General features: G+C 41.3%; 55 protein-coding genes (2 of these 55 running past the window's edge). 29 read left to right on the top strand and 26 right to left on the bottom strand.

Features of this window, described 5'->3' with window-relative positions; all coding sequences use genetic code 11:
- The 27 genes from cls to ACESR9_RS00765 all read left to right on the top strand — a co-directional run.
- Positions 1–1,389, top strand: the 3' portion of a protein-coding gene (gene cls, locus ACESR9_RS00895) for a cardiolipin synthase (RefSeq protein WP_373104999.1). The gene continues 186 nt to the left of window position 1, outside the view; only the last 1,389 of its 1,575 coding nucleotides appear in the window; its start codon lies beyond the left edge, outside the window; the stop codon is at positions 1,387–1,389.
- Positions 1,390–1,404: 15 nt separating this feature from the next.
- Positions 1,405–2,064 carry a DNA alkylation repair protein gene (locus ACESR9_RS00890; protein ID WP_373104996.1) on the top strand — a complete coding sequence of 220 codons (660 nt, stop codon included), beginning with the start codon at positions 1,405–1,407 and terminating at the stop codon, positions 2,062–2,064.
- Positions 2,065–2,349: 285 nt separating this feature from the next.
- Positions 2,350–3,351: a DUF3137 domain-containing protein gene (locus tag ACESR9_RS00885; RefSeq protein ID WP_373104993.1), complete on the top strand. Its 1,002-nt coding sequence runs from the start codon at positions 2,350–2,352 to the stop codon at positions 3,349–3,351.
- Entirely contained in the window at positions 3,348–3,899 is a 552-nt protein-coding gene (locus ACESR9_RS00880; RefSeq protein ID WP_049474963.1) for a LemA family protein, read from the top strand. Before ACESR9_RS00885 ends, ACESR9_RS00880 begins: the two co-directional genes overlap by 4 nt.
- A 145-nt stretch (positions 3,900–4,044) precedes the next feature.
- Positions 4,045–5,121 (top strand): aspartate-semialdehyde dehydrogenase, encoded by a 1,077-nt coding sequence (locus ACESR9_RS00875; protein ID WP_373104989.1) that lies wholly within the window; start codon positions 4,045–4,047, stop codon positions 5,119–5,121.
- Between the two features lie 138 nt (positions 5,122–5,259).
- Complete coding sequence (gene dapA / locus ACESR9_RS00870; RefSeq protein WP_373104986.1) at positions 5,260–6,195, top strand: 4-hydroxy-tetrahydrodipicolinate synthase; 936 nt, start codon at positions 5,260–5,262, stop codon at positions 6,193–6,195.
- Positions 6,196–6,266: 71 nt separating this feature from the next.
- Positions 6,267–6,605 carry an ATP cone domain-containing protein gene (locus ACESR9_RS00865; RefSeq protein WP_070594830.1) on the top strand — a complete coding sequence of 113 codons (339 nt, stop codon included), beginning with the start codon at positions 6,267–6,269 and terminating at the stop codon, positions 6,603–6,605.
- A gap of 102 nt (positions 6,606–6,707) precedes the next feature.
- Positions 6,708–8,048 (top strand): ATP-binding cassette domain-containing protein, encoded by a 1,341-nt coding sequence (locus ACESR9_RS00860; RefSeq protein WP_150906127.1) that lies wholly within the window; start codon positions 6,708–6,710, stop codon positions 8,046–8,048.
- A complete protein-coding gene (locus ACESR9_RS00855) occupies positions 8,038–8,865 on the top strand; it encodes an ABC transporter permease (RefSeq protein ID WP_373104984.1) in 828 nt (275 codons plus the stop codon). Before ACESR9_RS00860 ends, ACESR9_RS00855 begins: the two co-directional genes overlap by 11 nt.
- An 18-nt stretch (positions 8,866–8,883) precedes the next feature.
- On the top strand, positions 8,884–10,314 hold the full coding sequence (locus ACESR9_RS00850; RefSeq protein WP_061591206.1) for a zinc-ribbon domain-containing protein: 1,431 nt from the start codon (positions 8,884–8,886) through the stop codon (positions 10,312–10,314).
- 112 nt (positions 10,315–10,426) lie between these two features.
- Complete coding sequence (ylqF, locus tag ACESR9_RS00845) at positions 10,427–11,278, top strand: ribosome biogenesis GTPase YlqF (RefSeq protein WP_347112227.1); 852 nt, start codon at positions 10,427–10,429, stop codon at positions 11,276–11,278.
- The gene (gene rnhB, locus ACESR9_RS00840) at positions 11,265–12,032 is read left to right on the top strand and encodes a ribonuclease HII (RefSeq protein WP_373104980.1); all 768 of its coding nucleotides are present in this window, start codon (positions 11,265–11,267) and stop codon (positions 12,030–12,032) included. Before ylqF ends, rnhB begins: the two co-directional genes overlap by 14 nt.
- A gap of 3 nt (positions 12,033–12,035) precedes the next feature.
- A complete protein-coding gene (locus ACESR9_RS00835) occupies positions 12,036–12,965 on the top strand; it encodes an ROK family protein (protein WP_373104979.1) in 930 nt (309 codons plus the stop codon).
- A 60-nt stretch (positions 12,966–13,025) separates the two neighbouring features.
- Complete coding sequence (gene dprA / locus ACESR9_RS00830; RefSeq protein WP_373104976.1) at positions 13,026–13,874, top strand: DNA-processing protein DprA; 849 nt, start codon at positions 13,026–13,028, stop codon at positions 13,872–13,874.
- A gap of 86 nt (positions 13,875–13,960) precedes the next feature.
- Positions 13,961–16,042 carry a type I DNA topoisomerase gene (gene topA, locus ACESR9_RS00825; RefSeq protein WP_031573190.1) on the top strand — a complete coding sequence of 694 codons (2,082 nt, stop codon included), beginning with the start codon at positions 13,961–13,963 and terminating at the stop codon, positions 16,040–16,042.
- A gap of 106 nt (positions 16,043–16,148) precedes the next feature.
- Positions 16,149–16,826 carry a SatD family protein gene (locus tag ACESR9_RS00820; RefSeq protein WP_373104973.1) on the top strand — a complete coding sequence of 226 codons (678 nt, stop codon included), beginning with the start codon at positions 16,149–16,151 and terminating at the stop codon, positions 16,824–16,826.
- Entirely contained in the window at positions 16,810–17,517 is a 708-nt protein-coding gene (locus tag ACESR9_RS00815) for a DUF3307 domain-containing protein (protein ID WP_373104971.1), read from the top strand. Before ACESR9_RS00820 ends, ACESR9_RS00815 begins: the two co-directional genes overlap by 17 nt.
- 154 nt (positions 17,518–17,671) lie before the next feature.
- On the top strand, positions 17,672–19,006 hold the full coding sequence (trmFO, locus tag ACESR9_RS00810) for a methylenetetrahydrofolate--tRNA-(uracil(54)-C(5))-methyltransferase (FADH(2)-oxidizing) TrmFO (RefSeq protein ID WP_373104968.1): 1,335 nt from the start codon (positions 17,672–17,674) through the stop codon (positions 19,004–19,006).
- Positions 19,007–19,099: 93 nt separating this feature from the next.
- Positions 19,100–19,927, top strand: a complete 828-nt coding sequence (locus ACESR9_RS00805; protein WP_003001451.1) for an alpha/beta hydrolase — start codon at positions 19,100–19,102, stop codon at positions 19,925–19,927.
- 39 nt (positions 19,928–19,966) lie between these two features.
- Positions 19,967–20,707, top strand: coding sequence for an esterase family protein (locus ACESR9_RS00800; protein ID WP_003001389.1), 741 nt, complete (start codon positions 19,967–19,969; stop codon positions 20,705–20,707).
- 21 nt (positions 20,708–20,728) lie between these two features.
- The gene (locus ACESR9_RS00795) at positions 20,729–21,895 is read left to right on the top strand and encodes an ATP-grasp domain-containing protein (protein ID WP_003001410.1); all 1,167 of its coding nucleotides are present in this window, start codon (positions 20,729–20,731) and stop codon (positions 21,893–21,895) included.
- A 219-nt stretch (positions 21,896–22,114) separates the two neighbouring features.
- Positions 22,115–23,083: a thiamine pyrophosphate-dependent dehydrogenase E1 component subunit alpha gene (locus ACESR9_RS00790; RefSeq protein ID WP_118095608.1), complete on the top strand. Its 969-nt coding sequence runs from the start codon at positions 22,115–22,117 to the stop codon at positions 23,081–23,083.
- A gap of 16 nt (positions 23,084–23,099) precedes the next feature.
- On the top strand, positions 23,100–24,092 hold the full coding sequence (locus tag ACESR9_RS00785) for an alpha-ketoacid dehydrogenase subunit beta (RefSeq protein WP_003001471.1): 993 nt from the start codon (positions 23,100–23,102) through the stop codon (positions 24,090–24,092).
- A 329-nt stretch (positions 24,093–24,421) separates the two neighbouring features.
- Positions 24,422–25,465: a dihydrolipoamide acetyltransferase gene (locus ACESR9_RS00780; RefSeq protein WP_003001399.1), complete on the top strand. Its 1,044-nt coding sequence runs from the start codon at positions 24,422–24,424 to the stop codon at positions 25,463–25,465.
- 41 nt (positions 25,466–25,506) lie between these two features.
- Complete coding sequence (gene lpdA / locus ACESR9_RS00775) at positions 25,507–27,210, top strand: dihydrolipoyl dehydrogenase (protein ID WP_373104964.1); 1,704 nt, start codon at positions 25,507–25,509, stop codon at positions 27,208–27,210.
- A 229-nt stretch (positions 27,211–27,439) separates the two neighbouring features.
- On the top strand, positions 27,440–28,429 hold the full coding sequence (gene lplA / locus ACESR9_RS00770; protein WP_009731054.1) for a lipoate--protein ligase: 990 nt from the start codon (positions 27,440–27,442) through the stop codon (positions 28,427–28,429).
- A 109-nt stretch (positions 28,430–28,538) separates the two neighbouring features.
- Positions 28,539–29,180 carry a hypothetical protein gene (locus tag ACESR9_RS00765; RefSeq protein WP_373104961.1) on the top strand — a complete coding sequence of 214 codons (642 nt, stop codon included), beginning with the start codon at positions 28,539–28,541 and terminating at the stop codon, positions 29,178–29,180.
- An 85-nt stretch (positions 29,181–29,265) separates the two neighbouring features.
- Here the strand turns inward: ACESR9_RS00765 and xerS are convergent, their stop codons facing one another.
- The 13 genes from xerS to ACESR9_RS00700 all read right to left on the bottom strand — a co-directional run bounded on the left by xerS (position 29,266) and on the right by ACESR9_RS00700 (position 42,962).
- Positions 29,266–30,336 (bottom strand): tyrosine recombinase XerS, encoded by a 1,071-nt coding sequence (gene xerS / locus ACESR9_RS00760; protein ID WP_315376507.1) that lies wholly within the window; start codon positions 30,334–30,336, stop codon positions 29,266–29,268.
- 967 nt (positions 30,337–31,303) lie between these two features.
- Entirely contained in the window at positions 31,304–31,858 is a 555-nt protein-coding gene (locus ACESR9_RS00755) for a helix-turn-helix domain-containing protein (RefSeq protein ID WP_214254938.1), read from the bottom strand.
- A 759-nt stretch (positions 31,859–32,617) separates the two neighbouring features.
- Entirely contained in the window at positions 32,618–33,601 is a 984-nt protein-coding gene (locus ACESR9_RS00750) for an acetylxylan esterase (protein ID WP_373104958.1), read from the bottom strand.
- A gap of 105 nt (positions 33,602–33,706) precedes the next feature.
- Complete coding sequence (locus tag ACESR9_RS00745) at positions 33,707–34,474, bottom strand: alpha/beta hydrolase (protein WP_373104956.1); 768 nt, start codon at positions 34,472–34,474, stop codon at positions 33,707–33,709.
- Positions 34,475–34,540: 66 nt separating this feature from the next.
- Positions 34,541–36,112 carry a signal recognition particle protein gene (ffh, locus tag ACESR9_RS00740; protein WP_024055635.1) on the bottom strand — a complete coding sequence of 524 codons (1,572 nt, stop codon included), beginning with the start codon at positions 36,110–36,112 and terminating at the stop codon, positions 34,541–34,543.
- A 17-nt stretch (positions 36,113–36,129) separates the two neighbouring features.
- Positions 36,130–36,345, bottom strand: coding sequence for a hypothetical protein (locus tag ACESR9_RS00735; protein WP_037615282.1), 216 nt, complete (start codon positions 36,343–36,345; stop codon positions 36,130–36,132).
- A gap of 2 nt (positions 36,346–36,347) precedes the next feature.
- On the bottom strand, positions 36,348–36,680 hold the full coding sequence (locus ACESR9_RS00730; RefSeq protein WP_003001435.1) for a putative DNA-binding protein: 333 nt from the start codon (positions 36,678–36,680) through the stop codon (positions 36,348–36,350).
- Positions 36,681–36,781: 101 nt separating this feature from the next.
- On the bottom strand, positions 36,782–37,726 hold the full coding sequence (locus tag ACESR9_RS00725; RefSeq protein ID WP_373104954.1) for a 3-oxoacyl-[acyl-carrier-protein] synthase III C-terminal domain-containing protein: 945 nt from the start codon (positions 37,724–37,726) through the stop codon (positions 36,782–36,784).
- Between the two features lie 12 nt (positions 37,727–37,738).
- Positions 37,739–39,004, bottom strand: coding sequence for a F390 synthetase-related protein (locus ACESR9_RS00720; protein WP_373104951.1), 1,266 nt, complete (start codon positions 39,002–39,004; stop codon positions 37,739–37,741).
- Positions 38,970–39,797 carry an MBL fold metallo-hydrolase gene (locus tag ACESR9_RS00715; RefSeq protein ID WP_195529782.1) on the bottom strand — a complete coding sequence of 276 codons (828 nt, stop codon included), beginning with the start codon at positions 39,795–39,797 and terminating at the stop codon, positions 38,970–38,972. Before ACESR9_RS00715 ends, ACESR9_RS00720 begins: the two co-directional genes overlap by 35 nt.
- A complete protein-coding gene (locus tag ACESR9_RS00710; protein WP_373104949.1) occupies positions 39,772–40,749 on the bottom strand; it encodes an NAD-dependent epimerase/dehydratase family protein in 978 nt (325 codons plus the stop codon). Before ACESR9_RS00710 ends, ACESR9_RS00715 begins: the two co-directional genes overlap by 26 nt.
- The gene (locus ACESR9_RS00705) at positions 40,746–42,023 is read right to left on the bottom strand and encodes a glycosyltransferase (protein ID WP_373104947.1); all 1,278 of its coding nucleotides are present in this window, start codon (positions 42,021–42,023) and stop codon (positions 40,746–40,748) included. Before ACESR9_RS00705 ends, ACESR9_RS00710 begins: the two co-directional genes overlap by 4 nt.
- A gap of 240 nt (positions 42,024–42,263) precedes the next feature.
- Positions 42,264–42,962 (bottom strand): GntR family transcriptional regulator, encoded by a 699-nt coding sequence (locus ACESR9_RS00700; RefSeq protein WP_003007291.1) that lies wholly within the window; start codon positions 42,960–42,962, stop codon positions 42,264–42,266.
- 128 nt (positions 42,963–43,090) lie between these two features.
- On the opposite strand from ACESR9_RS00700, the gene guaA reads away from it, so the two are divergent.
- Positions 43,091–44,656: a glutamine-hydrolyzing GMP synthase gene (gene guaA / locus ACESR9_RS00695; RefSeq protein ID WP_049485834.1), complete on the top strand. Its 1,566-nt coding sequence runs from the start codon at positions 43,091–43,093 to the stop codon at positions 44,654–44,656.
- Positions 44,657–44,806: 150 nt separating this feature from the next.
- Here guaA and ACESR9_RS00690 read toward each other — a convergent pair whose 3' ends face one another.
- The 10 genes from ACESR9_RS00690 to ACESR9_RS00645 form a co-directional block, all read right to left on the bottom strand.
- Positions 44,807–45,181 carry a DUF805 domain-containing protein gene (locus tag ACESR9_RS00690; protein WP_195529450.1) on the bottom strand — a complete coding sequence of 125 codons (375 nt, stop codon included), beginning with the start codon at positions 45,179–45,181 and terminating at the stop codon, positions 44,807–44,809.
- Between the two features lie 155 nt (positions 45,182–45,336).
- Positions 45,337–46,347, bottom strand: coding sequence for a DUF1002 domain-containing protein (locus ACESR9_RS00685; protein WP_373104944.1), 1,011 nt, complete (start codon positions 46,345–46,347; stop codon positions 45,337–45,339).
- A 238-nt stretch (positions 46,348–46,585) separates the two neighbouring features.
- A complete protein-coding gene (locus ACESR9_RS00680) occupies positions 46,586–47,188 on the bottom strand; it encodes a lysozyme family protein (RefSeq protein ID WP_373104942.1) in 603 nt (200 codons plus the stop codon).
- On the bottom strand, positions 47,188–48,162 hold the full coding sequence (locus ACESR9_RS00675; protein ID WP_023918106.1) for a nucleoid-associated protein: 975 nt from the start codon (positions 48,160–48,162) through the stop codon (positions 47,188–47,190). The genes ACESR9_RS00680 and ACESR9_RS00675 overlap by 1 nt, the downstream gene beginning before the upstream one ends.
- 8 nt (positions 48,163–48,170) lie before the next feature.
- A complete protein-coding gene (glyA, locus tag ACESR9_RS00670; protein WP_373104940.1) occupies positions 48,171–49,427 on the bottom strand; it encodes a serine hydroxymethyltransferase in 1,257 nt (418 codons plus the stop codon).
- A gap of 38 nt (positions 49,428–49,465) precedes the next feature.
- Positions 49,466–50,077 (bottom strand): L-threonylcarbamoyladenylate synthase, encoded by a 612-nt coding sequence (locus ACESR9_RS00665; protein WP_023918104.1) that lies wholly within the window; start codon positions 50,075–50,077, stop codon positions 49,466–49,468.
- Positions 50,064–50,900 (bottom strand): peptide chain release factor N(5)-glutamine methyltransferase, encoded by an 837-nt coding sequence (gene prmC, locus ACESR9_RS00660; RefSeq protein ID WP_373104938.1) that lies wholly within the window; start codon positions 50,898–50,900, stop codon positions 50,064–50,066. Before prmC ends, ACESR9_RS00665 begins: the two co-directional genes overlap by 14 nt.
- Complete coding sequence (gene prfA, locus ACESR9_RS00655; protein WP_373104936.1) at positions 50,900–51,979, bottom strand: peptide chain release factor 1; 1,080 nt, start codon at positions 51,977–51,979, stop codon at positions 50,900–50,902. Before prfA ends, prmC begins: the two co-directional genes overlap by 1 nt.
- Positions 51,980–51,988: 9 nt before the next feature.
- A complete protein-coding gene (locus ACESR9_RS00650) occupies positions 51,989–52,468 on the bottom strand; it encodes a GNAT family N-acetyltransferase (protein ID WP_070505571.1) in 480 nt (159 codons plus the stop codon).
- A gap of 21 nt (positions 52,469–52,489) precedes the next feature.
- Entirely contained in the window at positions 52,490–53,074 is a 585-nt protein-coding gene (locus ACESR9_RS00645) for a thymidine kinase (RefSeq protein WP_373104933.1), read from the bottom strand.
- Between the two features lie 114 nt (positions 53,075–53,188).
- Between ACESR9_RS00645 and ACESR9_RS00640 the strand changes: the two genes are divergently transcribed.
- Positions 53,189–53,371: a 4-oxalocrotonate tautomerase gene (locus tag ACESR9_RS00640; protein WP_001117401.1), complete on the top strand. Its 183-nt coding sequence runs from the start codon at positions 53,189–53,191 to the stop codon at positions 53,369–53,371.
- A 59-nt stretch (positions 53,372–53,430) separates the two neighbouring features.
- Here the strand turns inward: ACESR9_RS00640 and ilvD are convergent, their stop codons facing one another.
- From ilvD to ACESR9_RS00625, 3 genes are all read right to left on the bottom strand, one after another.
- Positions 53,431–55,149 carry a dihydroxy-acid dehydratase gene (gene ilvD / locus ACESR9_RS00635; protein ID WP_373104923.1) on the bottom strand — a complete coding sequence of 573 codons (1,719 nt, stop codon included), beginning with the start codon at positions 55,147–55,149 and terminating at the stop codon, positions 53,431–53,433.
- A gap of 125 nt (positions 55,150–55,274) precedes the next feature.
- A complete protein-coding gene (locus ACESR9_RS00630; protein ID WP_373104922.1) occupies positions 55,275–56,618 on the bottom strand; it encodes an MATE family efflux transporter in 1,344 nt (447 codons plus the stop codon).
- A 110-nt stretch (positions 56,619–56,728) separates the two neighbouring features.
- Positions 56,729–57,671, bottom strand: partial view of a nucleobase:cation symporter-2 family protein gene (locus tag ACESR9_RS00625; protein WP_373104920.1) — the 3' portion only. 320 nt of this gene lie beyond the right edge of the window; 943 of the gene's 1,263 nt are visible here — the last part of the coding sequence; its start codon lies beyond the right edge, outside the window; it ends in the stop codon at positions 56,729–56,731.

Below are 57,671 nucleotides of genomic sequence, written 5' to 3'. Positions count from 1 at the left end.
TTTACCTTCTTTTACTTGCTCAATCGTTCCATGGATTCTCGTTCCAAACTGTCCTGGGTGATTATCATTGCCCTCTTTCCAATTTTTGGGACGGCTCTGCTTTACTTTTCGTTAGCTGATTTGGGTGTAAGACGCTTGAAGAAGCGGCTTGAGGATGCTACAGTGCAGGCATCCGACTATCTAAGCACCGATCCAGAAGTTGCTGATTATTTATCCCAAAGTGATCGCCAATTACAGAGATTAGCTTATTTTTTGGAGCATAGTCCAGCACAGTTTCCTATCTACAGCAACACAGAGGTTACCTATTTTCCACTTGGAGATGACATGCTTCCAGCCTTGTTGGAGGATTTGAAAAAGGCGGAGCGTTATATCTTCATGGAATATTTCATCATTGACGAAGGTATCATGTGGGGTGAGATTTTAGCCATTTTGGAGGAGAAGGCCAAGGCAGGTCTAGACGTTCGTGTCATGTTTGATGGGATGAATGAGATGACTACCTTGTCCTACGATTATATCGAGCGATTGCACAAGGTTGGGATTAAAGCCCAGGCCTTCTCACCAGTCAAGCCTATTCTATCAACCTATTACAATTACCGAGACCATCGAAAGATTACAGTGATTGATGGTCAAGTTGCTTATACTGGTGGCGTTAATATCGCTGATGAGTATGTCAATAAACTAGAACGCTTTGGTCATTGGAAGGATACGGCCCTTCGATTAGATGGTTCAGCAGTTCAAACGCTAAAAGCTCTCTTTTTGACCATGTGGACAGTGACTGGAATAGAAGATAAAAGGGATATGGAGCGCTATTTACAAGAAAAACCTCAACAAAGAAAGAGTCAGGGCTTTGTACTCCCTTATGGCAATTCACCATTGACCTATCACAAAGTGGCTGAGGATGTTTATCTTCATTTACTGAATACATCGACCGATTATGTTCACATCATGACCCCTTATTTGATCTTGGATGACGAATTGGTTAGAGCTATGACTTTCGCGGCCAAACGAGGAGTAGATGTTCGGATTATTATGCCAGGGATTCCAGATAAACAGTATGCCTTTGATATTGCGACGACCTATTTTAAAGTGCTCTTGGATGCTGGCGTCCGTATTTTCCGTTATACCCCAGGCTTTGTCCATGCTAAAGTTTATGTTTCTGATAGCCAACAAGCTGTTGTAGGAACCATTAATACAGACTACCGAAGTCTCTATCAAAATTTTGAAGATGGGGTCTATCTCTACAAAACTCTGGAAGTGATTAAGATTGAAGAAGATTTTGAGAAAACCCAGGAGCTCTCAGAGGAAGTCACTCTAGAAAGTTTATCTAAAATGCCTATGACTCATCGTCTAGGTGGCTATCTCTTTTCTTTGATTGGGCCTTTGATGTAAAAAAGGAGGAATCATATGGATACAAAAATTCTTTTGAAATTGTTAGAAGACCAAGCTGATCCAGCGAAAGTCCCAGCAATGGAAGCTTATATGAAAAATAAATTCAGCTTTCTTGGCGTTCAAAAACCAATTCTCAAAAAGATTGAAAGAGATTTTTTTAAGCTTTTCATAAAGGATCCAATTGATTGGACTTTTGTGGAAGAGTGTTGGCAGCTACCTTACCGTGAGTTCCAATATATTGCTATGGATTATCTGGATAAAAAGAAGAAGGAGCTTAGACCTGAAGATTTTCCAAAACTAAAGGAATTGGCTCAAACCAAATCATGGTGGGACAGTATAGATCAATTGGACCTTGTCATCGGAGAGATTACTTTTCACTATCCAGAAACCAAGCAGGTTATGCTGGATTGGAGTAAGGATCAGGACTTTTGGTTGAGGCGGATTGCCATTGATCACCAGCTTATGAGGAAAGAAAAAACAGATACGGATTTGTTAGAAAAAGTGATCCTCAATAATCTAGGTCAAAGCGAGTTCTTTATAAATAAGGCAATCGGCTGGAGTTTACGCAATTATTCCAAGGTTAATCCGGATTGTGTAGGGGCCTTTATCGACCGCTATCGAGAGCAGTTATCTCCTTTGAGTATTCGAGAAGGAAGCAAGTACCTACCTTCTTGACAGTTTGTGGATGTTCATGGTAAACTAGATTTATGCGATGAGTCGATTGGCTCTTAGGAGCCTTTTGCGCTGAGGAGGTCTACATTCAATTGTAACGCAGGAGCGGACCTTGAACAGTTGTGTGAACCGGCTGTTCTCACTGAAAGGTGCCTCGAATCCTGGTCTTCGGATCAGGATTTTTTTGTACCTTTTAAGAAATGAAAACTATTATAATACAGTTGCTACAAAGTTATGTTGGTGTTATAATATTGTAAAGTGCCTCGTGTCAGAAAGGAGTGGAGTTGATTGGGAGATTTCTATCATTCTAATAATTCAGCATCTACAGACTATTCGCAGAAAATTGAGGAGCTTGAAAACTCCAAACAATTTCAGGATGCTATCGGATTGATCCGAGAACAGATGAAGAACAATCTTCAGTGGAATGTTTTGCGATCTTTTGGTATTATTTGCGCCATACTGTCTCTCATTTTATTGCGTTTTGCAGCTATTCCTTTGATCCTTTTAGTTGTTGGTTTGTATTATTGGCCGCAATATAAAAAACGAAAAGCCTTGTTTGGGGATCGAATTCGTTCAAACGATGAGATCTATCTTGATGATATTCTGTCGCCTGTATTAAAGGAAGTTTTTCCTAAGGCTTCGATTAAAGAGGACGGTTCCATCCCTTCTGAAGCTCTTTCGCATTTATGTCCTCGGTCGACTGATTTTCTATGTTTCAAAGAACTATCGTTTCATGATGACAAAGAGCTAACGGTGTCAAATCTCTATGCCCATCATACGGAGACTCGTTACCGGACATCTAATGGACATACGAGGACGGAACATGTGGAAGTTACAGATTTCCTTGGACAAGTGTTCTCTTTATGTCTACCGATCAATTTCTCTGGTCATCTTCGGGTGGTTCCGACCAAGAAATCATTTCTTTTTAAGAGGGAGGTGAATGGGGTTTATCCTGGAGCCAGAGGAGATGAAGTTCAGATTGAAACCGAGGATATTCGCAATAACGAAAATTACAATATCTACTGTACGGATGAACTGTCTGCCCGTAAATTTCTCACCCCTAAGATGTTGGAATGGTTTGATCGACAAATTTCTCAAAATGCCATGTGTGTATTTTTGAAAGACAAGAAACTATTTATTTCTTTGTATACCGATCGCTATATCTTTCCGACGCCCCAAAAACCGGAAGATATTGATCAGCTATCTTTGGTATCTGAATATCATAAATTATGCAGAGAACTAGCTTTAATTAAAGAAATAACAGCAATTTTTGAAGGAGAAGCATCATGAATCTCATTATCGGCTTAATCATATTTGTTGCCCTATTGGCTATTTGGTTTATTAGTGTAGGAAATCGCCTCAATCGCTATCTAGTGACCATTGAAGAATCAAAGAGAACCGTTGATATCGTCCTCGTAAAACGCTATGATACCATTTCGGAAATGCTAAAAGTAGCCAAAGCCTATGCTAAACATGAACAACAGATTTTCACTGATTTAGTTGCTTTACGTCAAGGAGCATCTATCCAAGAATCTAACCAAGTCATTACCAATCAAAATGATGTCTTGGCACAAATTCGTGCAGTTGCTGAAAACTATCCAGAGCTCTTGTCTTCTAATCAATTCTTGGCCTTGCAAAAGGAAATTGCTGACGAAAATGAAGATCTTGCTGCAGCGAAGCGAATTGTCAACAGTAATGTCAGCCATATCAATCAAGAAATTGTTTCATTTCCGGCGTCTATCGTAGCAGGTGTAAAGGGGATCCATCAAGTTCCATTTCTTGCTGAAGAAACACAAGGTAAGAAAGATTTAAGTGACTTGAACTATGACCTGAACTAAAGAGCTATTTATGATAAATAACCATCAACAATCCTGGTCTTAGAATCAGGTTTTTTTCCTACTGTTGGTACTTTTCATTTATGCCAAAAAATTGTATAATAGTACAAATACTCAATTTTTAGAAAATTTTGAAAGAGGATTTACTATGGGATACACAGTTGCTGTTGTCGGTGCTACAGGTGCCGTTGGTGCTCAAATGATCAAAATGTTGGAAGAATCAACTCTTCCAATCGATAAAATTCGCTACCTTGCGTCAGCACGTTCTGCAGGAAAAGTCTTGCAATTTAAAGGGCAAGACGTGACCATCGAAGAAACGACTGAAGATGCTTTTGAAGGCGTTGATATTGCTCTTTTCTCAGCTGGTGGTTCAACATCTGCCAAATATGCACCTTATGCGGTAAAAGCAGGTGCAGTAGTGGTTGATAACACTTCTTATTTCCGTCAAAATCCGGATGTCCCATTGGTTGTTCCTGAAGTGAATGCACATGCGCTTGATGCTCATAACGGAATCATCTCTTGTCCAAACTGTTCGACCATTCAAATGATGGTAGCGCTTGAACCCGTTCGTCAAAAATGGGGCTTGGACCGTATCATCGTGTCTACTTACCAAGCTGTATCAGGTGCTGGTATGGGAGCTATTCTTGAAACCCAACGTGAGTTGAAGGAAGTCTTGAATGATGGGGTCAACCCACGCGATGTCAAAGCAGAAATCTTGCCATGTGGTGGTGATAAAAAACATTACCCAATTGCTTTCAACGCTCTTCCACAAATCGATGTCTTCACAGATAATGACTACACATACGAAGAAATGAAGATGACAAACGAGACTAAGAAAATTATGGAAGACGATAGCATTGCTGTTTCAGCAACTTGTGTGCGGATTCCAGTCTTGTCAGCTCACTCAGAGTCAGTCTACATTGAAACAAAAGAAGTGGCACCAATTGACGAAGTGAAAGCTGCTATTGCAGAATTTCCAGGTGCAGTCCTTGAAGATGATGTTGCTCACCAAATCTATCCTCAAGCAGTCAATGCTGTAGGTTCACGTGATACCTTCGTTGGACGGATTCGTAAAGACTTGGATGCTGAAAAAGGAATCCATATGTGGGTTGTTTCAGATAACCTCCTTAAAGGAGCTGCTTGGAACTCAGTCCAAATCGCAGAAACTCTTCACGAACGTGGACTCGTACGTCCAACAGCTGAATTGAAATTTGAATTGAAATAGGGAGCGAAACAGAAATCAGTAACTCGAAGAGTTTGATTTCTTCATCAGCTAACTAGCGAATCAACTTGTTTTATGAACAGATCATGAGGCAAAGGCAAGCAAGCCCCAGCCTCTTTCTTATATAGAGAAAGGTTTTCTATGTCTTATAATGATTTAAAAGATTGTAAAATCATCACTGCATTTATCACCCCCTTCCATGAAGATGGGAGCATTAATTTTGACGCTCTTCCTGACTTGATCGAGCACCTCTTGGCTCATCATACAGATGGGATTCTCTTAGCTGGAACGACTGCAGAAAGTCCAACTCTGACCCACGATGAGGAATTGCAACTCTTTGCGGCTGTTCAAAAGATTGTCAATGGTCGAGTTCCTTTGATCGCTGGTGTCGGAACCAATGAAACCCGCGACTCGATTGAGTTCGTCAAAGAAGTAGATGCTTTTGGTGGCTTTGCAGCAGGATTGGCTATCGTCCCTTACTACAACAAACCGTCCCAAGAAGGAATGTATCAACACTTTAAAGCGATTGCGGATGCATCTAATCTTCCGATTATTATTTACAATATTCCTGGACGCGTGGTTGTGGAAATGACACCTGAAACCATGCTTCGTTTGGCAGAACACCCAAATATCATTGGGGTAAAAGAGTGTACAACCCTGGCTAATATGGCCTACTTGATTGAACACAAGCCAGAAGAATTTCTCGTCTATACAGGGGAAGATGGAGATGCTTTCCATGCGATGAACCTTGGGGCAGATGGAGTGATCTCAGTGGCTTCTCATACAAATGGAGATGAAATGCATGAGATGTTCCAAGCTATTGAACACAACGATATTAAAAAGGCTGCGGCTATCCAACGTCAATTTATCCCTAAAGTCAATGCTCTCTTCTCATATCCGAGTCCAGCTCCTGTCAAAGCTGTCTTAAACTATATGGGCTTTGAAGCAGGACCAACTCGTTTGCCATTGGTGCCAGCACCAGCAGAAGAAGCGAAGCGCATCATCAAGGTTGTAGTAGATGGGGATTACCATGCATCTAAAGAGATCATTACGGGGGTCCTTCGTCCGGATTATTGATGTCTTAGATTCTTGACAAATCCCCTATTTATTAAGATAATAGAAGTATATTGATAATCAAGGAGAATAAGATGGAAGTCATTAAACGTAGTGGTGAAGTTGTAGAATTTGACCCAGATAAAATCTATCAAGCTGTTTTGAAGGCAGCACAAACAGTTTATGTCTTGACGGATGATCTTCGCCAAAACTTGGCGCAAGTGACCAAGAAAGTTGCCATGGATTTGGAAGAAGCTAAAGTGGAACGTGCGACGATCAGCATGATCCAGTCAATGGTTGAGCACCGCTTACTTGGTGCTGGTTATATTACCATTGCAGAACACTACATTTCTTATCGCTTGCAACGTGATTTGGAACGGAGCGGCTATGGTGATCATATCGCCGTGCATTTGCATTTTGAGCAAATTCGCTAAGCTAGAGTAGTGCTCGCTAGGTAGAGCCATCGTGTTTGAACCACCCTTATAGGGTGGTTTTGACTGTCTATCCAATTAGTTTATTTCGAAAGGTTTACATGTATGCAAAACCCAACCATCTATACCTATCTAAATCAGGATTTTACAGCTATTCCACTTTTTGATGGATTGAGCGTTGATGGTATTTCTCAAGAAAGTCAGGCAGATTTGCATCTGGCTGATGATTTTCAGTCCCCCTCTAAAGCTGTTTTCCATTTTCTAAACGGTCAATGGTTTCTGGAATGTTTGTCTGGAATGATTGAGGTGGATGGTGTCACCTATCCGAAAAATCAACGTGTTTTATTAAATCATCGTTCCATTATTCATCTTTGTGACGCTGACGGCCATGTTTTTCGCTCAAAATTCATCATTGTTGAAATGCAATCCCTTGAATGGAAGACCATTGCAAAAGATGCTTTTCCGATGGATCTGTCCTCGCTTGCTAGGATTGATTGTGCAGTATTATCAAATCAGTTGGTTGTCCAACTAGGAGAACAGATCATTTACCAAGATCTTCAGGCAGCAACTGCAGATCCATCTGTTTCAACTAGGGAGCGCGAGGATTTTTCTCATTCATCACTAACGATTGCTATTCAAGATGTAACAGTCGGAAATCTCTTAAATCGTAAGACCATCCTCAAGGATATTCAGGTAGAATTTAAACCCAAGGAAATGATCTTAATTCTGGGTGGTTCTGGTGCTGGAAAATCAACCTTTATGGAAGCAGTGACAGGACTTGTTCATTCAAATACCAGTGCTTATTTTAATGGCGTAGATCTGTTAAATGATGGGAAGAAACAAGGGGTCATCACCCTGGCACCTCAATCTCCTGATGAGCATTACCGAATGGAAGACACGGTCTATAAGAATCTAGAAGATGCGGCTAAACTCTATGGTCCATCTGAATTAGCAGACCATCCTGAACTTCGCAAAGAAGAAGTGCTATCTGTTCTGAAAAAGCTGGATTTGGAATCTGTTAAAGGATCCAAGTGTTCTTCTCTATCTGGCGGACAAAAGAAAAAACTCACGATAGCCATGGAATACATCACGCGCCCCGAAATCCTCTTTATGGATGAGCCGGATTCCGGTGTCGATGGAAGCATGGTTATGGAGGTCATGACCACACTGAGAGAGATTACAGATGAAGGAAAGATCTTATGTGTCATCACGCATACGCCCGATCGTATTCGTCATCTCTTTGACAAGGTTATGGTGGTCGGAAAGAGTTCGGAAGGGTGTGGTAGACTGTGTTACTTTGGCTCCGTAGACAATGCCCTGAAAGTCTTTGCTGCTCAGAGTTTAGAAGAAATCGTCCATAAGATTTCAGGTGCTGAAAATGCAGCTCTTGTTGACCAATATGTTCAATGGTTTGAAAATGAAAGGAGAGGTGGCCATGCTGGATAAGAAGCAAGTCTCGATTTATTTTAGAAAATTCCTTCGACTCCTTCTTAACAAAAAATCGTTGTTTTTTGTCTTAGAAGCGATTCTTCTTCCTTTCATCATTTCGATCGCTTTTAATGCCAATGAAGTTTTTGATAAATACCATATTACGAGAACTTCTTCCATTATGTTTATTTCTGCAGCACTCTGGATTGGTCTCTTTAATTCAGTGACCAGTATTTGTAATGAGCGTAAAGTCATCAAGTTTGAGTACCAAATTAAAGGCTTGTCCTTGCCTTCTTATGTGACGGCGCGTGTGCTAACAGAGTTGGTGCTTTGTTTCGCGGAAGCGATCTTAATGATTGGAACCATTGTTGTGCGCTATCCGCGTATCCAAGGAAACAGTAGCCAGATATTCCTTTTTGGGATCACTTTGTTTTTGGTGATCTTTACTTCAGATATGTTGGCCTTATTGATTTCAGCTTTTGTAAAAAAATCATCCCAAGCGATGACAGCCATGCCACTTGTATTGATGGTTCAATTGCTGTTTTCAAATTTTCTCCAATCCTTGGATGAAAAAATTCCATTTTTAGTGTGGATCTCACACGCGACCATTACGAGATGGGGAACGACGGCCTTCTTTCGGATTGCAAACATGAACAATATGGTCCCGTCTCAAGGTCATACTGACTGGCAAGTTTATCAAAAAGATGGGGTAGGAACCTATGCTTATGATCTACTTGCGATTCTTGGAAATTGGGGAGCCTTGCTTGCTTTTGCCGCTCTATTTATAGTCGCAACTTCCCTCGTATTGACTTCTGTCCGTAAGGACGCTCGATAAACAATAAGGAGATGATTTATGAAAAACTGTACCAATTGCCAGGCACCTATTAATGCCGGTGATGCATTTTGTTCTAAGTGTGGAGCTAAAGTTCAAGTAGCTGCCCAAGCTGAACCAAAAGCTGTTGCTTTTCAACCAAAGACAGTGCAATTAGGGCCAAGTCCAACTCAAGCCCCAGCACCTAAAAAATCAAAAAGAAACATGAAAGGAATTTTAGCAGGGATTTTTGTCCTTCTTGCTGTCATTACTCTTGCAGGTTATTTCTTATTAAACCGTGGTAGCAGTGACACCATTAATTTAGAGGACTATATAAAGCTAGAATTTGAAGGGACTGATGGTGAAGGATCGATTGTTGAGAAGTCGCTTAGTTTGAATAAGAAGAATTTAGATCGGGATATCAAGAAAAAGATAGAAGCAGAAGGCTTGAATACTGAGAATTCAAACTACAATATCGATCAGCTAGTTTCAAAAGTAAAATTTAGTGTTTATAAAGGCGATGAACTGATCGAGGCAGAGAAGCGAAAGAACCTAAACAATCACGATAAAATTACGGTCAAATTACTTTACGATAAAAGCGATCTTGAAGACATGATACCTGGCCTTCACTTTACCGGTACATCTGTAACTCAGGAGGCGGATCTTATCCCGCTTGTAGGTTTTGACCCCTTTAAGGGTTTTTATCCAAAAATTAAGGGGATTTCTCCAAATGGAAGTTTATCAAAACCATCTCAATTTGAAGGAAAAGATCTAGATTTTATTGCAAAAGCAACCGCTAAATATGGCTTCCCATTTGATTATTATCTGAACGGTAAAGAAATATCAAGTAATGATCCTATTGCAGTTGGAGATGAAATTGAGATTCGTCTCAATGAAAGTGGTAAAAATGCATTGAAAGAACAAGGTAAAACTGTTGAGAAAGGAAAAGACAGTAAGAAATACAAGGTCACTTTGGCTGATTTTGAGGAAGGAGCTTATGTGACTTCCTTGTCAAAAGTGGATGAGGATACACAAGAAGCCATCTCTAAGAATGTAGAGGATGCAGCAAAGGCTTATGCAGCTGACCGCAATTATAAAGACCTTCCAAAATTTGAAGGGATGGCTTTTGCGGCAATCAAAGATGGAGTTGATTGGGGAGGTACATTTGATTCCAAAATCCCGCAATTGGTCTATGTATACTCTATTACCGATACATCTTTTGGTAAATCAAAAACAAGTTATTTTGTCATTTCCAAGATAGCGGTTATTGAACAGGTCGAAAACCATGGAAAAGCCAACGTTCATAAAAAACCTGGAAAAACCATTCAAACCTTTGAGAAAAATGCTAAGAAGTACGATTTCCAAAGCATGTCTGATGAAAATGACTTGAAGAACTACTTTACTAGAAATATCGACACCTATACCTATACAATGGACGATCAATTGAAATCGTTGATAAATTGGACAGAATAGAAGAAAAATGAAGTTACCTAGGTAGCTTCATTTTTTGTATTCTCGTTTAAGGCTGAGAATTGAAGAAAACATGGTATAATAGAAGAGATTGAACTGGAAAGGAATGGAGAACATGGCAACTATACAATGGTTTCCTGGACACATGTCCAAAGCTAGAAGACAAGTACAAGAAAATTTAAAATTCGTGGATTTTGTGACGGTTTTGGTAGATGCTCGTTTGCCCCTATCAAGCCAAAATCCTATGTTAACGAAAATTGTTGGTGATAAGCCTAAATTAATGATTTTGAACAAGGTAGACTTGGCAGATCCTGTGGCAACAAAAGAATGGCAGGACTATTTTGAGTCTCAAGGCATCAAAACCTTGGCTATCAACTCCAAAGAGCAGTCAACAGTCAAAAAAGTAACAGATGCTGCTAAGAGCTTGATGGCCGATAAAATTGCCCGTCAAAAGGAACGGGGGATTCAGATTGAAACCCTTCGCACCATGATCATCGGGATTCCTAATGCTGGGAAATCAACCTTGATGAACCGCTTAGCAGGGAAAAAGATTGCTGTTGTTGGGAATAAACCAGGGGTGACCAAGGGGCAACAGTGGTTGAAAACCAATAAAGACCTTGAAATTTTGGATACCCCAGGGATTCTCTGGCCTAAGTTTGAAGATGAAGAAGTGGCTCTAAAATTAGCTTTAACGGGTGCCATTAAGGACCAGTTATTGCCAATGGATGAGGTGACTATTTTTGGTCTTGAGTATTTTAAATCCCACTACCCAAAAGAGTTGCAAGAACGCTATAAGCAAATGAATTTAGAGCAGGAAGCTCCAGAAATCATCATGGAAATGACTCAACTCTTAGGCTTCCGTGATGATTACGATCGCTTTTACAGCTTGTTCGTCAAGGATGTACGTGATGGTCGTTTGGGTCGCTATACCCTTGATCGTGTAGGTGAAATAGATGCCAACGATTAAAGAAATCAAAGAGCGTTTGGCAACGATTGACGATCTAGATCATCCCTTATTTGAAGAATTGATCCTTGATGGTCGAGCGGGGGTTCAAGCAGCTATCAGCAAACGAAAACGCGAACTCCAAAAACAAGTGGACGAAGATTTGCGTTTGGAAAAAATGCTAGCCTATGAAAAAGAACTTTATACTCAAGGGATTCAGCTTATTGCAGGAGTGGATGAAGTGGGACGTGGCCCATTAGCAGGACCAGTTGTTGCAGCTGCCGTGATCTTACCCAAAGGTTCTAAGATTCCAGGCCTCAACGATAGTAAAAAAATTCCGAAATCTAAACACAAGGAAATCTATGAAGCTGTGCTCCAAGAAGCTATTGCGATCGGCATCGGCGTCAAGGACAATCAAGTGATTGATCAGGTTAATATCTATGAAGCTACGAAGCTAGCCATGATGGAGGCCATTGGTCAGCTAGATCCTCAACCCCAGCATCTTTTGATTGATGCCATGAAGTTGGATCTTTCTATTCCTCAAACTAGTATCATCAAAGGAGATGCTAATTCCTTATCCATTGCTGCTGCCTCTATCGTAGCTAAGGTGACTCGGGATCAGATGATGGAGGACTTGGATCAGTTATATCCAGGCTATAATTTTGCACAGAACGCTGGCTATGGGACGGCTAACCACCTTGCTGGTCTGCACAAGCTGGGAGTGACTCCGATCCATCGGCGTTCATTTGAACCCGTCAAATCAATGTGTGAGGATTAGGCCATGCTATTTACCATCGATATCGGAGGAACCTTTATTAAGTATGGTCTGATGGATGCAGACTATCAATTGGTTCATACAGACAAGATCCCGACGCCACCTACGATTGAGGAGTTTTGGCAAGGATTAGAAGGAATTGTTGATCCTGTTCGGGAACAAATCGACGGAATTGCCATTTCTTGTCCTGGTGAGATCCAAAAGACACTTGGCTTTGTCTTTCGAGGGGGACTTATTCCTTATTTGCGCAACATTCCTCTGGCTAGTAGATTGCAACAAATATTTCAAGTACCAGTCACTGTTCTCAATGATGGAGAAGCCGCAGGTCTAGCAGAAGCAAGGCTTGGCAATCTAAAAGATTGTCCGTGCGGGGCGACCTTGGTCTTAGGGACAGGAGTTGGCCTTGCTCTTATTTCTAACGGTGATTTATTGAGTGGATGGCAACTGACAGAATACATTCGGTCTATTAATAAGACAGAAAGAACGCCCGAAAATCGTCGTTTTCATCGAGAACTCTTTTTGCAAGGCATTTCCAATCTTTTGGAAAACACTGGTTCAGCTGTTCAATTTGTTGAGAAGGCTAGTCACATCTTGAACCTAGAAAAGGCAGATGGTATAGCTGTATTCAGGGCTCTTGATCAAGGGGGTAACGAGGAGCTGACAACCTTGTTTCAGGAGTATTGTCATGATATTGCTATTCTGATTTTTAATCTTCAATCTTTGTTGCGACTTGAGAAGGTGACCATTGGAGGGGGCATTAGTAGCCAACCGCTACTGATCGATGAAATCAATCACCAATACCATGACCTGCTCTCTCAAAGAGGGCATGAACAATTTGAGGCTTTGCCCATTCAAGCGGCTCGCTTTCATAATGAGAGCAACCTAATTGGCGCTGCATCCTACTTTTATTCATCACCAAATCAAAAAAAGTTCTAGAAATAGAGCTTTTTTCTTTTCTTTTTCGAATAAATAAGTGAGAGGAAGTAGAAGGTGACCATGGAGAAATTTGAAATCTTTAAATTAAAAGCAGCCGGTTTATCAAATGAGCAAGTCTTGAGAGTCTTGGATTACTGTAAGAAAGATCAAATCTTGCCAAGCTTAGAAGAGATAGCAAGGATCGCTCGTTGCCGCAGTATCATTCATTTTGTAGACAAATACCGGCAACTAGATGACGACCAATTACACAAAGACTTTAAACGATTCCCAGCTTTATCCATTTTTGATCCTGAATACCCTGAGGAATTGCTACAGATCTACAATCCTCCTGTACTCCTTTTTTACCAAGGGGATTTGCAACTGTTAACCAGACCGAAGATTGCAGTCGTTGGAGCTCGTGAGACGACGCGAGAAGGGGTGCGATCTGTAGAGAAAATTATTAAGGAACTTGGGAATGAACTGGTCATCGTCAGTGGACTAGCAAAAGGGATTGATGCGACCGCACATTATGCCAGTATCCGCAATGGTGGAAAGACCATCGGAGTGATAGGAACGGGGCTGGATGTTTTTTATCCCAAGAGTAACCAAAGACTACAGATGCACATGGGCGAGCATCATCTTGTCTTGAGCGAGTATGGACCAGGACAGGCTCCTTTGAAGTTTCATTTCCCTGAGAGAAATCGCATCATTGCAGGACTCTGTCAGGCTGTGATTGTGGCAGAGGCACGACTTCGTTCAGGAAGTTTAATTACTTGTGAGCGTGCCATGGAGGAAGGACGAGATGTTTTTGCTATTCCAGGAAATATTTTAGATGGAAAATCTGCAGGCTGCCATCACTTGATTCAAGAAGGTGCAAAGCTTGTCACATCAGGCCAGGACATTCTTGATGAATTGAAATACGAATTGTGATTTTCCTATAGGAGAAGTTCCTAGTTGACATCTTTCTTAAAATGTATTAAACTCAATGAGATTTATACAATACAGAGGGATAAAACGTGGTAACAAAAAAGAAAAGCAGTACAACCAAGAAAAATTTGGTGATTGTGGAGTCTCCTGCTAAGGCGAAAACAATCGAAAAATACCTTGGTCGTAACTATAAAGTCATGGCCAGTGTTGGTCATATTCGGGACCTAAAAAAATCAACTATGTCGATTGATTTCGACAATAACTATGAACCGGAATATATCAATATTCGCGGAAAAGGTCCCTTGATCAATGATTTAAAAAAAGAAGCTAAAAAAGCCAAACAAGTCTTTCTCGCAAGTGACCCGGACCGAGAAGGAGAAGCTATTTCTTGGCATTTAGCTCATATTTTGAACTTGGATGCCAAAGAAAAGAACCGCGTGGTTTTTAATGAAATCACTAAGGATGCCGTTAAAAATGCCTTTAAAGAACCGCGTCAAATCGATATGGATTTGGTTGATGCCCAACAAGCACGTCGGGTCTTGGACCGGATTGTAGGGTATTCAATTTCGCCTATTCTTTGGAAAAAGGTCAAAAAAGGACTTTCTGCAGGGCGCGTGCAATCTGTTGCCCTCAAATTAATCATTGATCGTGAAAACGAAATTAATGATTTCAAGCCGGAAGAATACTGGACCATTGATGGTGTCTTCAAAAAAGGGACCAAACAATTCCAAGCTAGCTTCTATGGGATTGATGGCAAGAAGATGAAGCTCAACACCAATGAAGAGGTGAAAGCTGTTCTTGAACGCTTAGATGGCAAAGATTTTACTGTTGAAAAGGTGGAAAAGAAAGAGCGTCGTCGAAATGCGCCACTTCCATATACAACCTCTTCTATGCAGATGGATGCGGCCAATAAGATCAACTTCCGTACTCGTAAGACCATGATGGTCGCTCAGCAATTGTACGAAGGAATCAATATTGGCTCTGGTGTTCAAGGTTTGATTACCTATATGCGTACCGACTCCACTCGGATCAGTCCGGTTGCGCAAAATGAGGCAGCTAACTTTATCGTGGATCGCTTCGGTGAGAAATATTCTAAGCATGGAAGCCGTGTGAAGAATGCTTCTGGTGCCCAAGATGCCCACGAAGCGATTCGTCCGTCTAGCGTCTTCAATACTCCTGAGAGCATTGCTAAATACTTGGACAAAGACCAATTGAAACTCTACACCTTGATTTGGAATCGTTTTGTCGCTAGCCAGATGACGGCAGCTGTCTTTGATACCATGAATGTCCGTTTAGGTCAAAATGGGGTTCAATATACAGCGAATGGGAGTCAGGTAAAGTTTGACGGTTATTTGGCGATTTATAATGATTCAGACAAAAACAAGATGTTGCCGGACATGGTAGAAGGCGATATCGTCAAGCAGGTCAATAGCAAGCCTGAGCAACACTTTACCCAACCACCGGCCCGTTATTCTGAAGCGACCTTGATTAAGACGTTGGAGGAAAATGGAGTAGGTCGCCCTTCAACCTATGCTCCGACGATTGAGACTATTCAAAAACGCTATTATGTGAAGCTGGTAGCTAAACGCTTTGAACCAACGGAATTAGGGGAGATCGTTAATAAACTGATTGTTGAGTTTTTCCCAGATATTGTCAATGTGACCTTCACAGCGGAGATGGAAGGGAAACTCGATGATGTCGAACTCGGAAAAGAAGAGTGGCAAAAAGTCATTGATGCCTTCTACAAACCATTCTCTAAAGAAGTCGCCAAGGCTGAAGAAGAGATGGAAAAAATCCAAATCAAAGACGAACCAGCTGGTTTTGATTGTGAAGTCTGTGGCAGCCCGATGGTGATTAAATTAGGACGTTTTGGTAAGTTCTATGCTTGTAGTAATTTCCCAGATTGTCGCCATACCCAGGCCATTGTCAAAGAAATTGGGGTGGAATGTCCAAACTGTCATCAGGGACAAATCATTGAGCGTAAAACCAAACGAAATCGTATCTTCTATGGCTGTAATCGCTACCCAGACTGTGAATTCACTTCTTGGGACAAGCCAATCGGCCGGGATTGTCCTAAATGTGGTCATTACTTAGTTGAGAAGAAAGTCCGTGGCGGTGGCAAACAAGTCGTTTGTAGCAACGGTGACTACGAAGAAGAAAAAGTGAAATAATCTTTTACATGATTCAATGTCTATTATAACGGCAATTTTTATAAATGTCTGTTATAATAGACATTTTTGTTTTTTTTCGTTATAATAGACACAAGGAGGTGGGCTTATGTATCTTGCTTTGATTGCAGATGTGATTGATTCCAAAATCGTACAAGAACGTTTTGACCTGCAAAAACAGTTAGAAAAAACGCTTCAAAAAATCAATGAGCTTTTTAAAGACTGCCTAGCATCGGCTTTTACCTTAACCTTGGGGGATGAGTTTCAGGCGCTTTTAAAAGTGGATGCTCCAGTTTTTCAAATCATCGATACCTTACGTTCAGAACTAACCCCTACTCAGCTTCGTTTTGGAATTGGCCTTGGGGAGATTGTAACAGCTATTGATCCCTTGCAAAGTGTTGGAGCAGATGGTCCAGCTTATTGGAATGCACGCGCAGCCATCAATTTTGTTCATCAGAAAAATGACTATGGCAGTACACAGATTTATTTTTCAAGCGGGAAGGAAAACCAAGACTTTTTTGTGAACGCCCTCATCGCTTCTGGAGAAGCCATTCGTTCAGGTTGGCGGGATAGTCAGGAGGAGATCTTGCTCAATCTTCTAAAGAGATCCGTATATAGCGAGTCCTTTAGTCAGCAGGATTTGGCTCAATCACTAGCTATCAACCCAAGTGCCCTCTCTAAACGGTTAAAGAGTAGTAGTATCCGTGTTTATTTACGGGGGAGAGCAGCTGCCCTGGCTAGTATACAAAGCACAGTGAAAGGAGAGGAAGATGAGCGGATTGTCTAGTATCGTAGTGAATCCATACTTGATTCTCTTGTTGATTTGTCATTTACTATCAGATTATTATTTTCAAAGCCAAAAGATGGCGGATCGTAAGGATCAGGATAAGAAGGTGCTAGGGCTTCACATTCTATATGTAGCTCTGCCTCTGATTGTGGTTTCCCTCTGTCATCTGGACTTGTGGTGGATTTGCTTGGTCATTTTACTAACTCATGCTGGAATAGATTTCTTAAAACCGATCGTGCAGAAGCAATTGAAATTACCAAAAGCATGGACTTTTGCCTTGGATCAAGTCTTGCATATCGCCATCATTAGCTGTCTAGTCCTTTTAGGAGCGAAGAATGGCACGACCTATCTTCTACCCTTTGACACTTTAAATCTGATCTTTTATGTCCTCCTAGTTGGGAAACCAAGCAATATTGCCTTTAAAATTCTGTTTGCCAAGTATCAACCCACCAGCAAGAAGAAAATGGATACGATCACTGGGGCTGGTTCCATGATTGGCTTTTTAGAGCGTTTGGTGATTGGCGCCTGTCTCGTCTATGGACAATTTGCTTCTATCGGCCTAGTATTTACGGCCAAATCCATCGCCCGCTACAATAAAATTTCGGAAAATCCAGCCTTTGCGGAGTATTACTTGATCGGGTCCTTATTCAGTATCCTATCAGCCCTCTTAGGAGCTTGGTTGTGTTTATAAGAAAATAAATAGTTAAAGTCTAGACAGGAAGGAAAAACCTCCCTGTCTTTTTACTTGGCTTTTTGGTATAATGGACCAAGTAGAAAATTAGAAAGATTTGTGGGTGTCTAACAGTCCAGTGGGGTGTTTTGATACCCAAAGAGGTATTAGTGTCATGTCTCAATCTTATATCAATGTGATCGGTGCGGGCCTTGCTGGCTCTGAAGCAGCTTACCAGATTGCCCAACAGGGAATTCCGGTCAAGCTTTATGAAATGCGGGGAGTGAAATCCACTCCGCAACACAAAACAGACAACTTTGCTGAGTTAGTGTGTTCCAACTCTCTTCGCGGGGATTCTCTCACCAATGCTGTTGGGCTACTCAAAGAAGAAATGCGCCGTCTGGGTTCTGTCATCCTTGAAGCAGCTGAAGCGACTCGTGTACCAGCCGGTGGAGCACTTGCTGTGGACCGAGAAGGTTTTGCTAGTCGAGTGACGGAAAAGGTGTCCCAACATCCGCTCATCGAAGTCATTCGTGATGAAATTACGGAATTGCCGACAGATGCCATCACAGTGGTCGCAACGGGGCCTCTAACCAGCGATGCCTTGGCAGAAAAGATTCACGCCCTTAATGGTGGCGATGGTTTCTATTTTTATGATGCAGCAGCTCCAATCATCGATGTCAATACTGTCGATATGAACAAGGTCTATCTCAAGTCACGCTATGACAAGGGAGAAGCAGCTTATCTCAACTGCCCAATGAACAAGCAAGAGTTTATGGACTTCCACGAGGCCTTGGTCAATGCTGAAGAAGCCCCGCTCAACTCTTTTGAAAAAGAAAAGTATTTTGAAGGTTGTATGCCCATTGAAGTCATGGCCAAACGAGGCATCAAAACCATGCTCTATGGTCCTATGAAGCCAGTTGGACTCGAGTATCCAGATGATTACAAAGGGCCACGTGATGGGGAGTTTAAGACACCCTACGCAGTCGTTCAGTTGCGCCAGGACAATGCGGCTGCCAGCCTTTATAATATCGTTGGCTTTCAAACTCACCTTAAATGGGGCGAACAAAAACGGGTCTTCCAAATGATTCCAGGTTTGGAACATGCGGAGTTTGTCAGATACGGCGTCATGCACCGCAATTCCTACATGGATTCTCCAAATCTGCTGGAACAAACCTACCGCTCGAAGAAACAACCAAATCTCTTCTTTGCAGGTCAAATGACAGGTGTAGAAGGCTATGTTGAGTCAGCGGCCTCAGGTTTGGTAGCTGGAATCAATGCCGCTCGCCTTTTCAAAGGAGAAGAAGCAGCGATTTTCCCTGAAACGACAGCTATCGGAAGCCTGGCTCACTATATCACCCATGCAGATAGCAAGCATTTCCAACCCATGAATGTCAACTTCGGGATTATCAAGGAGCTAGAAGGACCACGCATTCGTGATAAGAAGGAACGTTATGAGAAAATTGCCGAACGTTCTTTACAAGATTTGGCTCAGTTTATGGAAAAATAACCCAAGAAAGGAAAAAGTTTGGAGAAAATCCAGACTTTTTCTTCTAAAAATGGTATAATGAATAAAATTTAGAATATAGAGAGTTTTCTGACAATGAACAAATCCTATTTTTATTTAGATATGAAGACACACGAGTTGAAAGTGCCTTATACCGGAAAACTCCGTCGTGTGCGAGTCTTATTACCTAAGAATTATGAAACGGATACAGATAGACGTTACCCTGTGGTTTATTTCCACGATGGACAAAACGTTTTGTACAGCAAGGAAGCTTATGCGGGTCATTCCTGGAAAGTCATTCCAGCCATTAAGCGGAATCCCGATATTAGCCGCATGATTGTCGTTGCGATCGATAATGATGGTTTCCAACGCATGAACGAATACTCTGCCTGGAAGTACAAGGAATCTAATATTCCTGGCATGCAATTTGGTGGCAAGGGAGTTGAGTACGGCGAATTTGTTATGGAGGTGGTGAAACCTTTCATTGACCAAGAATATCGGACTCTTGCTGATCGAGAACATACGGCCATGATTGGTTCTTCCTTGGGTGGGAATATTACCCAATTCTTGGGCTTAGAGTACCAAGATCAAATTGGTTGTTTAGGTATCTTTTCATCCGCTAACTGGCTGCACCAAGATGCCTTCAATCATTATATTGAACGCAAAAAATTATATTCAGACCAACGGATCTACATCTATGTGGGGACTGAAGAGGCGGATGATACAGATAAAACTTTGATGGCAGGAAACATCAAGCAAGCCTATATTGATTCATCTCTTCGTTATTATCACGACGTCATTCAACAAGGAGTTGCTTTAGAGAATATCGCCATTCGGATTCAATCTGGAGCTATTCACCATGAAGAAGCTTGGGCTGAACATTTACCTGAGTGCCTTCGCTTTTTGGCTGAAAATTGGGATTAATGGACTCAGAACAAATCAATAGAGAGAAAGAGGAAACTTATGAATATTGAACATTTAAGCCACTGGAGTGGCCAACTCAACCGTGAAATGTATTTGAACCGCTATGGACACGCAGGTATTCCTGTTGTGGTCTTCGCTTCATCAGGTGGAAGTCATAACGAGTACTATGACTTTGGTATGATTGATGCTTGTGCTCAGTTTATCGAAGAAGGACGGGTTCAATTCTTCACCCTTTCGAGTGTTGATAGTGAAAGCTGGCTTTGTGATTGGAAAAATCCTCATGATCGAGCAGAGATGCACCGTGCTTACGAGCGCTATGTGATTGAAGAAGCTATTCCTTTCATCAAGCACAAAACAGGCTGGTTTGATCCGATGATGACAACTGGTTGCTCAATGGGAGCCTACCACGCGCTTAATTTCTTCTTGCAACATCCAGATGTCTTTAACAAAGTGATTGCCTTGAGTGGAGTCTATGACGCTCGTTTCTTTGTTGGTGATTTTGGTGGAGATGAAGCCATTTACCAAAATTCTCCATCTGATTATATCTGGAACCAAAATGATGGCTGGTTTATCGATCGTTACCGTCAGGCTGAAATCGTTGTTTGTACTGGTTTAGGGGCTTGGGAACAAGACGGGCTTCCATCTTTCTACAAACTGAAAGAAGCCTTTGATCACAAAAATATTCCTGCATGGTTCGCTGAATGGGGACATGATGTAGCCCACGATTGGGAATGGTGGCGCAAACAAATGCCTTATTTCCTAGGCCAAATGTATCTATAAGTAAAAAGGGAGGAGACCTCAATGAATTATATCGTTATTTCACCATATTACCCACAAAACTTCCAACAATTTACCATCGAACTAGCTAATAAAGGGATCACTGTTTTGGGAATTGGTCAAGAGCCATATGAACAGTTAGATGAGCCTTTGCGCAACAGCTTAACAGAATATTTCCGTGTTGAAAATTTGGAAAATCTGGACGAAGTGAAGCGTGCGGTAGCCTTTCTCTTTTATAAACATGGCCCAATCGATCGCATTGAGTCTCATAATGAGTACTGGTTGGAATTGGATGCGGCGCTTCGGGAGCAATTCAATGTCTTCGGGGCTAAGCCAAAAGATTTGAAGAAAACCAAGTTCAAATCCGAAATGAAGAAACTCTTCAAGAAGGCAGGAGTCCCAGTCGTACCTGGTGCTGTAGTTAAAACAGAAAAAGACATTGATAAGGCCGTGAAGAAGATTGGGTTGCCTTTGATTGCTAAGCCTGACAATGGAGTAGGAGCAGCAGCGACCTTCAAGATCGAAACGCCAGAAGATGTGGATCATTTTAAGGCTGAGTGGGATGGCCACACCGAGTACTTCTTTGAGAAATTCGTCACTTCTAGCGAGATTTGTACCTTTGATGGTCTGGTCGATAGCGATGGCAACATTGTCTTCTCAACGACTTTTGACTATGCTTATACGCCACTCGATTTGATGCTCTACAAGATGGACAACTCTTATTATGTCCTTAAAGAGATGGATCCAAAATTGCGTCAATACGGGGAAGCCATTGTCAAGGCCTTTGGCATGAAGGAACGTTTCTTCCACATTGAGTTCTTCCGCGATGGGGATGACTATATTGCGATCGAGTACAATAATCGCCCTGCAGGTGGCTTTACCATCGATGTCTACAACTACGCTCACTCGATTGATTTGTACCGTGGCTATGCTGCCATCGTAGCAGGAGAACCTTTCCCAGCTTCTGAGTTTGAGCCCCTTTATTGCTTGGCAACTTCTCGTCGTGCCAATGCAGCCTATGTCCTTTCAGAGGATGAAGTTTTGGCTAAATACCATGATCAATTCCGTGTCAAGAAAGACATGCCAGCGGCCTTTGCGGAACTTCAGGGAGATTACCTCTATATGCTTACTACACCTAGTCGTGAAGAATTGGAACAAATGATTCATGACTTTGGCCAACGCCAATCATAAGATGATGACCGGTAGGATAGGATCCTATCGGTTTTTTTATATGTATAGCAAAGTCATGAGTGATAAGTTTGTGAAATATTGTATTTGAATTTTAAAAAGCTTATAAAACCATCTTCCAAGGAATAAAGTTTGTGAAATCATTTGAGCATTATTTTTGACAGTGCTTTCATTTTTGTCTAGAATGAAAGAGAATGAATAAATGCTAAGAAAGGCGAAATGATGGCAACATTAGATAAAAGTCTCTTATTGGATATGTTCCGTAAAATGGAAGAAATCCGTCGCATGGACTTAAAAATTGCACAGTTAGTAAAAAAAGGAAAAGTGCCAGGAATGACGCACTTTTCTGTTGGGGAAGAAGCGGCTAACGTTGGAGCGATGTTGGCTTTGAACGATGATGATTTGCTGACATCTAACCACCGTGGACACGGACAAGCCATTGCTAAAGGAATCGATTTGAATGGCATGATGGCTGAGATCCTGGGGAAATATACGGGTACTTGTAAAGGGAAAGGTGGCTCTATGCATATCGCTGACCTGGATGCTGGTAACCTTGGTGCCAACGGGATTGTTGGTGGTGGTATGGGGATTGCAGTAGGTGCTGCCCTTACACAACAAATGAAAAAGACTGGTAAGATTGTTGTCTGCTTCTTTGGCGATGGTGCAACCAACGAAGGTGTCTTCCACGAAGCGGTCAATATGGCTTCCATCTGGAATCTGCCAGTTATTTTCTACTGTATCAATAACGGTTACGGAATCTCTGCCGATATCAAGAAAATGACCAATATCCAGCATATTCATGAGCGTAGTGCTGCTTATGGCATTCCTGGTATGTTTATTCCTGATGGAAACAACGTTATTGATGTCTATGAAGGATTCCAAAAAGCTGTTGAACATGTCCGCTCTGGTAAAGGCCCTGTCTTGATTGAAAGTGTCACTTATCGTTGGCTCGGTCACTCATCTTCAGACCCTGGTAAATACCGGACACGTGAAGAAGTTGAAGAGTGGAAGAAGAAAGATCCAATCGAAAACCTTCGCAAGTATCTCCTTGAAAATGAGATTGCGAGCGCAGAAGAATTGGATCAGATCCAAGAAGAAGTAAAAGAAGCAGTTGAAGCTTCAGTGAAATTTGCGGAAGAAAGCCCATTCCCTCCACTTGAATCAGCTTTCGAAGATATTTACGCAGACTAAGGGGGAGTAGAGAATTATGGAAACTAAATTAATGTCTTTCCGCGATACCATTATCCTTGCTATGTCTGAGGAAATGCGTCGCGACGAAAATGTATTGTTGATGGGGGAAGATGTCGGAGTTTTCGGTGGAGACTTCGGAACTTCAGTAGGAATGCTTGAGGAATTCGGTCCAGAACGTGTCCGTGACTGTCCGATTTCTGAGGCTGCGATTTCAGGTGCAGCAGCAGGTGCAGCCATGACCGGACTTCGCCCAATCGTTGATATGACCTTCATGGATTTCTCAGTAATTGCCATGGATGCTATCGTTAACCAAGCTGCTAAGACTCGCTACATGTTTGGTGGAAAAGGTCAAGTACCAATGACCATTCGCTGTGCTGCTGGTAACGGAGTTGGATCTGCAGCCCAACACTCTCAATCATTGGAATCATGGTTTACTCATATTCCTGGTTTGAAAGTTGTTGCTCCTGGTACGCCAGCGGATATGAAGGGACTGCTTAAGTCTTCTATTCGCGATAACAACCCAGTAATCATTCTTGAGTATAAATCAGAATTTAACCAAAAAGGTGAAGTGCCTGTTGACCCTGACTACACGATTCCACTTGGTGTCGGAGAAATCAAACGTGAAGGAACTGACGTCACTGTCGTAACCTACGGAAAAATGCTTCGTTGCGTGATGCAGGCAGCTGAAGAATTGGCAGAAGAAGGCATCTCAGTAGAAGTAGTAGATCCACGGACCTTGGTTCCACTCGATAAAGAGATCATCATTAACTCTGTCAAGAAAACAGGAAAAGTAGTCCTTGTCAATGATGCCCACAAAACAAGTGGCTATATTGGTGAAATTTCAGCTATTATTTCTGAATCAGAAGCATTTGATTACTTGGATGCACCAATCCGCCGTTGTGCGGGGGAAGATGTGCCAATGCCTTACGCACAAAACCTTGAAAATGCAATGATTCCAACAGTTGAAAGCATCAAAGATGCCATTCGTAAAACATATAACAAAGAATAATACATAACATAAATTATGTAAAAAAATTAATTAGACGAGAAGCTTTGTATCTTTTAGGTGCAGAGTTCTCTGCGTTCTTGATATCTTAGATTAGAGCACGGGCTAAAGTCTGGGTGAAAAAGATAAACTTTCCTAGAAACTAAAGTTTCTTCGTCAAGTTTCCTATTTTCACTTTGACTTTTGAAGCCCTTAGTATCTTATAACTGAATCCGGACGGAGGACTGTGAAAAAAAGATAGATTTCCTTGTGTTCATCGAACACAGCGTCAATCTCCTATTTTTTCTTTGTCCTCTACGTCCTTGATATCTTATAATAGAATAGGAGAGGTCATGGCTGATGATAAGCTAAGAGCGACTCCTGCGGCTAGAAAATTAGCGGATGATCTTGGGATCAACCTCTATGATGTTTCTGGTTCAGGCGCAAACGGTCGTGTCCACAAAGAAGACGTGGAAACCTATAAAGACACAAATGTGGTTCGCATTTCACCACTTGCAAAACGAATTGCACTAGAGCATAATATTGCTTGGCAAGAAATCCAAGGAACTGGTCATCGTGGTAAGATTATGAAGAAGGATGTTTTAGCCTTCCTTCCTGAAAATATCGAAAACGATACGATTAAATCACCTGCTCAAATTGAGAAAGTGGAAGAAGTTCCAGATAATGTGACACCTTATGGTGAGATCGAGCGGATTCCGATGACACCAATGCGTAAGGTTATTGCTCAACGTATGGTTGAGTCATACTTAACTGCTCCAACCTTCACGCTTAACTACGATGTAGATATGTCTGAATTGCTTGCCCTTCGTAAAAAAGTTCTTGATCCAATTATGGAAGCAACAGGTAAGAAAATCACTGTTACAGATTTGCTTTCACTTGCAGTTGTCAAAACTCTTATGAAACATCCATATATCAACGCTTCATTGACAGAAGATGGTAAAACAATTATCACCCACAACTACGTTAATCTTGCGATGGCTGTTGGTATGGATAATGGTCTTATGACACCAGTTGTCTACAATGCTGAAAAGATGACCTTGTCAGAGTTGGTCGTAGCCTTCAAGGATGTTATCGGACGTACCTTGGATGGTAAGCTTGCTCCAAGTGAATTGCAAAACTCAACCTTTACTATCAGTAACTTGGGGATGTTTGGCGTTCAATCATTTGGACCGATTATCAACCAACCAAACTCTGCCATTCTTGGAGTTAGCGCAACGGTTGAAAAACCAGTTGTTGTGAATGGTGAAATTGTCATTCGTCCAATCATGAGCTTGGGCTTGACCATTGACCACCGCGTTGTCGATGGAATGGCTGGTGCCAAATTCATGAAAGACTTGAAAGCCTTGATTGAAGACCCGATTTCAATGTTGGTCTAATCAACGAGAGAGAATAGAAACAAGAAAAAGAGGGAAATAAAATGGCCTTAGAAGTAATTATGCCAAAAGCCGGCGTAGATATGACCGAAGGACAAATCGTTCAGTGGAATAAGAAAGTCGGCGAATTTGTAAAAGAAGGAGAAGTTCTCCTTGAAATCATGACAGACAAAGTCAGCATGGAGTTGGAAGCGGAAGAAGACGGTTACTTGATCGCTATCCTGAAAGGGGATGGAGAAACTGTTCCTGTAACAGAAGTAATCGGTTATCTTGGTGAAGAAGGGGAAAACATCCCAACCGCTGGAGCAGCACCAGAAGCGAGTCCAGCACCAACTGCAGCAAGTGCTTCAAACGATGATAATAAGAGCGATGATGCTTATGATATCGTAGTGATTGGTGGTGGTCCTGCTGGTTACGTATCTGCTATTAAGGCAGCTCAACTAGGTGGTAAAGTTGCTCTTGTTGAGAAATCTGAACTTGGTGGAACATGCTTGAACCGCGGATGTATCCCAACTAAGACTTACCTCCACAATGCTGAAATTATTGAAAATATTGGTCATGCAGCAAACCGTGGTATTATCATTGAAAATCCAAGTTTCTCAGTAGATATGGATAAGGTTCTTGAAACCAAGAACAAGGTCGTAAATACCCTCGTCGGTGGTGTTGCAGGACTTCTTCGCAGCTACGGAGTGGATGTTCACAAGGGTATCGGTACCATTACGAAAGATAAGAATGTCTTGGTTAATGGTTCTGAATTGCTTGAAACGAAGAAAATCATCCTTGCCGGTGGTTCAAAAGTTAGCAAGATTAACGTTCCAGGTATGGAATCATCCCTTGTCATGACCAGTGACGATATTCTTGAAATGAATGAAGTTCCAGAAAGCCTTGTCATCATCGGTGGTGGTGTTGTCGGGATCGAACTTGGTCAAGCCTTCATGACCTTTGGTTCAAAAGTAACAGTCATCGAAATGATGGACCGCATCGTTCCAGCTATGGATGCGGAAGTATCTAAGAACCTTCGTTTGATTCTTGAACGCAAGGGGATGACCATCTTGACCGATACAAAACTGCAAGAAATCATTGAAGAAGACGGAAAACTCCGTATCAAGGTTGAAGGCAAAGATGATATCATTGCTAACAAAGCTCTTCTATCAATCGGACGTGTTCCAGACCTTGAAGGTATCGGTGAAGTCGAGTTTGAATTGGATCGTGGACGGATCAAGGTCAATGAATACATGGAAACATCTGTTCCAGGCATCTATGCGCCAGGCGATATCAACGGTACCAAGATGTTGGCTCACGCTGCCTTCCGTATGGGTGAAGTAGCGGCTGAAAATGCTCTTAAGGGAAATCATGCTGTTGCCAAATTGAACTTGACTCCTGCAGCCATCTACACACTTCCAGAAGTTGCCGCTGTTGGTTTGACAGAAGAACAAGCTCGTGAGAAATACGATGTTCAAATCGGTAAATTTAACTTTGCGGCGAACGGTCGTGCCATTGCATCAGATGCGGCTCAAGGATTTGTTAAAGTCATTGCAGACAAGAAATATGGTGAAGTTCTTGGGGTTCACATCATTGGTCCAGCAGCAGCTGAATTGATCAACGAAGCTTCTACCATCATTGAGATGGAAATCACTGTAGAAGAAATGCTCAAGACCATTCATGGTCACCCAACCTTCTCAGAAGTGATGTACGAAGCCTTTGCGGATGTACTCGGCTTGGCAGTTCACTCACCTAAGAAGAAATAATACTATTCTTTCAACTAAATTTTCTTAAAGTAGTACGGACGGCAGCGACCTCTCTTAGAGTTCCATGCCTAAAAATTGAGCCACTTGTCTCAATTTTTCCGAGAAATGTAACGAGTTATCGTTACATTTCTTTTTACTACTTCAGAAAATTCAAGTGAAATTCAACTATTTCTGTCTAATGCTTATCTTACTATGAGTAGGATTTATAAAACGAATTTTTGGAATTACTATGAAATACATTATTAATTATTCAAATGATACTGCTTTTAATATTGCTTTAGAAGAGTATGCTTTTAAGCATCTATTGGATGAAGATCAAATCTTCCTTCTTTGGATCAACAAACCATCTATCATTGTAGGTCGTCACCAAAATACCATTGAAGAGATCAACCGTGACTACGTTCGGGAGCATGGGATTGAAGTGGTTCGCCGGATCAGTGGTGGTGGAGCTGTTTATCACGATTTGAACAACCTCAACTACACCATCATTTCAAAAGAAGATGAAAACAAGGCTTTTGACTTCAAGAGCTTCTCGACTCCAGTGATCAATACCTTGGCTCAACTTGGGGTTAAGGCTGAATTTACAGGTCGTAATGACTTAGAGATTGACGGCAAGAAATTCTGTGGAAATGCCCAAGCTTACATCAATGGTCGGATCATGCACCATGGTTGCCTTCTCTTTGACGTTGATTTGTCAGTCCTTGCCAATGCTCTCAAGGTATCTAAAGACAAGTTCGAGTCTAAAGGGGTTAAATCGGTTCGTGCTCGTGTGACCAATATCATCGATGAATTGCCAGAAAAAATCACGGTTGAAGAGTTCCGTGACCTACTTTTGGACTACATGAAGAAAGAATATCCTGAGATGACAGAATATGTCTTCTCGGATGAAGAATTGGCTGAAATCAATCGTATTAAGGAAACCAAGTTCGGTAGCTGGGATTGGAACTATGGGAAGTCCCCTGAATACAATGTCCGTCGTGGCACCAAATTCCCAAGCGGTAAGGTTGAAATCTTCGCAAATGTCATTGAATCCAAAATCCAAGACATCAAGATTTACGGTGACTTCTTTGGTATTGAAGACGTTGCAGCAGTAGAAGATGTTCTTCGTGGCGTTAAATATGAACGTGAAGACGTCCTCAAAGCCCTTCAAACCATTAACCTAGGTCGTTACTTTGCAGGTATCACTGCAGAAGAAATTGCTGAAGCAGTGGTGGAATAAAGTAAAAGATATCCATTTAACATGGATATCTTTTATCTTAAACTTGATATTCAAAAATAATGAGAGTAAAATATAGAGGAAATCTGAACAAAAAAGAGGATCATATTCGATGATGAAAATTCCAGTTGAAAAACTTGGTCTATTTGAACAGTTAGATCGTATAGTAGTGGCTTTTTTTAGTAAGCAACAACCTTCAAGTCCATATGATTTGAATATCAGTATTACACAAGAACACCTTGACCAGAAAAAGCAAGAGCTAGAACCATTAGGCTATCAAGCTGTCAAGCTACCATTAGGAATGGCTTTAGATAATGTCATCCAGCAACCTCATTATCAAAATTTAATCCTTGGCGGACTTGCTCCCGACGAAATTATAGTCAGCAAAGAAGAATTAATGCCTTTGAAAGATATTGTGGACAGTTTTTGTATTATGTACGCTGCAGCGAATAACAGACTGGAAAATAGTAAGGCTTATGAATTAATGAAAGATAAGACGGTTTATTTTATTGGTAAACTATTTACAGATATTCCAAAAGCCGGTGATGAAATTGCTTATTTAGGAATTGATCGAATAGCGAGCGATGGCACACCATATGAAGCAGTTAAATGCTTTTTAACGGAAGAGAGTGCAGAGAAGTTCAATGATGAAAAAAGACCGGTCACCCCTGCAAACTTGGCCTATCTAAAATCATTCTGGGGAAAACCAGTCATTATTGAGCCACACCGTAATTATTGGATCGAATTTTTATAGAAAGAATTAAAGAGCGTAAGATTTCATAAAAAATCCTACGCTCTTTTTCTAATGCTGAAATATTACATAATTTATATTACGTAACTTATAAGCTATCCAAGGCATTTTTCTGTTCGTCATTAACGATATGCGTATACAAGTCCGTTACCTGTGTGCTAGCATGTCCTAGCTGGTGGCTGACCAAAACCTGGGATTTGGTAGCATCATAGAGACGGGTTGCAAGAGTATGGCGCAGTTTGTGGGGGGTTACGCGGACTTTAAAGTCTTCTGAATACTTGGCCACCATCTTTTCAACACTAGAAGCATCAATTCGATTTGGAACACCTCGATACAAGGTCAGAAAGAGGGCTGTATCTGTCTTCTCTGTCTTATAACGTTTGTCTCGAATAGCAAGATATTGTTCTAAATAAGGCTTAGCAAAGGCAGCAACATTGACTGAGTCTCGTTTTCCACCTTTTCGAGTGACGTCAATCACCATCATCTTAAGGTTGAGGTCTCGAAGATCTAGGTTAACTGCTTCAGAAAGACGGACACCAGAGGCAAGAAGGAGTGCGATAATGGCTAAATCACGCTCTTTATTCTTATTAAAGGAAGATAAGGCGCGATTGGAGAGTGTTTGAGGGTATTCCTCATCTATATAATTCAAAAATCCCTCTGTTTCATCACCTAAAAAGAGTTTTTGCTTGATATTTTCAGCTCGGGCTGCCAAGGTTTCTTTCTTTTTCTTGGTAGCAACCTTCTTCATGACATTGCGGTAGAAATAAGGCTCCCCTTGCTCGTTTTCAACTTCCTCAGTCAAATACTTATAAAGGCTAGAAAGTGCCGAAAGGGTACGGTTAATGGTTGTTTGAGAAACCCCGTTTTTCATCGTATTGGCATTGAGCAGAGGACGTTCACGTAAGTAAAGGATAAAGGATTCCATGTCTTTCTTGGTCATGTGCTCCAGAACGTCTAAGGGAATATTGGCCATGGTGTTAGCATCTGATATACCAGATTCCAAGACCCAGGTGAAAAATCGATCGTATTCCTTTAAGTATTCGTATAAGGTCGTAAAACTATATGGAACGGCCAGTTTTGATTGGTAATATTCTAAGACGTACCAAGGCATGACTTGTTTGAGTTTATCAATCCGTTCTAATAAGATCTCGCGTTTCATGTTTTTCTCCAAATCTTTCTATACTAGTAGTATAGCATAGCCAGATATATTTTTCAAGAAAATTATAGTTTTTCGGAAAGATGTCATAGGGTTTATATAGGTTAACAAAAATTTTTATAGGAAAACTAAATCTTTCGCATACTTAAATTCTGTACATTATCTACTTGAAAACTAAAAATACAATCTTTTAAAATAATGTACTTTATAAAAATCTATGATAAAAAAACAAGTTCAAATTTGAACCTGTTTTTAAATTTTCCTATAAGGGACAAAATGTTCTCTTTTTCGTCTACGCCCTTTACAAAACATGCATGGCTCGATAGATCGTTTTATATTTGCAATCTTATCTACGATAGCCATTCTATAACGATGTTCTGGATTATTCTTACAAATCTACCAAAATCTTAATTGCGTATTATTTGGGATTCTTTCTGGATCTCCTAGAATAAGATTATTAAGATAATCCCACTCGTTCATCAAATCTTCAAACGAGATATTATCTTGTCTTTCTTTTAGTTCTGCACAAAATGGACACATTTCTTTAAGATCTTTTGTCTCGGAACTTAAATACTTATTTAATATAATGCTGAAGCGCTCATGAAATTCAAAGTTACATTCTTTGCAGCGCCATAAATTGAACCTTTTTTCAGTTAATAATGGAACAAAACTATCTATAGAGACTTTATTATTTGGTGCCCACAATTTTGCTAGTTCAGGGTACAAATAATCAAATGTATTATACCCCTTCAGAGGCTTATCGTTGTTACAGTAAGGACAACACTGAGAAACTTCTCTTCGAATAGTGAACAAGCTTTAATAGTTTCAATAAGAAAAAGTTTGTGAGTGAACAGGATTTAAAGCAAAAAAATAAGAGCCGATGGGCTCTTATAATTATCTCTATAACTTGTAATTTTTTATTTACTTAAAACTTTTCTTTGCCAACTTTTCTCATTACATTTTGGACATTTCATATATCTTGTAGTTCCAAAGTGCATTGCAAAATATACTTTACTGTATTTTGACACATATTTATTATGGCATTTTGACATTCATAATAACCTGTTTCTGTTTCTATTTTTAATGCAAATGAAACACCTATTATTAAAAGAACGAATGCTAATATAAACAACAATATTCTTGCTATATTATTCTCTATTAAAAATGATGTAACAAAAATTAGTGTTAAAAAAGATATTGTTGAGCCAAAACCAATAACATTTTCATACATCATTAGTTTTTTATTTTGCATTTCTTCCTTTTTTGCCATTTCTAACAAATTTTTTTCTGCTATCTCATTATAATTATTCATATCAATCATCTCCCCACTTAATAATTCATTTACACTTATTTTAAGTTCATTACATAAATCTAGCATAATTGATGAATCAGGCATTGCTTTTCCATTTTCCCATTTAGATATAGCCCTATCTGTAATATTTAACTTTTCTGCAAGTTGCATTTGAGTCAAATTATTCTTTTTCCTACTTTCAGCTATAAATTTTCCAATTTTAATCTGATCCATAACTTTTACCTCCTTCAATTTAAGTGTAAATTATTATTATTAAAAAGTACACATACCATTGGTTGAGTGGGATATTTTTTATATCAACTAATGGTTGAATAAGTGTAAATTGTCTTTATAATAGTGATACAACTAAGCCAACAATTAAGCAGACAATTAGTCCAATAAGTTCTCCAATAATTGAGCCTTTTATATGAAACCAATAGTTATGATATTCTTGTATCATATCTTCCGTACCTTCTATTATAAATTGTTTACTATGGCAAAACCATAAAGATAAAAATAATTATTTTTTTCATGATTTATTAATAATACTGACCCTTAGGATACAGTATACTCCTTTCTAGGAAGAATTCTTATTATCCCTATCTTTATTATAGGCCTACAGCAATTTATATTCAATTATTTATATATGAAGGTAATTTCAGAATTTGAACTTTAAATTTTTTATTATACATTGATTATCATTGAAAATAATGTACAAATTAATTTCTCAGATTAGAGGATATTATGTACTAGAAAACATACAAAATACCACTCCAGAATAATGTACAAAACAAAAATAAAGTACACTCCTTAAAGAATGTACTTTATGCTTCTAATTCAGTTGTATCAATGGTTTAGCTCTTGTTAAGTCAATTGTACATAAACTTTTAGTTTATATAGGACTGTTTTTGTATCCCTATCTATACTAGATCCCTTTTAACCACAATAAAATCAGCAAACCTCATGGATCTACTGATTATTTTCTTCTCTAACTTATTTTTCTACATATCGAAATGGAATCTTGCTACCACAGAGCCAATTATAGACACGATCATTGACTTGAACGTTCATAGCTTCGTGGGCATATTCTGGCATGATTAAATGCTCTTTTGGACATTCTAATCGATTATAAATGGCGAATTGTGTCTCTGGATAACAAACATCATCATCTAGCCCGGTAATCATGTGAACTTGTCCTTTGATGCGATGGGCAAAATTTTTCACATCAATATAGGCTAAGGTCTTCATGATTCGGTCTTCCGTTTCATGGAATGGATCATGGAATTTGAAATAACGGAAAAGCTCGTCATAGGCCTCGCTGGTGTTCCCAATCTCTAATACACGTCTGAAATCCGATAAGAATGGATAAATGGCTACCGTTCGTTGAATTCTTGGATTCAATCCAGCAGCTACCAGGGCCAGGGCACCGCCTTGAGAGGCTCCATAGCTAGCGAGTTTGCTGTTGTCAACTTGAGGAAAGCTAGCTACAATTTCAATTAACTGGTAAAGATCTAAGTAGACATCCTTATAAAATAGCTCATCTGGACCTTCCACAGCTCCGCGGATAATCTGTCCTTTAACCGTATTTCCAAGTGGTGAGCGATCTCCGTCTGTTGAATAGCCTGATTGACCTCTTACGTCCATAGACACAACTCCATAGCCAGCTAGTGTATAAGCCAGCATGTCTGTCCAATCCCAACAACGGCCCATATAGCCATGAAAATGGAAGATAACTGGAACCTTTTGATCTGTTTTTGGGAAAACAACTCGCGCATAAACAAGACCATTTCGTGTCCCTTTAAAGCTTAATTCATAACAAACAACATTTGGAATGCTGAAATTTTGCTCTTCGAGCTTGTATTCAGGAAGTTCAGCAATGTTTGCTAGGTCTTGATTCCAAAAGGTATCAAAGTCTGCGGGCACTTCATCCCGTCCCCTGTAATCTTTCATTAATTCTAGTAATTTAGGATCTTTCATAAAATCCTCCTCAGGTATATATAATCGCTACCAAAAATGTACCATATTTACTTAAGGATTGCAAGATACAAATAAAAATTACATAACCGAAATTATGTAATTTACTTATAGATTCAAAAATAGACTTAATTGCTTCACTAGATCTGGATTAGTGGGCAAGGCTGAATGATGAGCTTTACGACCGTTTAAATTCACTTCTGTATAGGTTTGGTTATCAAAAATAGATTGTGCTGCTTGTGCACTAGAAAGAGGGACGATGCCGTCTGATTTCCCAGCAAAGCTACCAACAAAGTTAAGGACCTCTACTTCTTTTCCTAGGCGATGCTTCCATGTTTGAAAATCATCATACATCTCTTGGTTGAATTGGTAAGGACTACCAATAATAACCAGCTTGCTTACGGTCAGCTTTTTCTTTTCTAAAAAGCCACTTTCCAGTAAACCGGTTAAAACCAGTCCACCATTAGAATGCCCGACTGCCTTAAACTCTGTAAAATGATAGTGATCCAAAAGATAGGTAAGAGCGATCTTAAGGGATTCGATTTGCTGCTTGATATTGCTGTAGCCATCACGATTATTCTCAAAGCCGATCACAATCATCGGATTCGGCTCTTTCGTATTCAGTCTTCCCTCCATCTCTATAGAATCATCTTTGTTGACTTTAATTTTTAAAAGACTTTGCTTTTTTCTAGAAAATCGATGGAGCATGCGGATGGTTCCGTTGAATCGCTGGATACTGGCTGAACTCCCAGGTACAAAGATAATCGGTCTGATGGGTGGTTTCTTTGACCCTTTAGGAAATTCAAAGGGCTTTCTGTGCGAAGAAAACAATCTTGTAAAGAAACGAATGACTTGTTGAATTAGTTTTTTTAACATCTTTCCTCTAGTAGTAGTTTCTAAAAGAACCCAGAACAGTGTGTTCCAGGCCCTTATTAGAAACGATTATTTCCGTTTTTTCTTATTTTTGCGCATTTGTTTGGCCATCTTGTTCATCGCCCGTTTCATCATGAATTCACCGGCTTTTCCTTTGAGACCACCACCAAACATTTGGCTCATATCAGGCATTCCAGCGCCTCCACCAAGAGCTGACAAGTCAGGCATCCCTCCTTGTCCCATCATCCCTTCAAGAGCAGACATATCAGGCATTCCACCAGGCATATTCTTCGGCATATTATTTGGATTGAGCCCCATTTGTTTCATCATCTTGTTCATATCACCAGAGAGGACGCCTTGCATCATCTGTTTGGCTTGGTTAAAGTCCTTGATGAATTTATTGACTTCGACAAAGCTATTTCCTGATCCAGCAGCAATCCGACGACGACGGCTTGGATTTAACAAATCTGGATTTTCCCGTTCAGCTGGTGTCATGGATGATACGATCGCGCGTTTGCGAGCAATTTCTCGTTCATCGACCTTGAGGTTCTTCATGGCAGGATTATTAGCCATACCTGGAAGCATCTTGAGCAGGTCTTCCATTGGTCCCATGTTTTGGACTTGGTCTAACTGATCGATGAAGTCGTTGAAATCAAAGGTGTTTTCTCGCATCTTCTCAGCGAGTTCAAGGGAACGTTTCTCATCGTATTCTTGAGAAGCCTTCTCGATCAGCGTCAGCATATCCCCCATACCGAGGATCCGACCAGACATTCGGTCTGGGTGGAAGGTTTCGATATCAGTGATTTTTTCACCAGTACCAGTGAACTTGATTGGTTTTCCAGTAATCTGACGGACAGAAAGGGCCGCACCACCACGGGTATCCCCATCGATCTTGGTCAAGATGACCCCAGTTACTTCGAGCTGTTCATTGAACTCACGCGCCACATTGGCTGCTTCTTGACCGATCATGGCATCGACAACCAAGAGGATTTCATTCGGCTCAGCAAGGGCTTTGACGTCGCGCAACTCGCCCATGAGTTTCTCATCGATTTGCAGACGACCGGCTGTATCAATCAAGACATAGTCATTGTGGTTGGCTCTCGCCTGCTCCAAACCTTGACGTACGATCTCCACTGCAGGAACTTCTGTACCAAGTGAGAAGACAGGGACATTGATCTGCTGACCAAGCGTCTTCAACTGGTCAATGGCTGCTGGACGATAGATATCGGCCGCAATCATCAAAGGACGTGCATTCTCTTCCTTGACCAATTTGTTGGCCAATTTACCCGCAAAAGTTGTTTTACCAGCCCCTTGAAGACCGACCATCATGATAATGGTTGGAATCTTTGGAGATTTGATAATTTCTGCTGTTTCTGAACCCAAAATCGCTGTCAATTCTTCATCGACAATCTTGACGATTTGTTGGGCAGGGTTGAGGGTTTCGATGACCTCATGACCTACGGCCCGCTCGCGGACGCGTTTGATGAAGTCTTTTACAACTGGAAGGGCAACGTCGGCCTCTAAGAGGGCAAGACGAATCTCTTTAGTCGCCTCTTGGACATCTGCTTCAGAGATTTTCCCTTTCTTACGAAGATTTTTAAAGACGTTTTGTAAACGTTCGGTTAAACTTTCAAATGCCATTATTTTCTCCTATTTTTTCAATTCAGTGGATATCGTCCGAAATGTTGCAAACATTCTAGTTCTTCGGGTGTGACTTCTTTCATGATTTCATTTGGATATCCCCAACAGCTAAAACCTATTTGCATAGCCTTGGAGATATCATTGGGCGAGATAATCTGTAGTCGAGTAGGAAATACTTCCTCTGCGACTAATAGTTTGCAAGGTATTCCTTGATAAATGACGAGACTGCCCATAATCACTCCCGATTGTCAATGCTTGATAAAATTTCAACCTGCTCTTGTAGAAAAGTATCTTCCGGATAGCGTTCTAAAATCTGATCAAAAATCTGGCTGCGTACAATGTAGTCAGAGTACATGTGCAACTTCATTTCATAATCCTCAAGAATCTTCTCTGTCCGCTTGATATTGTCATAAACCGCCTGACGACTGACCCCAAACTCTTCAGCAATCTCAGCCAAGCTATAGTCATCTGCGTAATAGAGCTCGATATAGTTCATTTGCTTGTCTGTCAAGAGCGCTGCGTAAAACTCAAAGAGCGCATTCATTCGGTTGGTTTTCTCAATTTCCATACCTTTCATTATATCAAAAAAGCCCGCCAAAGACTAGCGGGACTTCATGCTTTTTGCCTGTGTTTTTAGGAGTAGACACTATTTTTTATCTAAGCAAAGAATTAGATTTTCAGAGCCAACATATTGACCGTCATACCCGCTGCAGTTCCCATTAAGAAGATGGTATCTCCTTCTTTGACAAGGCCACGTTCCAGGGCGTAAGCTAGGCCAAAAGGTATAGCTACTGAAACCATGTTTCCGTAATCGCTGACAATGTTAAGATACTTATGGTCTGGTACCCCTAATTTTTCCATGACCAAAGGAAGGGCACGACTAGCTTGGTGAGGAATGATATAGTCTACATCAGCAAGCGATAGGCCGACCTTGTCTTGAAATTCTTGGAACATGTCAGGAATAACACGCGCAGATAGAAGCAAAATCTTCTTCCCCTTCATGTCAAACATGAAGTCGGTTTTGGTTGATTCAGAGTACAATTTCGGATGATACGCTGTCAAACCACCACGAATTTCGGTGTCATGGGCTCCCTCAGACCAGGTACGTTGCATACTGGCAATGATTCCTTTATCTTCCTTTGTTGCTTCAAAAATAAAGGCTGCAGCTCCATCGCTAAACAGTTCAAAGCTTTCTTTTTGTTTAGGATTCAGCCCTAGGCTTCCTACTTCACTTGATACAATCAGAACCCGTTGGTATTCACCACCTTCAATTAGATAAGAAACAGTGCTTAAAGCAGATACAAAACTGGTACAGGTGGTATTGATATCCATAGCAGGAATCGTTAGTCCCTTGGCCACGCGCTCATGGATCAGAGCAGCTGTACAAGGAATGGGCTGAACGCCAACAGCACTAGCCGAAACCAGGCAGTCGATGTCTGCCATTTCAAGCCCCGCATTGTTTAAAGCCGCTTCAATCGCACGCGCTGCAAGATCAATCTGTGTTTCTTCTCCTTCTTTCACGCGGTAACGAGTTTGGTCTTTGAAAGTTACGGTATGAGCTGGAAGCGCTGTTCCATAGCCTTTAATTTGCAAATGTCTTTTTACAGTAGTCATAGGATTCTCCTTTTACTGAAGTCGTTGAACACGTTTTAATTTACGTGTTGGGTCCCATTGGTAATCGATAAATTGAATACTTGGGAGAATGAATTGTTTTTGCTGAGCTAAGAGTTCAAATTGAGCAAAGATTGCTTGCTCCATAGACTCTGTCCGGTGACTCAAGGCAATGGTAATGGATCCATCTGCCAACTGAGTTACTTGATAGTCCTGAATATTTTCGACAAAGAGAATGCACCGTCGAATAAAATCCGGATAGATCATCTGGCTACTGCTATCTTCTTTTTTGAAATAGAAAATATCGTCTGATCGTCCTTCGATCTTTGCGATTCGAGTAAAGACAGAACCACAAGGGCAAGGGGACTTTTCTTCCACCAAAATATCATTGAGGCGGTAGCGATAGATGGGTTGACTGGTTCGTTTGAAATCCGTAATAATTGGATAAAAGCGGCTATCATCAAGATATTCTTTTTCGACATACAAAATATCTTCGTTGAGATGTAGATTGCCTTCTGAACAGGTACAAGCTAAAAATCCCTCTGTCGCTTGGTAGACCTGATCAACCTTGTCTAGTTGAAAAGCTTTGGCGATGGTCTGAGCATCTCGTTCCTCTAGGATTTCTGCGACAGAGACAACCTTGACGGGTTGGATCGCAAGTTGCTGATTGCTGACATAGTTGGCTAACTCAATCAAGGTTGAAGCTGGTGCGACCACAATAGTTGGTTGATAGTCTTTGAGACGCTCTAAATGCTCCTTGCTATCCTTGAAAATATCAAAATATTCCAAGCGAATAAGGCCTGAATTAATGGTTTGATAGAGTTCATTGTCCGCTCGTAAGAAAAAGGCAATGCGATGACCAAACAGTTTTCCTTTCGGTAGCATCTTGGCTAGAATCGCTGCAGCCCACATACTTCTTTCTTTTTCTGTGGTGACAAAAACTCCTCGGTGACCGGAGGTTCCAGAAGACAAACCTACTGCTACTTCTCCATTCATCTCGGTAAAATCTCGTGTTTGTTCTCCGCGAATTGCCATCTCTAAAGCCTGATCTCGATCCACCCCTAGGGTATTGAGCTCATTGAAATGTGTCATCATAAAGGTTTTATCCATGGTTCCAAAGGATTCGGGAGAATGGGTTTGAAAATAGGGAGATTGAGAGGTGATAAAAGCATGGTAACGCGCCAATTGCTTTTTTTGGTACCTTTCTAAGGCTTCCCTTGAACGGAATCGATGGCACCATCTGGTTTCAATAAAGGTTTTCAGAAAGACTGTTTTTTTCATTTAAAATCCTTTCAATCCGATCTTGTGGGTCGTGGCTGACCACAACTTGAATGCCATCCTGCAAGAGTGTTTCCAGCAAATCAGCTCCTTTTAAATAAGCCTTCTTATCATCCTGAACCAAGGAAGGAATGAGACGCATTTGCCGTGTGAAAGGCAAGAGGTCTACTCCCCAAGAAAGATCCGCCCCAATAAAGAGCTTGAGCTCATCCAGATAAAGACAGCCTTGCCCTCTCGCATGTCCATCGATGGACGAAACAAGAATGCTCCCATCTCCAAAAAGATCCGCGGTCGGGCTGTAAGGGAAAGCAGGATGCCTTTGATCTGCTTTGAGACAAGTCACCCGATCTTTGAAATCAGCTGGCAAAAACTCTTTAAAAATCAGATCTTTAAATTTCGGTTTTTGGTACACCTCATAGACTTCCTGGGTAACAAAGAAATGAGCATTTGGAAAAAGGGCTGCTCCACCGAGATGATCAGGGTGCAAATGCGAAAGAATCACATAGGAAATGGATGCTGGATCAATCCCACGCTCTTGCAATAAATAATTGATCTGGTCTTCTTTTTTCATCTGCATTGGGGTGGCTAGACGGTACCAAAAATACCGAGCTTTTTTCTTAATCTCGTAGTGATAGCCGGTATCGTACAAAATATAGCCTTTTTCACGGTGGTGAATCAAAAAGACACCTGCTGGAAATTGCATTTTTTCATTCGGAATCCCTTTGAATAAGAGACCGGAATGACTGCTACAATAGCCCGCTGGAAAATAATCAATGTGCTTGATCATGTTGGACATAGTTGTCAATCCCTTCTTCAATGGTCATTTTTGGATAGTAGCCAAGATCAGTTTGGGCCTTTTGAATATCGAGGGTTTGGCTATATCGAAGGAGATAATAGGTATAGCGAGTCAATGGGGGTTCGGCTTTCAGTTGAAAGAATCGATACACCCCTTCAAGGCTATAGGCCACACCTGCTACAAGACCTGCTGGAAGTTTCCGATAGCGAATCGGCTCTCCCAATCCCTTTAGTGTGGTTTCAATCAAATACTTAAAGGTCTTTGGTTCTCCATTTGTAATATTATAAACTTGTCCGTGTGCTTCTTTTGCTTCCAGAGCCAAGCGAATGGCTAGGGCAACATTCTCCACACAGGTCATATCCATGAGCTGCTCTCCTCCTCGAATCAAAGGAATTCCAATTTTTCGACTAAGGCGTAAGACACGAGGCAAAATACTGGTATCCCCTACGCCGAATAATCCTCTTGGACGTAAGATGATACTTGGCACATCTGGATAGTCAGAAAAAAGTTTTTCAGACGCCAATTTGCTTTGGATGTAATTGTTGAGGTGATTTTCTTTTGGAGCATCGCTTTCCTTGATGTTAAATTGGTCTTTTCCAGCTGCGTAAATACTAGGAGAAGAGACGTAAACCAAGCGTTTTACCGCATATTCACGGCACAATTCAAGGATATTTTGAGTGCCAACTACATTCGCCTGATAGAAGGCCTTCCAAGGTCCCCAGGCAGTGGATAAAGCTCCAGCGTGAACCACAGCATCAACAGACTGAAAGGCTTGTCTTAATTCCTCAATAGAGCTCAAATCCCCTTTCACAAATTGGACGCGCTCATTTTCCAGGGTCTTTCCAATCATTTCATTTCGGCCAAAGGCTACAATGGTATAATCGTGAGCCAACAACTCATCGATCACATATTTTCCAAGGAAGCCAGTCGCACCTGTTACAAGAATTTTCATAGTTTCCCATCCGTTCCACGTCTTAATAATCGTTGAATCTCAAACTCCAAGGTATCCAACGGCTTGTAGGTTTTTGAAAGTTTGTTTAATCTTTCTAACTTTTCCCAAGATTCTTTATCTAATAGGGCATTGAAACCTGCTTGAATCTCTTCGGTGCGATTGCGATGTGCTTGAAAAGCAATTCCTGCTTCTACTCCTCGAATCGCATAGTCAAATTGGTCATAATCATGTGGCAAGATCAAGGCTGGTTTTTTAAATTCGATACACTGATAAAAGATTCCAGCTCCTCCATGGTGAATGACATAGTCCATCTGCGGAATATATTCTTTGTAAGGCAGATAAGAGACGACCGTCACATTTGGCGCTACTTCTTCTTCAGAGAATTCCTTTGCCCCATCACCTAAGGTGACGAAAAAGTGGCATTCTGGATGGTCTTTGGCCAACTGCTGGGTTTGCTGGAGCAAGTTCTCTTTTGCCCAAGGCAACTGGGTTCCACATGTCACGAGGACCTTCGTCTTGTCCTCGTAAGAACTGATGTCTAAAGGATAATCTTCTGCTTTTTCAAGAGAAGTCCCCAAAGGGCCAAGCCAGGCATATTGATGAGGGAAATGTGTCTTCAACTCTAGCTCCATCATCCCAATTCCAAAGATGGCATAAGGAGAGTAAATAGACTCTACTCCATTTTGATTGTACAACTTGAAATTGTAACGTTTTAAGCGTTTGCGTAAGAGGAAAGCGCCACAGTATTTTCCAATGCGCGTGAGTTTACGGCATAGTGCTTGGATCTTCTCTTCCTTCTTCGTACGCGCGACTCCCATCCCTCCGAAGAAGCAAGGAGGACCATAAGGAGTTTCGATTGCAAATTGTGTTGCCATGGTGGTAATCCAAGGAATTTCTAACTCTTCTGCCACAAAGCCTGCTGATAGAGTGATAAAGTCAGCAATGACAATATCTGGACGGTTGACACGCCACTCCTCTAGCAATTGATCCGATACATGATTAATCAAATCAAGACTCCTAGACAATTGCCGATAAGCTGAAAAGAGATTGTGTTTTTTATCGTTATTAGCCACACGTTCAAATACTTCTACTTTGTCCTCTAGAATCGGAACGACCGTGAAGCCGAGACTTTCTGCGACGGCTTTTTTCTGAGGACCCGTGAAAACTCGGATTTCCATAGTTGGATCATCTAATAAGGGTTTAACGAGATTTAAAGTTGGGTACAGATGCCCACTCAAGGGAACAGCTACCACATCGATTTTAATTTTTTTCATTTTTTCCTGCCTTATATCTTTTTTTAGATCTAAAACTAGCTTCTATCTATTAATTCGTAAAAAAAATCGAAAATTGAAGAAAAAATAAAAATTTTTTTAAAAATTTTTAAAAATTTTCAATGTTGCCTTTACTATCACTATTTAGAAAGAATGATTTCAACCTAAAAAAAGCTCCCAAATGCCAAAGAGAGTGAGCCTCTCACACATTTGAAGAGTTTTCTATTTTTACGATTTGCGAGCTTAGTTATTTTCTAAATAAAATTCGAACCGCTCGCCGACATACTGACTTTTTACATACTCAAAAGCCGTCCCATCTTCAAAATAGGAAACCTGTGTCAGACCTAAAATAGCCTGCCCTTTTGAAATCTGTAAGTACTCCGCAATCTTATCCTTGGCCAATCGCGCATAGATGGTCTGGTGCGACTTTCCAATCTTATAGCCATGACGCTCCAAGGTTTGGAAGAAATGGCTGGTAACCTCTTCACGATTGAAATTCTTAATAAATTTCTCTGGAATAGAGGCCACTTCATAAACAACAGGGATCCCATCGGCATACCGGACCCGCTCCATCCGAATGATGGTTTCTGTCTTATCAATGCCCAATTTGTCCACTTCTTGGAGGCTAGGAATGGTTTTCCGGTAAGAAATCACTTGGCTAGAAGGTTCCTTGCCTTGCGATTTCATAATCTCTGTAAAACTGGTTGTGCCCCGCATTTTTTCTTGAACGCGCGTGCTGGTGATAAAGGTACCACTTCCTACACGTCTTTCAAGCACTCCTTCTTCAACCAGAAGGGTAATAGCCTGCCTAAGCGTCATCCGACTCACTTGAAATTTCTCAGCTAGATCGCGTTCGCTGGGAAGACGCTCCCCGATTTTCCATATTTTTTGATCAATCTCAGACTTAATCTGATCATGAATTTGAATATAAGCTGGAATCATAACCTTGCTCTTTCTCTGTGTTATCTCTATTGTAGCGTAAAATTCCTAATTCTTCAATCAGAGATTGGTAAAGACAAGGCTTTTGTGTTAGAATAGAGGAAAGTAAATTTCTTTAAGAAGGGGATAAGATGACAAACCTATCAACTGATTTGCATGATGTTGAAAAAATCATTGTGCTTGACTACGGTAGCCAATACAATCAGCTTATTTCACGGCGTATTCGTGAAATTGGTGTCTTCTCAGAGTTGAAGAGCCACAAGATTTCTGCTGATGAAGTTCGTGCAATCAATCCAGTCGGGATCGTTCTTTCAGGCGGACCAAACTCTGTATACGAGGAAGGTTCTTTTGATATCGATCCTGAAATTTTCGAACTCGGTATTCCAATCCTTGGAATCTGTTACGGGATGCAATTATTGACCCATAAATTGGGCGGGAAGGTCGTTCCTGCAGGTGATGCTGGTAACCGCGAATATGGTCAATCTGAATTGACTTTGACAGAGTCTTCTGCTCTTTTTGCCGGTACACCAGACAAACAATTAGTCTTGATGAGCCATGGAGATGCTGTTACAGAAATTCCGGCTGACTTTATCCGCACTGGTACTTCTGCTGACTGTCCATTTGCATCGATTGAAAATCCAGACAAGAAAATCTACGGAATCCAATTCCACCCTGAGGTTCGTCACTCTGTTCACGGTTATGACATCTTGCGTAACTTTGCCTTGAACATCTGTGGGGCTAAAGGTGACTGGACCATGGACAACTTCATTGACATGCAGATCAAAAAAATCCGTGAAACCGTCGGAGACAAACGTGTCCTTCTTGGTCTTTCAGGTGGTGTTGACTCTTCCGTTGTTGGGGTTCTCCTTCAAAAAGCTATCGGCGATCAATTGATCTGTATCTTTGTAGACCACGGTCTTCTTCGTAAAGGGGAAGCTGACCAAGTGATGGATATGCTTGGTGGCAAGTTTGGTCTCAATATCGTTAAAGCAGATGCTGCCAAACGTTTCTTAGACAAATTGGCTGGCGTATCAGATCCAGAACAAAAACGTAAGATTATCGGTAACGAGTTTGTATATGTCTTTGATGACGAAGCAAGTAAACTCAAAGATGTGAAATTCTTGGCACAAGGAACTCTCTACACAGACGTGATCGAGTCTGGTACGGATACTGCTCAAACTATCAAGTCTCACCACAATGTGGGTGGACTTCCAGAAGACATGCAGTTTGAACTCATCGAGCCACTGAACACTCTTTATAAAGATGAAGTTCGTGCTCTTGGTACTGAACTTGGTATGCCAGACCACATCGTATGGCGCCAACCATTCCCAGGACCAGGTCTTGCTATCCGTGTCATGGGTGAAATCACTGAAGAAAAACTTGAAACAGTCCGTGAATCAGACGCTATCCTCCGTGAAGAAATCGCCAAGGCTGGTCTTGATCGCGATATCTGGCAATACTTCACTGTCAACACAGGCGTTCGTTCAGTAGGTGTTATGGGTGACGGCCGTACCTACGACTATACGATTGCCATTCGTGCTATCACTTCTATCGACGGAATGACAGCTGACTTTGCGAAGATTCCATGGGAAGTCCTCCAAAAAATCTCAGTCCGTATCGTAAATGAAGTTGACCACGTCAATCGCATCGTCTACGATATCACAAGTAAACCACCTGCAACTGTAGAGTGGGAATAAAAAAAGGTCCGGGGGACCTTGATTCACGAGCCAAGAAATAGAAAAGCGAGTCTAAGGTCCAGTGGACCTTGATTCACGAGCTTAAAAATAGCAAAGCCATATAAAATAAAAGATCTTGAAATAATTATGATTTCAAGATCTTTTATTAACTTAATCAGTTTCTACTTCCTTATCTCGATTTGTTGGTAAGATCATAAATAGAAGCATGAAAAACCAACCTACGTATGGAATAAGCCCAACAAGAAGATATAACCAATGCAATCCTGCATCTCTTAGACGCCGAACGGAAAGGGTTAATGAAGGTAGGAAAATTATGAGGCCAAATACAGAATAAAGCGGGCGCAACGAATAAATCATTTGATAAGCAGACACATCATTAGGATCGATTTGAAGTTGTATTAAAGCGTAAAACAATGGCATTGTAATAAGCAAATGAATGAAGTGTGGCCACCAGTATTCAGATACTGTTGAGTAACCGGTAAAATCTGCATAGCCTTCCCAAAATTTTTTATAAGCTTTTAACATAAGTCCTCCTTTAATTTGCTTTTCAAAGTATACTATCTTTTTCAATTCTTTGCAACTCTTTTCTGCTACGCAGCAACTATTTTCAAATAACCTTCAAGCAGCTAAACACACAAAAAGCACTCTGACTTCTTGTCAGGAGTGCTTTCCTGCTATTTTTAGCCAACTAAGCCACTAAAGAATTTAACGATGGCATTCCAGATGGCTCCGAAGAAGCCAGCAATGGCATTCCACGCATTTGTGAAGAAGTTTCCACTGTCTTTTAGAATAGCATTTGTATCAAAATTGAGATTGATATTATTAAAGGTATCGCCTGCCTTGTCTACGATACTATCTTTCAGATCCGACAAGGTCTTCGTAAAGCTTTTGCTACTGATGACACTACTCTTTGAGAGGTTGACTGCGAAATTCACGATCAAATTAATCTGATCACCTGTTACAGTTGTATCCAGCTTATAATTTTTCAGGGTTTCTTCGACGATCTTTCGAATATCATCCTTGCTTAAATCCTGATTGTTCTGTTTGGCATTGGCTACTGCCGTTTTTATGTCGGTCAATGCTACGTTTAACTTATCAGCATCGAAGTTTTTCTTACCAGCGTTTTCTTCATTGATCCCGGATAGAGTCTTTAACTCTTCTTGGGCCAGATCTTTGCTTTCTTGAGAAACTTTGGCACCATTTTTCTCAAGCGAGTAATAGATCCCAGCTAAAGCACTTTCTCCAGTCACTTGTATAGGTGAAGCTACTGTAATTTGAGCATGCTCCAATCCAAGTGTAACGGCTGCATTACGATACATATCTGCAGTGACCTTGGTGATATTTTGAGGTGTCACGATATTCACTTCTAGTGGCTTATTTTTGCCTAATTTTTGAATTTTAACAGAGGAATAAAGTTCCAAACTATCATCGTTGGCAACGTTCATAATCGAAGAATAAACCTCTGGTGTCATGGTCTTCCACTCTTCTTTATCTTTTGAACTATCGTAGTTCAAGAGACTCAAAGTTTGTTCGATTTGACTTTGGTCTAGTGAATAGCCCAAAACATAGTCTGGTTTGACATAGGTTTCATCGATGACTTTCTGCACATTGCTATCTGCAGAAACCCGAGGGACAGCTGTCAACAAAGCCAAAGTCGTCGTTACAAACAATGCAATCTTCTTTAATTTCATCTTTTTCTTCTTTCTAATTCAAATTACCTCTGGGTATCTCATATTACCTTTCTCACCTCACTAGAGATGAAAAAAGAAGTAAATAAAGAGTTTACCCACTTCGATTTTCATTATACAGTTGATTTCTTAAAACTAGCTTACAGTTTTTTTAAGAATGCATGACATTTTTATTTTCCCTAAAAACCGGAGGCAGAACTGATCAGCTTAAAAAAGAGCCAATTGGCTCTCTGGAAAATGATTAAAACCATGAAAATAACTTCATAATCGTCATATTGGTTTCTACTAAACGAGAATAATAAATGTTACCCCCATTAATGTAGAGTTCCATCCCGTTTAAAAGAGAGATAGGGTGGAGGTAAAGATAAGTTTCACCGGTTACATTGCCAAGACTTGGCGCTACTACATCCCGTGAATAAGCTCGGGCCAACTCTAGGGAATTTGTCCCACCGTGTTTAGCCACATAATCAATGTAGTCTTTCCCGAAATTATAGGCTTGAACGGCTGTCCAGCTATCAACGCCTTTTTTCTTGGCTTCTTTTAACTCATCTGAAAGAGTCTGAATACCTTGGCGAATACTGGCCTTATTATCACTAATGGTATTGGTTTCACCACTTGCACTCTCACTAGCCTGCATGACATCGTCTTCACGGCCTTTGGTCTCTGTATAGATCATAGCCAGAATAAGGTTTTCATTGGCTGTGGTGTCCTCCTCAGCAAGGACTTCTCTAACCAGAGAGCGATACTGCATGACTTGTTTAACATCACGGTGGATCTGAATTCCCTTGTAGATTCCAAATATTAGTAAGATGAATAAGAAGATCTTCACTATGCGTTTAATCATTATTTACTCTGTATATCCTCAATATTTTTGATCAGAATAGAATAGGTCCCGTTCTCGTTTAGAATAAATTCAACAGATTCTGCATCTTCATAGACATTATTCGGAACGATCAGTTCAATTCCATTTGACAATGACAATTTCTGATTTTCGAACTTCTTCAACTGGCGACTTGCATCAATCTCTTCAAAGGTGACAGGCTCTGGTACAGCTTCTTTAACTTGGTCAATAAAACTAAGGCGAGCTGTCAGATTGTCGTCGAAGAGATCATCCGCTAATTTCTCAGGAGAGAGTTTATTTTCTTCCTCAATATGGTTAAAAATAGCTGATTTAACCTTTGATTGAAATTGAAAATCATCTGTGTTAAAGCTTTCCGCAATCTTTTGGGCTGTTTTTTCTAGCGCCTTGATCGATTTTTTAGGGGAGATCTTGGGTTGCGCCTGCAACAGATTCTCAGAAAAATAGTTCAAGAAAGTCCCGTTGTACTTGATCCGTTTTTCAATCAAGTGGTATTTGCGGCTTTGAAGATTGATGACCAAAGCTTCATCTGCACCAGTCCCAAAACCAGGTAGATTATTTTGCGTCAACTTAATCGGATTGTCCACTTCACCACCAAGATGCGTCAAGGTTTCCCGTAAGGCGATCCGAAGAAAGGCAAAATGGTCCACCCCTTCTTTTGAGAATTGAATGAACACCAAATCGTTGGTCTTTTGATTCTCAGAGACGACAAATTCTTCCTTCCAGCGATTTGCTACTGCGACCGAAGTTTCTAATAGGTCATCTGAAATCATCTCAAGAAAAGGATTGTCCTCTTCGAAAATACCGGTCCTGGCTTCATCCGAGTAGACCCGTTCAATCTTCTTACGCAAGTATTCCTCGATTTTAGGTGTGATATTGAGAAATTTATCTGCCAGATAGAGATCGGTATCGTCTGGGCTAAATTGATGAATGATGGCTTTTTTTACGTAAATATCCATAAGATGGTTTAGTCCTCGTAAAGTGGAAAGGCGTCTGTCAAGGCTTTGACTTGGCTACGCACTTCGTCTAATACTTCTTGATTATCCGCATTATTCAGCGCTTTGATCATGAGTTCAGCAACGGTGCGACTTTCTTTTTCACCAAAACCGCGAGCAGTGATGGCTGCTGCACCAATCCGAATCCCACTGGTCTTAAATGGAGACAAGGTTTCATAAGGAATAGAGTTCTTATTGAGGGTAATGTTGACCTCGTCTAGTAAGTTTTGCGCCACTTTCCCATTTTCAACGACTTTAGTCACATCGACAAGGAAAAGGTGGTTCTCAGTTCCGCCTGAAATGACACGGAAATCAGGATCTTGCAAGAAGACATCAGCCATAGCCTGACTGTTCTTAATCACGTTAGCTGCATACTCTTTAAAGGCAGGATCCAACGCTTCTTTGAAAGCAACGGCTTTAGCTGCAACGACATGCTCTAGTGGTCCTCCTTGAATACCAGGGAAGATAGCAGAATTAATTTTCTTAGCTAACTCCTCGTCATTGGTCAAGATCAAGCCACCACGAGGACCACGAAGGGTCTTGTGAGTGGTTGTTGTCGTGATATGGGCATAAGGAACTGGACTTGGGTGAAGACCTGCTGCAACTAGACCAGCAATATGGGCCATATCAACCATGAGCTTAGCTCCTACTGCATCTGCAATCTCACGGAATTTAGAGAAATCAATGATATGAGAGTAGGCTGAGGCACCAGCAACGATGAGTTTTGGCTTCACTTCTTGGGCTTGTTTTAAGATGGCGTCAAAATCCAAGAGCTCTGTTTCAGGATCTACACTATAGGACACAAAGTTATAGGTTTGGCCAGAGAAGCTCACAGAAGCTCCGTGCGTCAAATGCCCACCAGCAGCTAGATCCATCCCCATGACAGTATCACCAGGCTCAATCAAGGCCATATAGGCAGCACAGTTTGCCTGACTTCCTGAATGCGGTTGAACGTTCGCAAATTTAGCGCCAAAGATTTCTTTGGCCCGTTCGATCGCGAGACTTTCGACCACATCGACCACATCTGTCCCCCCATAGTAACGACGACCAGGGTAACCTTCGGCATATTTATTGGTCAGAATAGACCCTTGAGCAGCCATCACTGCCTTAGAGACGACATTTTCAGAAGCAATCAACTCAATATTGTTTTGTTGACGCTCTTCCTCTTTAGCGATCGCATTCCATAGGTCTGCATCATAGGCTTTGTAATCTTCTTTATCAAAAATCATCGGTCTACTCCTTTATAAAAAATTATTTATGTACATTATCACTGAGGAAGTTCATCTTCCTCAAAGGAAATCTCGGGCACTTGTGCAAGCAAATCAGCTTTGGTAATCGAACCTTGCCTCAAAATCCTAGCTTTAGAACCAGAGATATCCAAAATAGTTGAATCTTGGCCAGTCAAGAAGTCATCATCCTCTATACCAGGAACCACTTGATCAAATTCGCTTATAATAGCCTTATACTTTGTTCCACTTGCATGACCTGAAAGATTAGCCGAGGGACCAACCAAAGGGCCATATTTACGAATTAATTCCAACGTTTTTGGGTGAGCCGGTATACGGAAACCAACTGTATCCAATCCTGAATGAATCCAGTCTGGCACCTTGTCATTCGCCTGAAGAATAATAGTCAGAGGTCCTGGTAAAAATGAATCAACTAGTTTTGTTAAATAACTAGGTTGATTTTTCGAATAAAGTCGAATCGCTTTTTCATCGGCTACATTTAAATTCAGAGCCTTGTCTCTCGGTCTACGTTTTAATTCGTATATATAATCGACTGCCTCTTGATTCAAAGCTTTGGCGAAAATACCATAGACTGTCTCAGTTGGCAGAATAACTGCACGTCCTGCTTCTAATTCTTTCTCAATGTGATCCATTGTCTACTACTACCATTCTATCTTGTCCAAATTGGTCTTTCAGAACGCGAACTCGTTTGTTAGGAAACGCTTCTTGAAAGAGCTCTTTTACTTTGGCTCCTTGCTTATAGCCAATTTCTAGATAGATCTTTCCGTCTGGTGTTAAAACACTTGGTGCTTGCTGGGTAATCTTTTCGTAGATAGCATATCCATCACGGTCTGCAAAGAGAGCTAAGTGGGGTTCAGAGGCTAAAACATTGGCTCCAACCTCTTCTACATCATCCCGAGAGATATAGGGAGGGTTGGATACAATCAGGTCATAAGGACCTTCTAGTTCGTCCAGTACATCTGACGACTTGAAGGCAAGGACTGCTTCTAGCTGCTTGGCATTTTTTTGAGCCAGGGCTAAAGCCTCTTCTGATACATCGCTAGCTTGAACCCGCCAGGTAGGTCTAGCAAGGGCTAAGCTAATAGCGATAGCACCACTTCCTGTACCAATATCCAGAACTCGCAAGGCTTTCTCATCGTTTTCTTCGAGAATGAGAGCCACCAACTCCTCTGTTTCTGGGCGTGGAATCAGCACGCGTTCATCCACTGTAAAAACATGGCCACAAAATTCTGCACTGCCAATAATATACTGGGCAGGAATGTGATGTTTCAACTGCTCAAAGATGGAACCAAGCAAGGCTTGATCCTCTACTTCCACTTCTTTTTGCAAGGCAAGGACAAAGTCTGTAAAGGTCCAGTTTTTTAAAGCTCGATACACGAAGGAGAGGCTTTCTGCTTCCTCTCCAACGGCTATTAATTCTTCTTCATACTGGGCTAATAATGGTCCCAACAACATTATTTGTTCAACTCTTCTAGTTTTTGTGTTTGATCATACAAGACCAAAGCATCGACCACTTCGTCTAATTTACCAGATAAGATAGTATCCAGTTTTTGAAGGGTCAAGCCAATCCGGTGATCGGTCACACGATTTTGAGGGAAGTTATAAGTCCGGATCCGCTCAGAACGGTCACCAGTACCGATGGTTGACTTCCGCTCAGCGTCTTGCTCGTCTTGGGCAATCTGAGCAAAGTGGTCAGCCACACGCGCACGGATGATCTTCATGGCTTTTTCGCGGTTCTTCTGTTGTGTCCGTTCTTCCTGCATCTCGACCTTGATGTTGGTAGGCAAGTGGACGATACGAACGGCTGTTGCGACCTTATTGACGTTCTGTCCACCCGCACCAGATGCGTGGTAGATATCAATCCGAAGGTCTTTTGGATCGATGTCGTACTCGACTTCTTCGATTTCTGGCATGACCAGAACGGTTGCTGTAGAGGTATGGACACGACCTTGGCTTTCTGTCACTGGAACCCGTTGCACCCGATGAGCACCAGATTCATACTTGAGTTTTGAATAAACTGATTGACCAGAAACCATGGCTACGACTTCTTTGATCCCACCAACGCCATTGTAGGAAGCTTCCATGACTTCAAAGCGCCAGCCTTGGCTTTCCGCGTATTTTTGGTACATCTGCAAGAGGTCACCAGCAAACAACTGGGCTTCGTCTCCTCCTGCTGCTCCACGGATTTCCAAGATAATGTTCTTGTCATCGTTTGGATCTTTTGGAAGAAGTAAGATTTTCAGTTTTTCTTCGTATTCTTCTTTTTCAGCCTTAGCATCCTTAAGTTCTTGCTTGGCCATTTCTTCCAACTCCGCATCTCCGCCTGCTTCTTTAATCATTTCTTCAGCATCGACGATATTTTGAAGGACTTGTTTGTACTCTCGGTAAGCTGTCACCGTATCACGAGTGGAAGCCTCTTCTTTTGAAAGCTCCATAAAGCGTTTGGTATCAGAGACCACATCTGGGTCACTCAATAACTCTCCTAACTCTTCGTATCGGTCTTCTACAGCTTGTAGTTGATCATAGATATTCATGTTTGCTCCTTAATTCTTGATTGTTAGATCATAGATTGCTACAATTTCGTCTTCTATGACTTCGCCAGTTTCTTTAAATCCATAATGGAGATAGCAAGATCTCGCTTGATTATTTTCCGGTTCATAAGATAACCAAAGACTTGTTGCTTTTCCAGCTGGCTCTGTTCGAACAAAGTCAATGACTGCATCCATAGTCGGTTTAAAATAGCCTAAACCTTGAAATCGTTTATCGATCATAAAACGAAATAACAAGTAATTTCCCTTGCTGATCCCAATTTTCTGGTCATAGGCAATCATAACAAAACCAACTAATACTTCCTTATCATAAACTGCTAAGGGAGCTATAAAATCACCATTTTTATCATATACATAGGCTTCAGCTAAGCTAATGGAATTGGATGCAATAAAATTCCTTTGGTTTGGATGAACTTCTAGATTTAAAACGTCAAAATAATTCTCTATTGTAATATCTTTTAAACAAATAGACATTATTATCCTCTCTAAAACGATCTAGATGCTTTCAGTTGGTATGTCTGGATTAAAATAATGCTTGCGGCAAACGGATATATAGGTCTCGTGTCCACCGATCTGGATCTGCTCTCCATCATAGACAGGTTTACCTGCTTGGGTACGCAAAACCATGGTCGCCTTACGAGAACAGTATTGGCAGATGGTTTTGATCTCCTCGATCTTGTCGGCTAACAAGAGGAGGTGTTTGGAACCTTCAAAGAGTTCATTTTGGAAATCATTTTTGAGGCCAAAAGCCATGACCGGCACATCCAGTTCATCCACGACTCTTGCCAGATCATAGACATGATGGCGTTTCAAAAACTGAGCTTCATCGATTAAGACACAGTAAGGTTTGATCGTTTGGTTTTTAATAAAGCCAAAGATATCCGTATCGTCTTCAATCGCAACAGCTTCGCGTTTCATACCGATCCGGCTAGAAACTACTCCTACTCCATCTCGTGTATCGATTGCCGAGGTCATGATGACGACGCTCTTGCCTTGCTCTTCATAATTATGGGCCACCTTCAAAATCTCAATGGTTTTCCCCGAGTTCATGGTCCCATATTTATAATATAATTGTGCCATTTTCCTTCTGTTCTCTCTAAAATGTGTTTCATTATCATTTTACCATAATTTTGCTAAGCTTTGTATCCCAAAATGTGATAAAATAGTCCTATAAAAAATTTAGGAGGTGGCCATATGCCATTTGTACGAATTGACCTATTTGAAGGACGCACCTTGGAACAAAAGAAAGCCTTGGCCAAGGAAGTAACCGAAGCTGTTGTCCGCAATACTGGTGCTCCTCAGTCAGCTGTTCACGTCATCATTAACGATATGCCTGAAGGAACCTACTTCCCTCAAGGTGAAATGCGCACCAAATAATGGTTCCACTAAAAAAGCCTTTCTTGCTTGTGATATCACATAGCAGGAAAGGTTTTTTCTTATTTTTCTTGGGCTTGACGTTCTGCTTTCCGTTCTTCGAATTCTTCGTCACTCATCAAGGTTCCACCGACGTTGGCTGATTTGGCAAAGGCTGTATAGCGACGCAACCAACCACTGGAGATTTTTGATTTGAAAGGTTTCAAATGTTTGCGACGTTCTGCAAGAGTTGCATCATCGACAAGTAGATCAAGGGTACGATTTGGTAAGTCAATCACGATTTCATCCCCATCTTTGATTAGGGCGATATTACCACCTTCTGCCGCTTCTGGAGAAACATGACCAATAGCAATCCCACGAGTAGCTCCTGAGAAACGACCATCCGTAATCAGTGCCACATCCTTACCAAGACCGCGTCCGACAATCTTAGAGGTTGGCGCTAGCATCTCTGGCATACCAGGTCCACCTTGAGGACCCTCGTAACGAATGACAACGACATGGCCCTTCTTGACAGTTCCATTGTCAATCAACTCAAGGGCTTGATCTTGTGAATCGCAACAAATAGCTTTACCGCGGAAAGTGGTCACAGATGGATCGACCCCACCGACCTTGATAACAGCTCCATCCTGAGCGATATTTCCATAGAGGATCGACAAACCACCTACAGGTGAAATCGGATGCTCGATTGGATGGATAATTTCTTCATTTTTGATTTCAGCACCAGCTACGTTTTCTTTCAAGGTTTTACCAGTAACTGTGATACGATCACCCTTGATGGCACCTTTTTTGATCAACTGATTGATAATGGCTGGAACACCACCAGCTTCGTGCACATCATGCATAGTGTAGACACTTGAAGGTGCAATTTTAGAGAGATAAGGTGTCTTCTTGGCAATTTCGTTGATATCTTTGAGATCATAGTCAATCCCTGCCTCTCGCGCAATCGCAAGCGTATGGAGAACAGTATTGGTTGAACCACCCATGGCCATATCAAGCGCAAAGGCATCATCGATGGCTTCTTTGGTCACAATATCCCGTGGACGGATATCCTTTTTAATATTCTCAACCAATTGTTTGGCTGCTTGGCGAACCAATTCACGGCGTTCATCCGAAACCGCTAGGATGGTACCATTTCCTGGAAGAGCAAGGCCTAATACTTCCATCAAACAGTTCATGGAATTGGCAGTAAACATACCAGAGCAAGAACCACAGGTTGGGCAGGCATTTTTTTCCAAGAAATCCAGCTCATCCATGCTCATATCACCAGCTTGATAAGTACCCACAGCTTCAAACAAACTTGAGAGAGTTGCTTGATGCCCCGTCATGTCAACGCCACCCTTCATGGGTCCACCAGAACAAAATACAGCAGGCACATTGGTCCGCATGGCTGCCAAAATCATTCCGGGTGTAATCTTGTCACAGTTGGGAATATAGAAAACACCATCAAACCAGTGGGCGTTGATGACTGTTTCAGCAGCATCTGCGATCAACTCACGAGATGGCAAACTATAACGCATCCCGATATGGCCCATAGCAATTCCATCATCGACCCCGATGGTATTAAATTCAAAAGGAATCCCACCAGCCTCGCGGATAGCTTCCTTGGCAACATCTGCTAACTCACGCAGGTGAACATGGCCTGGAACGATATCAATATAGGAGTTACAAATGGCAATAAAGGGCTTTTGCATATCCTTTGCTGATTTTACTTGCCCTGTCGCATAGAGGAGACCACGCGCTGGTGCACGGTCGATCCCCATTTTGATCATATCACTTCTCATCTTGTTCTCCTTCTAGTTCTTCATTTCTACCTCCTAATCTTACCACTTTGACATCAATTGTCAAGAACTTTCAGAAAATTTATACTATTTACGTACATAAAAAGCCTGGTCTCCTAGACTTTAGTTTAGTTTGTTTGCTTTTTTTCGATCTGCCAGAGCCGAAGTTGGTAGCAAATACCACTCACGACAAGGCTAGAAATAAGACCGATCCAATAGGCATAGGGACCAAGGTTGGTCACATGATCAAGGAAAATCCCTAAAGGAATAGAAATACACCAATAACTAAAAACTCCTAATAAGAAAGGAACGGTTGTATCCTTATAGCCCCGCAAAATCCCTTGAAGTGGTGCTGCAAAGGTATCAGCTACTTGGAAAAAGAGACTATAGGTCATAAAAATAGCAGTTTGTTGCACAAAGACTGGATCCTTCCCGTATAGCCCCGCCAATTGAAAGCGGAATGTATAAAGAAAAACGAGGGTGACAATGGCAAAGGCAAAGGCTGTCAGCCGTCCCAAACGGCAATATTGTTTGACCACTTCTGGTCTTCCTGCTCCTAGTTCGTAAGACACGATAATAGCCATGGTGCTTGAGATACTAACCGGGAAAGCATACATCAGGGTAGAAAAATTCATGGCCGATTGGTGACTAGCGATGGTGAGTGATGGGAATTTTGCCATTAACAGGCCAACCAGCGAGAAGATGATGACTTCTGCAAAAACAATTCCACCGATTGGAAGCCCAAGGCGCAATACTTCTTTCATCCCTTTAAAATCATAAGGTTGCGGCTTCCACAATTGGAAAGGTGCTACCTTAGGGTGCTTGCACAAGATCAAAACTGCAATAGCCAGCAAGACCCAGTAGGCCAGAGAGGTTCCAAGACCTGCTCCTGCTCCTCCCATCTTAGGAAAGCCAAAAGCCCCATAGATCAAGATATAGTTAAAACAAGCATTCAAAGGCAAGAGCAAGAGCATCAAGTACATCGATAGTCGCGTCATTCCCAACGTATCGAGGAAGGTTCGCACGATACTAAAGAGCAACAAGGGTAAGATCCCTAGAGAAAGGAAATATAAGTAGCGAATGGCTATTTGAGCAACAACATTTTCTAATCCGATCTGCTTGAGAATCATGGGCGCAATCCCCCAGACAAAGCCTATTAAGAGAATGGCCATAGCAAACGACATATAGAGGAATTGGTAAAAATCGCCAGCAATCCGTTCTTTATTTCCCTTGCCTAAATGATGCCCAACAATCGGCGTCAGTGCAGAGACAATCCCGGTCAGGAAAGTAAAAAATGGGTTCCACAGACTGGTAGCTGTAGAAACACCAGCCAAATCAAGGGTCCGGTACTGACCAGTCATGGCTGTATCGACAAAGCTGGCTGAATAATTGGCCAATTGGTAGATTAAAATCGGCAAAAATAAACTCAAAAACAAGCGCAAGCGCTCTTTAAAGTGATAGGTTACATACATGATTCTAACTCTCTTCTCATCAAATAAGATTCTCTCCTCTTCCACTCTACTATATGTTTCCTTAAAAGTCAAAAAAACCGAAGATCCAAGGACCTCCGGTTCATGTGAGATTAGTGTTTATTGCGGTTTAAAATAGCATTGAGAACGATCGCCAAGACACTGGCAACGACAATTCCGTTCGCAAAGAACATTTGGAATCCTGTTGGAAGGCCATTGAAGAGAGTGCTGTTGTTCAAACCAACCCCTGCAGCAATCGATACAGCAGCGATCAAGAAATTGTGCTCATTGTGTTCAAAATCAACACGCGCAAGAATCTGCATCCCTTGAATCGATACAAAACCAAACATGACTAGCATCGCTCCCCCAAGGACTGGGCTTGGAATGATTTGTGCCAAAGCACCAAACTTAGGAAGGAGACCAAGAAGAACAAGGAAACCAGCCGCATAGTAGATTGGAAGACGAGTCTTGATACCAGACAATTTCACCAAGCCAACGTTTTGTGAGAATCCAGTGTAAGGGAAGGTGTTGAAGATACCACCGAGAAGAACGGCCAACCCTTCAGCACGGTAACCATTGCGAAGGCGCGTGCTAGTAATTGGATCTTTGGTAATATCAGAAAGAGCAAGATAGACACCTGTTGATTCAACCATGGAAACCGTCGCGATAATACACATCATGACGATTGAGGTGATTTCAAACTTAGGAGCTCCAAAGAAGAAAGGTGTTGGAACGTGAACGACTGGTGCTTGAGCCACAGGTGTGAAGTCAACCAAGCCCATAGAAGCCGCAATGGCAGTACCTGCGATCAAACCAATCAAAATTGAAATAGATTTAATAAAACCAGTCGTATAGATATTAACAACTAAAATGATGAGAATAGTCACCACAGCCAAGATCAAGCTTTGAACGGTTGGTTTTGGCGCATTATTTCCCATATTTCCAATCGCTACTGGAATCAAAGTCAAACCAATGGTGGTAATAACGGATCCCGTTACAATTGATGGGAAGAGATTGGCAATCTTAGAGAAGAAACCAGAGACAAGGATGACATAA

The sequence above is a fragment of the Streptococcus parasanguinis genome (genome assembly GCF_964238605.1).
GTDB classification, from domain to species: Bacteria; Bacillota; Bacilli; order Lactobacillales; family Streptococcaceae; genus Streptococcus; species Streptococcus parasanguinis_AJ.
Note: the sequence above shows the minus strand (reverse complement) of the source record. Positions and strands in the feature narration are given on the sequence as shown.

Coding starts and splice junctions, on each gene's coding strand:
- ACESR9_RS00890 (WP_373104996.1), top strand. CDS start 1,405: ATGGATACAAAAATTCTTTTGAAATTGTTAGAAGACCAAGCTGATCCA.
- ACESR9_RS00880 (WP_049474963.1), top strand. CDS start 3,348: ATGAATCTCATTATCGGCTTAATCATATTTGTTGCCCTATTGGCTATT.
- ACESR9_RS00875 (WP_373104989.1), top strand. CDS start 4,045: ATGGGATACACAGTTGCTGTTGTCGGTGCTACAGGTGCCGTTGGTGCT.
- dapA (WP_373104986.1), top strand. CDS start 5,260: ATGTCTTATAATGATTTAAAAGATTGTAAAATCATCACTGCATTTATC.
- ACESR9_RS00865 (WP_070594830.1), top strand. CDS start 6,267: ATGGAAGTCATTAAACGTAGTGGTGAAGTTGTAGAATTTGACCCAGAT.
- ACESR9_RS00860 (WP_150906127.1), top strand. CDS start 6,708: ATGCAAAACCCAACCATCTATACCTATCTAAATCAGGATTTTACAGCT.
- ACESR9_RS00855 (WP_373104984.1), top strand. CDS start 8,038: ATGCTGGATAAGAAGCAAGTCTCGATTTATTTTAGAAAATTCCTTCGA.
- ACESR9_RS00850 (WP_061591206.1), top strand. CDS start 8,884: ATGAAAAACTGTACCAATTGCCAGGCACCTATTAATGCCGGTGATGCA.
- ylqF (WP_347112227.1), top strand. CDS start 10,427: ATGGCAACTATACAATGGTTTCCTGGACACATGTCCAAAGCTAGAAGA.
- rnhB (WP_373104980.1), top strand. CDS start 11,265: ATGCCAACGATTAAAGAAATCAAAGAGCGTTTGGCAACGATTGACGAT.
- ACESR9_RS00835 (WP_373104979.1), top strand. CDS start 12,036: ATGCTATTTACCATCGATATCGGAGGAACCTTTATTAAGTATGGTCTG.
- dprA (WP_373104976.1), top strand. CDS start 13,026: ATGGAGAAATTTGAAATCTTTAAATTAAAAGCAGCCGGTTTATCAAAT.
- ACESR9_RS00820 (WP_373104973.1), top strand. CDS start 16,149: ATGTATCTTGCTTTGATTGCAGATGTGATTGATTCCAAAATCGTACAA.
- ACESR9_RS00815 (WP_373104971.1), top strand. CDS start 16,810: ATGAGCGGATTGTCTAGTATCGTAGTGAATCCATACTTGATTCTCTTG.
- trmFO (WP_373104968.1), top strand. CDS start 17,672: ATGTCTCAATCTTATATCAATGTGATCGGTGCGGGCCTTGCTGGCTCT.
- ACESR9_RS00805 (WP_003001451.1), top strand. CDS start 19,100: ATGAACAAATCCTATTTTTATTTAGATATGAAGACACACGAGTTGAAA.
- ACESR9_RS00800 (WP_003001389.1), top strand. CDS start 19,967: ATGAATATTGAACATTTAAGCCACTGGAGTGGCCAACTCAACCGTGAA.
- ACESR9_RS00795 (WP_003001410.1), top strand. CDS start 20,729: ATGAATTATATCGTTATTTCACCATATTACCCACAAAACTTCCAACAA.
- ACESR9_RS00790 (WP_118095608.1), top strand. CDS start 22,115: ATGGCAACATTAGATAAAAGTCTCTTATTGGATATGTTCCGTAAAATG.
- ACESR9_RS00785 (WP_003001471.1), top strand. CDS start 23,100: ATGGAAACTAAATTAATGTCTTTCCGCGATACCATTATCCTTGCTATG.
- ACESR9_RS00780 (WP_003001399.1), top strand. CDS start 24,422: ATGGCTGATGATAAGCTAAGAGCGACTCCTGCGGCTAGAAAATTAGCG.
- lpdA (WP_373104964.1), top strand. CDS start 25,507: ATGGCCTTAGAAGTAATTATGCCAAAAGCCGGCGTAGATATGACCGAA.
- lplA (WP_009731054.1), top strand. CDS start 27,440: ATGAAATACATTATTAATTATTCAAATGATACTGCTTTTAATATTGCT.
- ACESR9_RS00765 (WP_373104961.1), top strand. CDS start 28,539: ATGATGAAAATTCCAGTTGAAAAACTTGGTCTATTTGAACAGTTAGAT.
- xerS (WP_315376507.1), bottom strand. CDS start 30,336: ATGAAACGCGAGATCTTATTAGAACGGATTGATAAACTCAAACAAGTC.
- ACESR9_RS00755 (WP_214254938.1), bottom strand. CDS start 31,858: ATGGATCAGATTAAAATTGGAAAATTTATAGCTGAAAGTAGGAAAAAG.
- ACESR9_RS00750 (WP_373104958.1), bottom strand. CDS start 33,601: ATGAAAGATCCTAAATTACTAGAATTAATGAAAGATTACAGGGGACGG.
- ACESR9_RS00745 (WP_373104956.1), bottom strand. CDS start 34,474: ATGTTAAAAAAACTAATTCAACAAGTCATTCGTTTCTTTACAAGATTG.
- ffh (WP_024055635.1), bottom strand. CDS start 36,112: ATGGCATTTGAAAGTTTAACCGAACGTTTACAAAACGTCTTTAAAAAT.
- ACESR9_RS00735 (WP_037615282.1), bottom strand. CDS start 36,345: ATGGGCAGTCTCGTCATTTATCAAGGAATACCTTGCAAACTATTAGTC.
- ACESR9_RS00730 (WP_003001435.1), bottom strand. CDS start 36,680: ATGGAAATTGAGAAAACCAACCGAATGAATGCGCTCTTTGAGTTTTAC.
- ACESR9_RS00725 (WP_373104954.1), bottom strand. CDS start 37,726: ATGACTACTGTAAAAAGACATTTGCAAATTAAAGGCTATGGAACAGCG.
- ACESR9_RS00720 (WP_373104951.1), bottom strand. CDS start 39,004: ATGAAAAAAACAGTCTTTCTGAAAACCTTTATTGAAACCAGATGGTGC.
- ACESR9_RS00715 (WP_195529782.1), bottom strand. CDS start 39,797: ATGTCCAACATGATCAAGCACATTGATTATTTTCCAGCGGGCTATTGT.
- ACESR9_RS00710 (WP_373104949.1), bottom strand. CDS start 40,749: ATGAAAATTCTTGTAACAGGTGCGACTGGCTTCCTTGGAAAATATGTG.
- ACESR9_RS00705 (WP_373104947.1), bottom strand. CDS start 42,023: ATGAAAAAAATTAAAATCGATGTGGTAGCTGTTCCCTTGAGTGGGCAT.
- ACESR9_RS00700 (WP_003007291.1), bottom strand. CDS start 42,962: ATGATTCCAGCTTATATTCAAATTCATGATCAGATTAAGTCTGAGATT.
- guaA (WP_049485834.1), top strand. CDS start 43,091: ATGACAAACCTATCAACTGATTTGCATGATGTTGAAAAAATCATTGTG.
- ACESR9_RS00690 (WP_195529450.1), bottom strand. CDS start 45,181: ATGTTAAAAGCTTATAAAAAATTTTGGGAAGGCTATGCAGATTTTACC.
- ACESR9_RS00685 (WP_373104944.1), bottom strand. CDS start 46,347: ATGAAATTAAAGAAGATTGCATTGTTTGTAACGACGACTTTGGCTTTG.
- ACESR9_RS00680 (WP_373104942.1), bottom strand. CDS start 47,188: ATGATTAAACGCATAGTGAAGATCTTCTTATTCATCTTACTAATATTT.
- ACESR9_RS00675 (WP_023918106.1), bottom strand. CDS start 48,162: ATGGATATTTACGTAAAAAAAGCCATCATTCATCAATTTAGCCCAGAC.
- glyA (WP_373104940.1), bottom strand. CDS start 49,427: ATGATTTTTGATAAAGAAGATTACAAAGCCTATGATGCAGACCTATGG.
- ACESR9_RS00665 (WP_023918104.1), bottom strand. CDS start 50,077: ATGGATCACATTGAGAAAGAATTAGAAGCAGGACGTGCAGTTATTCTG.
- prmC (WP_373104938.1), bottom strand. CDS start 50,900: ATGTTGTTGGGACCATTATTAGCCCAGTATGAAGAAGAATTAATAGCC.
- prfA (WP_373104936.1), bottom strand. CDS start 51,979: ATGAATATCTATGATCAACTACAAGCTGTAGAAGACCGATACGAAGAG.
- ACESR9_RS00650 (WP_070505571.1), bottom strand. CDS start 52,468: ATGTCTATTTGTTTAAAAGATATTACAATAGAGAATTATTTTGACGTT.
- ACESR9_RS00645 (WP_373104933.1), bottom strand. CDS start 53,074: ATGGCACAATTATATTATAAATATGGGACCATGAACTCGGGGAAAACC.
- ACESR9_RS00640 (WP_001117401.1), top strand. CDS start 53,189: ATGCCATTTGTACGAATTGACCTATTTGAAGGACGCACCTTGGAACAA.
- ilvD (WP_373104923.1), bottom strand. CDS start 55,149: ATGAGAAGTGATATGATCAAAATGGGGATCGACCGTGCACCAGCGCGT.
- ACESR9_RS00630 (WP_373104922.1), bottom strand. CDS start 56,618: ATGTATGTAACCTATCACTTTAAAGAGCGCTTGCGCTTGTTTTTGAGT.